The 55,360-nt window shown below is 72.7% G+C and carries 52 protein-coding genes and 1 riboswitch; of the genes, 20 read left to right on the top strand and 32 right to left on the bottom strand.

What is annotated here, in order from left to right; all coding sequences use genetic code 11:
• Nucleotides 1-423: 423 nt before the first annotated feature.
• Nucleotides 424-1,806, bottom strand: a complete 1,383-nt coding sequence (gene dnaB, locus ABIB53_RS11420) for a replicative DNA helicase (protein ID WP_068272272.1) — start codon at nt 1,804-1,806, stop codon at nt 424-426.
• A gap of 315 nt (nt 1,807-2,121) precedes the next feature.
• Nucleotides 2,122-2,397 carry a DUF2277 domain-containing protein gene (locus tag ABIB53_RS11415; RefSeq protein WP_068270677.1) on the bottom strand — a complete coding sequence of 92 codons (276 nt, stop codon included), beginning with the start codon at nt 2,395-2,397 and terminating at the stop codon, nt 2,122-2,124.
• 108 nt (nt 2,398-2,505) lie between these two features.
• On the opposite strand from ABIB53_RS11415, the gene ABIB53_RS11410 reads away from it, so the two are divergent.
• The gene (locus ABIB53_RS11410) at nt 2,506-4,257 is read left to right on the top strand and encodes an alkaline phosphatase D family protein (protein WP_354588234.1); all 1,752 of its coding nucleotides are present in this window, start codon (nt 2,506-2,508) and stop codon (nt 4,255-4,257) included.
• Nucleotides 4,258-4,305: 48 nt separating this feature from the next.
• Here ABIB53_RS11410 and ABIB53_RS11405 read toward each other — a convergent pair whose 3' ends face one another.
• Nucleotides 4,306-4,539, bottom strand: coding sequence for a hypothetical protein (locus ABIB53_RS11405; RefSeq protein ID WP_123093464.1), 234 nt, complete (start codon nt 4,537-4,539; stop codon nt 4,306-4,308).
• A 224-nt stretch (nt 4,540-4,763) separates the two neighbouring features.
• A complete protein-coding gene (locus tag ABIB53_RS11400) occupies nt 4,764-5,801 on the bottom strand; it encodes a LacI family DNA-binding transcriptional regulator (RefSeq protein ID WP_354588233.1) in 1,038 nt (345 codons plus the stop codon).
• An 83-nt stretch (nt 5,802-5,884) separates the two neighbouring features.
• Here ABIB53_RS11400 and ABIB53_RS11395 point away from each other — a divergent pair, with 83 nt between their 5' ends.
• The 4 genes from ABIB53_RS11395 (at nt 5,885) to ABIB53_RS11380 (ending at nt 10,277) form a co-directional block, all read left to right on the top strand.
• A complete protein-coding gene (locus tag ABIB53_RS11395) occupies nt 5,885-7,075 on the top strand; it encodes a phytanoyl-CoA dioxygenase family protein (RefSeq protein ID WP_354588232.1) in 1,191 nt (396 codons plus the stop codon).
• 129 nt (nt 7,076-7,204) lie between these two features.
• Nucleotides 7,205-7,981 carry an SDR family oxidoreductase gene (locus ABIB53_RS11390; protein WP_354588231.1) on the top strand — a complete coding sequence of 259 codons (777 nt, stop codon included), beginning with the start codon at nt 7,205-7,207 and terminating at the stop codon, nt 7,979-7,981.
• On the top strand, nt 7,981-9,006 hold the full coding sequence (locus ABIB53_RS11385) for a Gfo/Idh/MocA family protein (RefSeq protein ID WP_354588230.1): 1,026 nt from the start codon (nt 7,981-7,983) through the stop codon (nt 9,004-9,006). The genes ABIB53_RS11390 and ABIB53_RS11385 overlap by 1 nt, the downstream gene beginning before the upstream one ends.
• 50 nt (nt 9,007-9,056) lie before the next feature.
• Entirely contained in the window at nt 9,057-10,277 is a 1,221-nt protein-coding gene (locus ABIB53_RS11380; protein WP_354588229.1) for an NAD(P)/FAD-dependent oxidoreductase, read from the top strand.
• A gap of 4 nt (nt 10,278-10,281) precedes the next feature.
• Here the strand turns inward: ABIB53_RS11380 and ABIB53_RS11375 are convergent, their stop codons facing one another.
• From ABIB53_RS11375 to ABIB53_RS11320, 12 genes are all read right to left on the bottom strand, one after another.
• Nucleotides 10,282-11,100 (bottom strand): TIM barrel protein, encoded by an 819-nt coding sequence (locus tag ABIB53_RS11375; RefSeq protein WP_354588467.1) that lies wholly within the window; start codon nt 11,098-11,100, stop codon nt 10,282-10,284.
• 57 nt (nt 11,101-11,157) lie between these two features.
• Nucleotides 11,158-12,657, bottom strand: coding sequence for a CoA-acylating methylmalonate-semialdehyde dehydrogenase (locus tag ABIB53_RS11370; RefSeq protein WP_201468067.1), 1,500 nt, complete (start codon nt 12,655-12,657; stop codon nt 11,158-11,160).
• A 73-nt stretch (nt 12,658-12,730) separates the two neighbouring features.
• Nucleotides 12,731-13,777, bottom strand: coding sequence for a Gfo/Idh/MocA family protein (locus ABIB53_RS11365; RefSeq protein ID WP_354588228.1), 1,047 nt, complete (start codon nt 13,775-13,777; stop codon nt 12,731-12,733).
• A complete protein-coding gene (locus ABIB53_RS11360) occupies nt 13,774-14,682 on the bottom strand; it encodes an ATP-binding cassette domain-containing protein (RefSeq protein ID WP_201468072.1) in 909 nt (302 codons plus the stop codon). The genes ABIB53_RS11365 and ABIB53_RS11360 overlap by 4 nt, the downstream gene beginning before the upstream one ends.
• Nucleotides 14,679-15,728: an ABC transporter permease gene (locus tag ABIB53_RS11355; protein ID WP_354588227.1), complete on the bottom strand. Its 1,050-nt coding sequence runs from the start codon at nt 15,726-15,728 to the stop codon at nt 14,679-14,681. The genes ABIB53_RS11360 and ABIB53_RS11355 overlap by 4 nt, the downstream gene beginning before the upstream one ends.
• A gap of 7 nt (nt 15,729-15,735) precedes the next feature.
• A complete protein-coding gene (locus ABIB53_RS11350) occupies nt 15,736-16,704 on the bottom strand; it encodes a sugar ABC transporter substrate-binding protein (protein ID WP_205473714.1) in 969 nt (322 codons plus the stop codon).
• Between the two features lie 34 nt (nt 16,705-16,738).
• Entirely contained in the window at nt 16,739-18,679 is a 1,941-nt protein-coding gene (iolD, locus tag ABIB53_RS11345; RefSeq protein WP_354588226.1) for a 3D-(3,5/4)-trihydroxycyclohexane-1,2-dione acylhydrolase (decyclizing), read from the bottom strand.
• Nucleotides 18,676-19,635, bottom strand: coding sequence for a 5-deoxy-glucuronate isomerase (iolB, locus tag ABIB53_RS11340; RefSeq protein WP_354588225.1), 960 nt, complete (start codon nt 19,633-19,635; stop codon nt 18,676-18,678). Before iolB ends, iolD begins: the two co-directional genes overlap by 4 nt.
• The gene (locus ABIB53_RS11335; protein ID WP_354588224.1) at nt 19,632-20,534 is read right to left on the bottom strand and encodes a class I fructose-bisphosphate aldolase; all 903 of its coding nucleotides are present in this window, start codon (nt 20,532-20,534) and stop codon (nt 19,632-19,634) included. The genes iolB and ABIB53_RS11335 overlap by 4 nt, the downstream gene beginning before the upstream one ends.
• Nucleotides 20,531-21,496 carry a 5-dehydro-2-deoxygluconokinase gene (iolC, locus tag ABIB53_RS11330; protein WP_354588223.1) on the bottom strand — a complete coding sequence of 322 codons (966 nt, stop codon included), beginning with the start codon at nt 21,494-21,496 and terminating at the stop codon, nt 20,531-20,533. The genes ABIB53_RS11335 and iolC overlap by 4 nt, the downstream gene beginning before the upstream one ends.
• Nucleotides 21,497-21,503: 7 nt before the next feature.
• Nucleotides 21,504-22,400 carry a TIM barrel protein gene (locus ABIB53_RS11325; protein WP_201468082.1) on the bottom strand — a complete coding sequence of 299 codons (897 nt, stop codon included), beginning with the start codon at nt 22,398-22,400 and terminating at the stop codon, nt 21,504-21,506.
• A gap of 8 nt (nt 22,401-22,408) precedes the next feature.
• Nucleotides 22,409-23,443, bottom strand: a complete 1,035-nt coding sequence (locus ABIB53_RS11320; RefSeq protein ID WP_354588222.1) for a Gfo/Idh/MocA family protein — start codon at nt 23,441-23,443, stop codon at nt 22,409-22,411.
• 142 nt (nt 23,444-23,585) lie between these two features.
• Here ABIB53_RS11320 and ABIB53_RS11315 point away from each other — a divergent pair, with 142 nt between their 5' ends.
• From ABIB53_RS11315 to efeB, 4 genes are all read left to right on the top strand, one after another.
• Complete coding sequence (locus ABIB53_RS11315) at nt 23,586-24,326, top strand: GntR family transcriptional regulator (protein ID WP_354588221.1); 741 nt, start codon at nt 23,586-23,588, stop codon at nt 24,324-24,326.
• A gap of 216 nt (nt 24,327-24,542) precedes the next feature.
• Nucleotides 24,543-25,388, top strand: a complete 846-nt coding sequence (gene efeU, locus ABIB53_RS11310; RefSeq protein WP_354588220.1) for an iron uptake transporter permease EfeU — start codon at nt 24,543-24,545, stop codon at nt 25,386-25,388.
• Nucleotides 25,389-25,446: 58 nt separating this feature from the next.
• Entirely contained in the window at nt 25,447-26,583 is a 1,137-nt protein-coding gene (gene efeO, locus ABIB53_RS11305) for an iron uptake system protein EfeO (protein WP_354588219.1), read from the top strand.
• 14 nt (nt 26,584-26,597) lie between these two features.
• Nucleotides 26,598-27,869: an iron uptake transporter deferrochelatase/peroxidase subunit gene (gene efeB, locus ABIB53_RS11300; protein WP_123093508.1), complete on the top strand. Its 1,272-nt coding sequence runs from the start codon at nt 26,598-26,600 to the stop codon at nt 27,867-27,869.
• Nucleotides 27,870-27,887: 18 nt separating this feature from the next.
• Here the strand turns inward: efeB and ABIB53_RS11295 are convergent, their stop codons facing one another.
• From ABIB53_RS11295 to ABIB53_RS11270, 6 genes are read right to left on the bottom strand one after another with little or no spacing between them, the layout of a single operon-like run.
• Nucleotides 27,888-28,625: a hypothetical protein gene (locus tag ABIB53_RS11295; protein WP_354588218.1), complete on the bottom strand. Its 738-nt coding sequence runs from the start codon at nt 28,623-28,625 to the stop codon at nt 27,888-27,890.
• Complete coding sequence (locus tag ABIB53_RS11290; RefSeq protein ID WP_354588217.1) at nt 28,622-29,617, bottom strand: VWA domain-containing protein; 996 nt, start codon at nt 29,615-29,617, stop codon at nt 28,622-28,624. The genes ABIB53_RS11295 and ABIB53_RS11290 overlap by 4 nt, the downstream gene beginning before the upstream one ends.
• On the bottom strand, nt 29,614-30,594 hold the full coding sequence (locus ABIB53_RS11285; RefSeq protein ID WP_354588216.1) for a vWA domain-containing protein: 981 nt from the start codon (nt 30,592-30,594) through the stop codon (nt 29,614-29,616). The genes ABIB53_RS11290 and ABIB53_RS11285 overlap by 4 nt, the downstream gene beginning before the upstream one ends.
• Nucleotides 30,585-31,055 (bottom strand): hypothetical protein, encoded by a 471-nt coding sequence (locus tag ABIB53_RS11280; protein ID WP_191682087.1) that lies wholly within the window; start codon nt 31,053-31,055, stop codon nt 30,585-30,587. The genes ABIB53_RS11285 and ABIB53_RS11280 overlap by 10 nt, the downstream gene beginning before the upstream one ends.
• On the bottom strand, nt 31,045-31,926 hold the full coding sequence (locus tag ABIB53_RS11275; protein ID WP_354588215.1) for a DUF58 domain-containing protein: 882 nt from the start codon (nt 31,924-31,926) through the stop codon (nt 31,045-31,047). Before ABIB53_RS11275 ends, ABIB53_RS11280 begins: the two co-directional genes overlap by 11 nt.
• Nucleotides 31,927-31,943: 17 nt before the next feature.
• Nucleotides 31,944-32,936 (bottom strand): AAA family ATPase, encoded by a 993-nt coding sequence (locus tag ABIB53_RS11270; RefSeq protein WP_123093486.1) that lies wholly within the window; start codon nt 32,934-32,936, stop codon nt 31,944-31,946.
• 315 nt (nt 32,937-33,251) lie between these two features.
• Between ABIB53_RS11270 and ABIB53_RS11265 the strand changes: the two genes are divergently transcribed.
• The 9 genes from ABIB53_RS11265 to ABIB53_RS11225 all read left to right on the top strand — a co-directional run bounded on the left by ABIB53_RS11265 (nt 33,252) and on the right by ABIB53_RS11225 (nt 42,549).
• Nucleotides 33,252-34,577, top strand: coding sequence for an MATE family efflux transporter (locus ABIB53_RS11265; RefSeq protein WP_354588214.1), 1,326 nt, complete (start codon nt 33,252-33,254; stop codon nt 34,575-34,577).
• Nucleotides 34,578-34,681: 104 nt separating this feature from the next.
• Nucleotides 34,682-36,367 (top strand): alanine/glycine:cation symporter family protein, encoded by a 1,686-nt coding sequence (locus ABIB53_RS11260; protein WP_229299724.1) that lies wholly within the window; start codon nt 34,682-34,684, stop codon nt 36,365-36,367.
• A gap of 140 nt (nt 36,368-36,507) precedes the next feature.
• Nucleotides 36,508-36,623: riboswitch (SAM riboswitch) on the top strand.
• A 31-nt stretch (nt 36,624-36,654) separates the two neighbouring features.
• Complete coding sequence (locus ABIB53_RS11255; protein WP_354588213.1) at nt 36,655-36,759, top strand: putative leader peptide; 105 nt, start codon at nt 36,655-36,657, stop codon at nt 36,757-36,759.
• A gap of 170 nt (nt 36,760-36,929) precedes the next feature.
• Nucleotides 36,930-37,511 carry an NADPH-dependent FMN reductase gene (gene ssuE, locus ABIB53_RS11250; protein ID WP_354588212.1) on the top strand — a complete coding sequence of 194 codons (582 nt, stop codon included), beginning with the start codon at nt 36,930-36,932 and terminating at the stop codon, nt 37,509-37,511.
• The gene (locus tag ABIB53_RS11245; RefSeq protein ID WP_502914640.1) at nt 37,511-38,551 is read left to right on the top strand and encodes an ABC transporter substrate-binding protein; all 1,041 of its coding nucleotides are present in this window, start codon (nt 37,511-37,513) and stop codon (nt 38,549-38,551) included. The genes ssuE and ABIB53_RS11245 overlap by 1 nt, the downstream gene beginning before the upstream one ends.
• On the top strand, nt 38,548-39,393 hold the full coding sequence (locus ABIB53_RS11240) for an ABC transporter ATP-binding protein (protein ID WP_354588211.1): 846 nt from the start codon (nt 38,548-38,550) through the stop codon (nt 39,391-39,393). The genes ABIB53_RS11245 and ABIB53_RS11240 overlap by 4 nt, the downstream gene beginning before the upstream one ends.
• Nucleotides 39,393-40,262, top strand: a complete 870-nt coding sequence (locus ABIB53_RS11235) for an ABC transporter permease (RefSeq protein WP_354588210.1) — start codon at nt 39,393-39,395, stop codon at nt 40,260-40,262. Before ABIB53_RS11240 ends, ABIB53_RS11235 begins: the two co-directional genes overlap by 1 nt.
• Nucleotides 40,263-40,291: 29 nt before the next feature.
• A complete protein-coding gene (locus ABIB53_RS11230) occupies nt 40,292-41,650 on the top strand; it encodes an LLM class flavin-dependent oxidoreductase (protein ID WP_354588209.1) in 1,359 nt (452 codons plus the stop codon).
• Nucleotides 41,647-42,549: a TauD/TfdA dioxygenase family protein gene (locus ABIB53_RS11225; protein WP_354588208.1), complete on the top strand. Its 903-nt coding sequence runs from the start codon at nt 41,647-41,649 to the stop codon at nt 42,547-42,549. Before ABIB53_RS11230 ends, ABIB53_RS11225 begins: the two co-directional genes overlap by 4 nt.
• 76 nt (nt 42,550-42,625) lie before the next feature.
• Here ABIB53_RS11225 and ABIB53_RS11220 read toward each other — a convergent pair whose 3' ends face one another.
• The 10 genes from ABIB53_RS11220 to ABIB53_RS11175 form a co-directional block, all read right to left on the bottom strand.
• On the bottom strand, nt 42,626-44,158 hold the full coding sequence (locus ABIB53_RS11220) for a gamma-glutamyltransferase (RefSeq protein ID WP_354588207.1): 1,533 nt from the start codon (nt 44,156-44,158) through the stop codon (nt 42,626-42,628).
• Between the two features lie 74 nt (nt 44,159-44,232).
• Nucleotides 44,233-45,849 carry a hypothetical protein gene (locus ABIB53_RS11215; RefSeq protein WP_354588206.1) on the bottom strand — a complete coding sequence of 539 codons (1,617 nt, stop codon included), beginning with the start codon at nt 45,847-45,849 and terminating at the stop codon, nt 44,233-44,235.
• Nucleotides 45,850-45,991: 142 nt separating this feature from the next.
• Nucleotides 45,992-46,438 carry a 50S ribosomal protein L9 gene (gene rplI / locus ABIB53_RS11210; protein WP_123093497.1) on the bottom strand — a complete coding sequence of 149 codons (447 nt, stop codon included), beginning with the start codon at nt 46,436-46,438 and terminating at the stop codon, nt 45,992-45,994.
• 33 nt (nt 46,439-46,471) lie between these two features.
• Complete coding sequence (gene rpsR, locus ABIB53_RS11205; RefSeq protein WP_068270764.1) at nt 46,472-46,708, bottom strand: 30S ribosomal protein S18; 237 nt, start codon at nt 46,706-46,708, stop codon at nt 46,472-46,474.
• Between the two features lie 81 nt (nt 46,709-46,789).
• Nucleotides 46,790-47,416, bottom strand: coding sequence for a single-stranded DNA-binding protein (locus ABIB53_RS11200; protein ID WP_123093498.1), 627 nt, complete (start codon nt 47,414-47,416; stop codon nt 46,790-46,792).
• 79 nt (nt 47,417-47,495) lie between these two features.
• Nucleotides 47,496-47,783 carry a 30S ribosomal protein S6 gene (gene rpsF / locus ABIB53_RS11195; protein ID WP_068270775.1) on the bottom strand — a complete coding sequence of 96 codons (288 nt, stop codon included), beginning with the start codon at nt 47,781-47,783 and terminating at the stop codon, nt 47,496-47,498.
• 145 nt (nt 47,784-47,928) lie between these two features.
• Complete coding sequence (locus ABIB53_RS11190) at nt 47,929-49,248, bottom strand: glycosyltransferase family protein (protein ID WP_354588205.1); 1,320 nt, start codon at nt 49,246-49,248, stop codon at nt 47,929-47,931.
• Nucleotide 49,249: 1 nt separating this feature from the next.
• Entirely contained in the window at nt 49,250-51,616 is a 2,367-nt protein-coding gene (locus ABIB53_RS11185) for a transglycosylase domain-containing protein (RefSeq protein ID WP_354588204.1), read from the bottom strand.
• A gap of 117 nt (nt 51,617-51,733) precedes the next feature.
• Nucleotides 51,734-52,684 carry a hypothetical protein gene (locus ABIB53_RS11180; protein WP_354588203.1) on the bottom strand — a complete coding sequence of 317 codons (951 nt, stop codon included), beginning with the start codon at nt 52,682-52,684 and terminating at the stop codon, nt 51,734-51,736.
• A complete protein-coding gene (locus ABIB53_RS11175; RefSeq protein WP_201468111.1) occupies nt 52,681-53,262 on the bottom strand; it encodes a SigE family RNA polymerase sigma factor in 582 nt (193 codons plus the stop codon). The genes ABIB53_RS11180 and ABIB53_RS11175 overlap by 4 nt, the downstream gene beginning before the upstream one ends.
• A 214-nt stretch (nt 53,263-53,476) precedes the next feature.
• Here ABIB53_RS11175 and ABIB53_RS11170 point away from each other — a divergent pair, with 214 nt between their 5' ends.
• Nucleotides 53,477-54,022: a PadR family transcriptional regulator gene (locus tag ABIB53_RS11170; protein WP_201468421.1), complete on the top strand. Its 546-nt coding sequence runs from the start codon at nt 53,477-53,479 to the stop codon at nt 54,020-54,022.
• A gap of 46 nt (nt 54,023-54,068) precedes the next feature.
• Nucleotides 54,069-55,160: an inositol-3-phosphate synthase gene (locus tag ABIB53_RS11165; protein ID WP_201468112.1), complete on the top strand. Its 1,092-nt coding sequence runs from the start codon at nt 54,069-54,071 to the stop codon at nt 55,158-55,160.
• Nucleotides 55,161-55,360: the final 200 nt, after the last annotated feature.

Here is a 55,360-nt window from a genome sequence, read left to right as displayed (position 1 = left end):
AGGTCTTTCGGATGGATGGCGTAGGAACCTCCATCGTCGGGAGATCTCGACGTCTATCTGCGGACCGACGCGCCCGGCCGACCTACACCCTCATCTGGGAAGAGCCCCGAAACCCCAGTTGAACGCCATTTCGATGAGGGTCGGCCGAGCGACGAATCTCAAGCCGTGAACGCGACAGACCGCCAAGTCGACGACGACCCAGCCTCACCCAGCGGTGACTAACAGCCGCCCAACTACGGCCAGCCAAGCGCTCCCCCCACTCGAGCTTCAGTACCGCAAGCAGACCGAGGGAGACGCGATCGGCAGTAGCCCCTGCCCGCGCGGCGTCCGAGCACCAGAAGTCTGGCGTCCTAGTGCCCTCGGATCCTCGTATCTTAGATAGAAGTCGACTTGCTCTAATTTAGGGCGCTTCTCGACACCGGGCTAGAAGCCCGAGTCCTTCTCGAGGTTGGAGAAGCGGGCGTAGTGGCCCTGGAAGCCCAGGACGATGTCGGCGGTGGGGCCGTTGCGGTGCTTGGCGACGATGACGTCGGCCTCGCCCTCGCGCTCGGAGCTGGGGTCGCGGTCGCGGTGCAGGAGGATGACGAGGTCGGCGTCCTGCTCGATCGAGCCGGACTCACGCAGGTCGCTCATCGCGGGACGCTTGTCGGTGCGCTGCTCCGGACCACGGTTGAGCTGGCTGATCGCGATGACCGGGACCTCGAGCTCCTTGGCGAGCAGCTTGAGCGCTCGGGAGAACTCCGAGACCTCCTGCTGGCGCGACTCGACCTTCTTGCCGCTCGTCATCAGCTGGAGGTAGTCGATGACGATGAGCCGCAGGTTGTGCTGCTGCTTCATCCGGCGCGCCTTGGCCCGGATCTCCATGAGCGCGAGGTTGGGGCTGTCGTCGATGTAGAGCGGGCTGTCGCTGATCTTGCCCATGACGCGGCTGAGCTTGGCCCACTCCTCGTCGCGCAGCCGACCACGGCGCAGCGACTGCAGCTGGATCGCCGCCTCGGCCGAGAGGATGCGCATGGTGATCTCGGTGCGGCTCATCTCGAGCGAGAAGACGGCGGTGGCCATCTTGTGATGGATCGCGGCGGCCCGGGCGATGTCCATGCCCATCGTCGACTTGCCGACGGCCGGTCGGGCGGCGAGGACGATCATCTGGCCGGGGTGGAGGCCGTGGGTGAGCTCGTCGAGCTCGGTGAAGCCGGTCGGCACGCCGATGAGCTCGTCGGTGCGACCGGCCGCGACCTCGATCTCGGCCATCGTCTCGTTGAGCGTGTTCCACAGCGGCACGTAGTCCTCGCCACCGCGCTTCTCCGCGACGCCGTACACCTCGGCCTGAGCGGCGTTGACGATCTCCTCGACGTCGCCGCCGCCCTGGGCGTAGCCCATCTGCGCGATGCGGGTGCCCGCGTCGACGAGACGGCGCAGCACAGCCCGCTCGGCGACGATCTGGGCGTAGAAGCCGGCGTTCGCCGCCGTCGGCACCGACTGGATGAGGTCGTGGATGTAGGCCTGGCCGCCGACGCGCTGGAGGTCGCCGCGCTTGCTCAGCTCGTCGGCGACGGTGATCGCGTCGGCCGGCTCGCCGCGGCTGTAGAGGTCGATGATCGCGTCGTAGATCGACTCGTGCGCCGGCTTGTAGAAGTCGGGGCTGCGCACCGTCTCGATGACGTCGGCGATGGCGTCCTTGCTGAGCAGCATGCCGCCGATGACGGACTGCTCGGCGACGAGGTCCTGCGGCGGGGTGCGGTCGAGGAACCCAGCAGCGCGCTGGCCCCCGCCGGGCGCCCCGGAGGACAGCTCGGCGTCGGGCATCGAGGCGAACATCGACTCCAGGTCACTGCTCAACTGCGTCCTCCATCCATGATCTGCCCACTGTCGCACCGGCCGGGGACAACCCCCTAATGCGCCTGTGGACCGACCTGGGGACGGGCTGTGGAGGACACGCCACGACGTTGTGCACAGGCGGTGGACAACGCTGTGGAGGACGAGATCCGTCGACCCTCGACAAAGCCTGACATCCCCCGCAGGAGCGGGCCGCGCGTCACCCACACCATGTGCACAGCACAAAGTCAGGTGTCCGCGGCGACCATCCACACCCGCCGTGGACCGCACCGCCCGTCGAGGGGCTCAGCCGGTGGTCGCGTACCGCGTGCGAGCCCGCTCCCGGGCCTTGGCCGCCTCGACCTCGCGGTCCTTCGGGGCCGCGCTCGTCGTGAGGTGGTCGAGCAGGTGCTGGGTGGCGACGGCCACCTCCTGCACGGCCTGGGCGAAGGCCTCCTCGTTGGCCCGCGACGGCTTGGTCGCGCCGCTGATCTTGCGCACGTACTGCAGCGCCGCGGCCCGCACCTCCTCGGACGTGGCCGGGGGCTCGAAGTTGTGCAGCTGTCGGATGTTTCGGCACATGCCCCCATCGTCCTCCGGGCGGCGGCACGCGGCCACCCCTTCGCCGTCACCCTCGACAGGTCGGACGCGGGGGCGAAGGGGGACTCCCCGCCGTGCCAGAGTGAGGCCATGCCTGAACTCGTGCTCGGCCCGCTCGTCCGCTGCGCCGAGGCGACCTCCGTCGCGGTCTGGGTCGAGACCGACGTGCACGCCCGCGTCACCGTCCGGGCCGGCGACGTCGAGGCGAGCGCCCCCACCTTCGCCGTCCACGGCCACCACTACGCCCTCGTCGTCGTCGACGGGCTGCCGGTCGGCGAGCCGACGCCCTACGAGCTCAGCCTCGACGACACCGTCGTGTGGCCGCTGGCCGACTCGCCCTACCCCGCCCCCGTCCTGCCGACGATCGACCCCGAGACGCCGCTGCGCATGGCCTTCGGCTCGTGCCGCACGAGCGTGCCGCACGACGAGGAGGGCAACTCCACCCACGGCATCGACGCGCTGCGCGCCTACGGGCTGCGGATGGCGGGGGTCGCCCGCTCCACCGACGACCCCGAGGAGGGCGAGATCCGCTGGCCGGACCTCGTGCTCTTCCTCGGCGACCAGGTCTACGCCGACGAGACCTCGCCGCAGATGCGCGAGTTCATCGCCTCCCGCCGCTCGCTCGAGGAGCCGCCGGGCACCGAGCTCAAGGACTACGAGGAGTACGCCCACCTCTACCGGCTCGCGTGGAGCGACCCGGCGACGCGGTGGCTGCTGTCGACCCTGCCGAGCGCGATGATCTTCGACGACCACGACGTGCGCGACGACTGGAACACCTCGTTGTCGTGGCTGCGCGACATGCAGGCGACGTCGTGGTGGCACGAGCGGATCGTCTCCGGGCTCACCTCGTACTGGGTCTACCAGCACCTCGGCAACCTCGGTCGCGAGGAGCGTGACGACGACCCGGTGTGGCAGCACGTCGTGCGGCACGACGGACCCGACGAGCTCGACCTCACGGCCGTCCTCGACGCCCTCTCCGAGCGCGTCCAGGGCGACCCGACGGCCTACCGCTACAGCTACTCGCGCACCTTCGGCACGCAGGCCCGCCTCGTCGTCGTCGACTCGCGCGCGGCGCGCGTCCTGCAGCCCGAGCGGCGCTCGATCGTCGACGACGGCGAGCTGGCCTGGCTCGACGAGCGGCTGCGGGGCGATGTCGACCACCTGCTCATCGGCACCTCGCTGCCCTTCTTCCTCGCCTCCGGGCTGCACCACCTCGAGGCCTTCAACGAGGCCCTGGCCTCGGGCCGGTGGGGCCGGCGGGCCGGCCGGGTCGGCGAGCGGCTGCGCCGGGCCGTCGACATGGAGCACTGGGCGGCCTTCCAGGAGGGCTTCCGCCGGGTGTCCGACATGGTCATCGAGGTCGCCGCGGGTCAGCGCGGCGAGGCGCCGGGCACGGTGACCTTCCTGTCCGGCGACGTCCACCACAGCTACGTCGCCGAGGCCTTCTCGACCCGTGCCCGGGAGCGCGAGGGTGCCCCCGCCCTGCGCAGCCGCCTCCTGCAGGCCGTCTGCTCGCCGATCCGCAACCCCCTCCCGCGCGGCGTCCGGGTCGGCACCGCCTTCCTCTCCCGACGGGTGGCCGCACCCATCGGCCGGGCCGCGTCGCTGGCGATCGGGGTGCCTCCGGCACCACTGCGCTGGGGCTACGTCGAGGGTCCGTGGTTCGACAACAACCTCGCCACGCTCGAGGTGGAGGGACGCGGGCTGCGCATGTGGTGGGCCCGAGGCGAGGTCGTCGACGGCCACCACGACCTGCCCTCGCTCGTCGAGGTCGCCGACATCACCGTGGACCCGCCCGCGACCGCACCCTCTCAGCCTCTCCCCGAGGTGGCCGCGACCTGATCCGGCGGCGGGCTCGCCGCCGACCGGTCGGACCGGCTTCGGGTCAGGTCAGCGCTGCCGGACGTAGGAGAGCAGCTGGTACATCGCGAGGAGCAGCACGGCGCTGATCGCGACGGCACCGGCCCCGGCCGCCATCCCCGTGGCCATGGCGTCGACCATCGTCTCGCCGCGCCCGACGAGGGTGACGATCGAGACGACGAGCGCCACCGCCCCGGCGAGGACGCTGCTGATGATGACCTGGCTGTACGGCGTCTCGTGCGTCGCCGCCCGTGACCTGCCCATCTCGACCGCTCCCTCGCGTCTGCGCCCGGCCCGTCCGGACCGGTCTCGAGCGACGCTACCGGCGCCCGCCTCCTCCCGCCTGCTGGGAGAGGGGGTCGCTCGACCGCGTCGTGCCGCGACCCTAGGACCGCCCGGCCGGGTCCACCATGGGGAGCGCTCCCCGGGCGTGCGACGCGGGTGGTGGCGAAGGGGGAGCCGTCGGCCCGGCCCTTCGCGAGCGGGGGTCAGCGCGGTCCGAGCCGCCCGGGCACGTTGTGCCGGGTGACGACCTGGACCCCGGCGGGCACGGAGGTCGGCGCGCCGGGCTCGAGGCCGTGGTGGCGCAGCAGCTGGCGCAGCGCCGCGCGGGCGTCGGCCCGCAGGTCGTGGTGGAGCACGAGGTCGATCGCGCCGGTGCGCAGCAGCTCGAGGTTGTCCTCGTCGAGGTCGTGCGCGACGAAGGTGGCCGGACGCTCCCCGGCTGCGGCGAGGGCAGCCAGGATCGCCCGGTTCCCGCCACCGGCGGAGTACACCGCGCGGACCGGGGCCTGCAGACCGCGCAGCGCCGTCGTCACGGCCTCACGTGTCGGGCGGTCGAGCCCGTCGGCCTCGGCCGGGGTGACGACCTCGAGACCGGGCGCGTCCTCGCGCAGGCCTGCGACGAAGGCCCGCAGCCGCTCGCCCTCGCCGGTGAAGGCCGAGCGGCTCACCGAGGCGAGGACGACCCCCGTCGTCGGTCTCGTCCCGAGGGCGACGAGGTGGGCGGCCGTGCGGCCTGCCGCCCGGTTGTCGAGCCCGACGTAGGCGACCCGGGACGACTCCACGTCCGTGACGAGGGTGACGGTCGGGATGCCCCGCGCGGCGAGGTCGTCGACGGCCCGGCCGACCGCCGGGTCCGACGGCGCCTTGAGGACGACGCCGTCGCTGGTACGCCCGCGCCGGCCGACCCGGTCGAGGGCCGCGAGGAGGTCGACGACGTCGCCGCTCTCGCGCAGGTCGAAGCGGGCCCGGACCGCGGTGGGCCCGACGGCCCCCAGCTGGCTCTCCACGGCCGTCCGCACGGCGTCGCTGAAGCGCGCGGGCGCCTGCATGACGACGTCGACAACGAGCGAGCGCGCCCCGAGGCGCACGGAGCGCGCCTGCCGGTCGAGCTCGGCGACCGCCTGCTCGACGGCGCGCACCGCCCGCGGGCTGGCTCCGGGGCGGCCGTGCAGGACACGGTCGACCGTCGCCGAGGACAGCCCGCTCTGCTCGGCGATGTCGCTCACCCGGTGCGCACGCACATGCCCACCGTAGGCGGGCCTGAGGTCTTTCTGAGGTGATGAGGGCCTGGTGACGTCCTGCCGGTCGCGGCAGCGTGGGAGCCATGACCACCACGACGACCACCGGGTCCGCCACCCCCCACCTGCGCACCGAGGACTGCCGCGTGGCCGACCTCGTCGGGCTGCTCGAGCGCGAGCGCACCGACGTCGGCGCGTACCCGCACGCCGAGCGCGTCGAGCAGGGGGTCCTCGTCTACGCGGCGAGCACCGTCCTCGACGCCGACGCGGGCCGCCGCGAAGAGCGTCTGGCGCTCGAGGCCGAGCTCGCGCACGCCTGGCTGCACGGGCCGGGCATCGTCGTCGTCGAGGGCGCTCTCGACGCCGAGGTCGTCGACCGGGTCACCGTGCGCTTCGAGGAGCTCATCACCCAGCAGCGCGCCGAGGGACGGACGGCCGGTGACCACTTCGCCGCGCCGGGGGCCAACGACCGGGTGTGGGGGGCACTGGAGAAGCTCGCCGTCGCGGACCCGCACGCCTTCGTCGACTACTACTCCTCGCCCGTGATCGCCCTCGCCGCCCGGGCCTGGCTCGGCCCGGGCTACCAGGTGACGAGCCAGGTCAACGTCGTCGGTCCGGGCGGGGCGGGCCAGACCGTGCACCGCGACTACCACCTCGGCTTCACCTCGCCGGAGGTCTCGGCCGCCTACCCGGCGCACGTGCACGCGCTCTCGCCACAGCTCACCCTCCAGGGCGCGGTCGCCCACGGCGACATGCCCGTCGAGTCCGGCCCGACGCTCTACCTGCCGCACTCGCAGAAGTACCCGCACGGCTTCCTCGCCTACTGGCTGCCCGACTTCCAGGAGCACTTCGCCGCGCACCACGTGCAGCTGCCCCTTCGCCTGGGCGACGCCGTCTTCTTCAACCCCGCCCTCTTCCACGCCGCGGGGAGCAACAGCACCCGGAGCACCCGGCGGATGGCGAACCTGCTGCAGATCTCGTCGGCCTTCGGCCGGGCGATGGAGTCCACCGACCGCCGACGGGTCGTCGAGGCGGTCTACCCGGCCCTCCTCGAGGCGGGCGCGGGTGGTCACGACGAGCGGCTGCTCCACCACGCGGTCGCGGCGAGCGCCGAGGGCTACGCCTTCCCGACCAACCTCGACCGCGACCCGCCCGTCGACGGCATGTCACCGGCCACCCAGGCTGAGGTCGTGCGTGCCGCTCTCGCCGAGCGCGCCGCACCGGCCGTGCTCGGCCGTCGCCTGGCCGAGCACGAGGAGCGCCGCCGCACGTCGTGAGGCGCGGCTCCCCCTTCGTCGCGGATGGGCGAAGGGGGACCGAGATCCCCTTCCGTCGTCCGCCGCCCTCGGCTACAGTCCCCTTTGTCCTGACATACGGACATCCTCGACGACGAGAGGTCACCACGCATGGAGGCGTTGCTCACCGACCGGGTCGTCCTCGTCGTCGGCGGCACCGCCGGTCTCGGCGCGGGCATCGCCCGAGCCGCTCTGCGCGAGGGCGCCAGCGTCGTGGTCACCGGGCGGCACGCCCACCGGGCCGAGGCCCTCGTCGCAGAGCTCTCGGGCCTCGGGCCCGTCTCCTTCGTCGTGGCCGACCAGGCCGACGTCGCCCAGGCCCAGGACGCCGTGGCCCAGACCGTCGCCCGTCACGGACGGGTCGACTGCCTCGTCAACGCCGCCGGCCTGACCACGCGGGGCACCCTGCTCGACACGACGCCCGAGCTCTTCGACGACCACGTCGCCGTCAACCTGCGCGGGCCCTTCTTCACGATGCAGGCAGCCGTCGCCGACATGGTCGGTCGCGGGGCCCCCGGCAGCGTCGTCAACATCATCACCATGTCCTCCCACGGGGGGCAGCCCCACCTCGCCGCGTACAGCGCCACGAAGGCCGGTCTCGCCGGCCTGACGAAGAACGTCGCGCACGCCCACCGCTTCGACCGCGTCCGGGTCAACGGGCTCAACATCGGCTGGACCGAGACCGAGGGCGAGGACGCGACCCAGCGCCGCTTCCACGGTGCCGGCGACGACTGGGTCGCGCGGGCTGCCGCCTCCTCGCCCATGGGTCGCCTCGGCCAGGTCGACGAGATCGCCGACGCCGTCGTCTTCCTCCTGTCCGACCGGTCAGGAGTTGTCACGGGTTCCGTCATCGACTGGGACCAGACCGTCCTAGGAGCACACGACTGATGCGTATCGGACTCATCGGCCTCGGCCGGATCGGCGCCTTCCATGCCGACACCCTCGCCGCCCTCGACGGCGTCGACGAGCTCGTCGTCACCGACCCGGTGGGCGCCGCCGTCGACGCCGTCACCGGCCGGATCCCGAAGGCTCGCGCCGTCGACTCGCCCCAGGCCCTGCTCGACGCAGGTGTCGACGGCGTCGTCGTCGCCGCCGCGACGAACGTCCACGCCGAGCTGCTCGAGGCGGCGCTGGCACGCGGGGTCGCGACCTTCTGCGAGAAGCCGGTCGCCGGCACGATCGGCGAGGCCGTGCGCATGCAGGAGCTCGCCGCCCAGGCCGGCGCACCGGTGCAGATCGGCTACCCCCGCCGCTTCGACCCCGCCTTCGTCGCCGCCCGGGACGCCGTGCGGGACGGCTCGCTGGGCCGGGTGCACACAGTGCGCTCGACGACGCTCGACCCGGCGCCGCCCCCCGCTGCGTACCTCGCCGTCTCCGGCGGCATCTTCCGCGACTGCTCCGTCCACGACTTCGACGCTGTGCGCTGGGTGACCGGCCAGGAGGTCGTCTCCGTCTACGCGGTCGGGGTCACCGACCCCGACGCGCCCGCGGAGATGTACCGCGACCACGGCGACCACACGAGCGTCTCGACGCTGCTCACGATGAGCGACGGGGCGATCGGCGTCGTGTCGAACACCCGGACCAACGCCCGCGGCTATGACGTGCGTCTCGAGGTGCACGGCGTCTCCGACGCGGTCGCCGCCGGGCTCGACGACGGCCTTCCCCTTCGTCCGACGCAGCCGGGCGTCGCCTGGCCGGCCGGCCCCCCGCACACCTTCTTCATGGACCGTCTCGCCGAGGCCTTCCGCGTCGAGCTCGCGACCTTCTGCCGGGTGGCAGCGGGCGAGATCCCCTCGCCGTGCACCGTCGACGACGCGATGGGCACCGCCTGGGCCGCCGAGGCCGCGACGCTCTCCGCGATCGAGGGTCGTCCGGTCACCATCGCCGAGGTGCAGGACCGGGCGCTCGTCTGAGCCGTGATGCGAGGTTTGCCTCCGACCGGCGCGAGGCGTTGGATCGAGGCATGACCTCTCAGCTCCGCGTCGTCGTCGTCGGCGCCGGCGAGTGCGGTGCCCGCGTCGCCCACGACCTCGCGACGAGCGGCCTCGACGCCCGGGTGGTCCTCGTCGGACGCGAGGCGCGCCCGCCCTACGAGCGACCCCCGCTGTCGAAGTCCGTCCTCGTCGACGACGACCCACGACCGGTCGAGCCGTACCGCGACGGGCGGCTCGACGTCGAGGGGCTCGAGGTCGTCGCCGGACGCGCGGCGACCTCGCTCGACCTCGAAGGACGCACGGTCGAGCTCGACGACGGCACGCGCCTGGGCTTCGACCGGCTCGTGCTCGCGACGGGGTCGCAGCCGCGCCGCCTGCCCGGGCTGCCGACTGCCGCGCTTACGCTGCGGACCTTCGATGACGCGCTCGTGCTGCGCGACGCCCTACGGCCGGGGACCCACCTGCTCGTCGTCGGCGCGGGGCTCGTCGGGCTGGAGGTGGCCGCGAGCGCTCGCACGCGCGGCGCCCAGGTCACGGTCGTCGAGGCTGCAGCGCGTGCCCTCGGGCGCGCGGTCCCCGAGCCCGTCGCCCGGGTCCTCGTCGAGCGTCACCAGGCCGAAGGAGTGGACCTGCACCTCGGCACGACCGTCGCGTCCGCGACCGCCGGGGACGGCGGGTGGCACGTCGAGCTCTCCGACGGCAGCGTCGTCACCCCGGACGTCGTGCTCCAGGCCGTGGGCTCCGTGCCGGAGACCGGGCTCGCCCGAGCAGCCGGCCTCGAGGTCGACGACGGCGTCGTCGTCGACGCGAGGATGCGCACGAGCGCGCCGGACGTCTGGGCAGCGGGTGACTGCTGCGCCGGACCGGTCGCGGCGCTCGGGCGGCGGCAGCGGCTCGAGTCCTGGCGGATGGCGCACGACCAGGCCGCCGTCGTGGCGGCGTCGGTGCGCGGCGAGGACGCCTCGATCACGGCCGTCCCGTGGTTCTGGTCGGACCAGTACGACCTCAGCCTGCAGGTCTCGGGCATGGCGGCGGCGGCCACGCGGTGGGTCGAGCGCCCTCGGCCCGACGGCACCGTCGTGCACCTCGGGCTCGACGACGACGGAGCGCTCGTGTGCGCTGCCGGTGCCGGGCGGGCCGCCGTCGCCAAGGACGTGCGGATGGCCGAGCGGCTCGTCGCCGCGGGCGCCCGCCCCGACCCCGACCAGCTCGTCGACCCCGCCGTGCCGCTCCGGAGCCTGATCGGCTGAGGACCTACGGGTGGTCTCGAGGCTCCGTCGTCGCACCTCGACCATCGGGACCGCTGAAGGCGCCGACGAAGGCCTCGAGCGCCGCGTCGCCGGCGGCCACCGAGTCGCCACCGGAGGCGAAGGCCTCCAGCCCGACGACCCCGCGGTACCCCATGTCCTCCAACGCGGCGGCCACCCCTTCGTAGCGGATCTCGCCGGTGCCGGGCTCGCACCGACCGGGGACGTCGGCGACCTGGACCTCGCCGATCCAGGGCAGCGCCCGCCGGCACAGCCCGATGAGGTCGCCCTCGCCGATCTGCGCGTGGTAGAGGTCGAGGTTGAGCCGCAGGTGCGGGCTGTCGACCCCGCTCACGAGGTCGAGGGTGTCCGCGGCCCGGGCGAAGGGGGTCCCCGGGTGGTCGACGGAGAGGTTGAGGTTCTCCAGCACGAAGGTCACCCCTTCGCGCTCGCCGAGATCGGCCACGCGCCGGAGGGTGTCGCGAGCGGTCCTCCACATCTGCTCGTCGGCGCCGTCCGGACCGACCGGGGTGACCGGCAGGCCGGTCGGACCGAGACCGGTGCCGTGGAGGTTGAGCGCTCGGGCCCCGATGCGTCGGCCGACCTCGATCGACGCGGCCGCCGTGGCGAGCAGCTCGTCCGCCCCCTCGGGGTCCCCGAGCCGGCCGGTCGTGTACCCGGTCATCGACGTGAAGACGACGCCCTCGCCCGCGAGGGTCGCGAGGGCGTCGACGTCGTGACCGCGCCAGTCCCAGATCTCGACGGCGAGGCCGCGCTCGTGGATGCGCCGCACCCGCTCGAGCATCGGCAGGTCCCCGTAGATCATCTGCGCCGAGGCAGCCAGCACGAAGGGGGATCCCACCCCCGCGGTCGCCGTCACCCCTCAGTCCGTCTGCGGGAAGCCGAGGTTGATGCCGCCGTGGCTCGGGTCGAGCCAGCGCTGCGTGACGACCTTGCCGCGGGTGAAGAAGTGCACGCCCTCCATGCCGTGGGCGTGGGTGTCGCCGAAGAGGCTGTTCTTCCACCCGCCGAAGGAGTAGTACGACACCGGGACCGGGATCGGCACGTTGATGCCGACCATGCCGACCTCGACCTCGTGCTGGAAGCGCCGGGCGGCGCCGCCGTCGTTGGTGAAGATCGCCGTCCCGTTGCCGTAGGGGTTGGCGTTGATGAGCTCGAGGCCCTCGTCGTAGCTGGCGACGCGGACGACCGAGAGCACCGGGCCGAAGATCTCGTCGTCGTAGACGCTCATCCCGGGGCGCACCTCGTCGATGAGGGTCGGGGCGACGAAGAAGCCCTCTCCGTCGGCGTCGAAGTCCCCGTCGCGCCCGTCGACGACGACCTTCGCGCCGGCCTGGGCGCCGGCGTCGACGTACGACGCGACCTTGTCGCGGTGGGCGGCGGTGACGAGCGGCCCCATGTCGCAGCCGCGGCGCCCGTCACCGGTGCGCAGCTTGCCCATGCGGTCGACGATCTTGCTCACGAGCTCGTCGGCGACCGGCTCGACGACGACGAGCGCGGAGATCGCCATGCAGCGCTCGCCCGCGGAGCCGAAGCCCGCGTTGATTGCGGCGTCGGCGGCGAGGTCGAGGTCGGCGTCGGGCAGGACGAGCATGTGGTTCTTCGCACCGCCGAGCGCCTGGACGCGCTTGCCGGCGGCGGTCCCCGTCTCGTAGACGTACCTCGCGATCGGGGTCGAGCCGACGAAGGAGACGGAGCGCACCTTGTCGTGGGTGAGCAGCGCGTCGACGGCCTCCTTGTCACCGTGGACGACGTTCATCACCCCGTCGGGCAGGCCGGCGCGCTGCCACAGCTCGGCGACGGCGTTGGCCGCCGACGGGTCCTTCTCGCTCGGCTTGAGCACCACGGCGTTGCCGCACGCGATGGCGATGGGGACGAACCACAGCGGCACCATCGCGGGGAAGTTGAAGGGCGAGATGATCGCCGCGACGCCGAGCGGCTGACGCATCGAGTACACGTCGACCGCGGTCGAGGCGTTCTCGGAGAAGCCCCCGCGCAGCAGGTTGGGGATGCCGCACGCGTACTCGGCGACCTCGAGACCGCGCACGACCTCGCCGAGGGCGTCGGAGAGCACCTTGCCGTGCTCGGCGGTGATGAGCGCGGCGATGCGCTCCTTGTCCTCGTTGAGCAGCTCGCGGAAGCGGAAGAGGACCTGCGCGCGCCGGGTCAGCGAGGTGTCGCGCCACTCCAGCCACGCGGCGTGCGCGCCCTCGACGACCTCGCCGACGAGATCGGCGGAGGCGAGGTCGAGGGCGCCGGTGACCTCACCGGTCGCGGGGTCGTAGACCTCGCTCGTGCGCTCGGCCGTCCCCTCCCACGGGGATCCGGCGACGAGGTGGGTGATGCGGGTGGGGGTGCTCATGGACGCCTCTCTCGGGTCTAAATGTCCTGACATCATTACCTGTGACGGCTGGCGGGCGCCAGACCGTCCATGCTCAGAGCTCGGGGTCGAGCTCGACGACCACCGGGCGGCCGGAGGCCAGGGAGGCCACCCCGGCCGTGGCGACGACGGTCGCCGCGTACCCGTCCCTGCTGCGGGCGCCGACGACCTCGCCCCGACGGGACGCGTCGACCCACGCCTGCAGCTCGAGGGCGTAGGCCCGCGCGAAGCGCTCCCGGTAGTCCACCGGCAGGGCACCGCCCCACGACCCCGCACCGCCGTGCGGACCGGCCGCCGTCGAGCAGATGCCGCCCGAGGGGCGGCCGACGACCGCGCTGCCTCGCTCGGCGACGACCTCGCACCGCACCTCGTAGCCCGTCGTGCTGCCGACGAAGACCTCGTTGGTCACGATCGCCCCTCCGGCCATCCTCAGGACCACGACCTGCGGGTCCGCCACCCCGTCCGGGACGAGCGACGAGGGCGACGGGGTGATCACCTGGATCTCGACCACCTCCTCGCCGAAGAGGTACCTGGCCGTGTCGATCTCGTGCACGAGGCTGTCGCGCACGATCATCTCGCTGCGGAAGTCCGCTCGCGGCGCGGCGAGGTTGCGGTGCACCTGGTGGGCGAGCAGAGGCCGACCGACCCGTCCGCTCGTCAGGAGGTCGCGCAGCTGCACGTACTCCGGGTCGAAGCGACGCATGAAGCCCACCTGGACCAGCGGACGACCACCGTCGCGCTCGGCGCGCACGAGACGGGCCGACGACGCGTCGTCCGTCGTCAGGGGCTTCTCGCACAGCACGGGCGTGCCGGTCTCGATGCACTCCCGCACCTGCTCCTCGTGCGCATGGCCGGGCGAGGCGAGGACGACGGCGTCGACCGCGTCTGACCGGATGAGCTCGAGCGGGTCCGGGACGACGGCCACGCTCCCCGACCCGACGTCGTCCGCACCCAGGCGTGCGGCCAGCTCCTGGGCACGCTCGACGTCCGGGTCGCTCACCGCCACGAGCGTGGCGCCGGCCACCCCGCGCGCGAGCCGGCGGGCGTGGTCGGCGCCCATGACGCCGACCCCGACCACGCCGACCCGCAGCGGTGCGCTCATCCGGTGCGGTCCCCTGCCGTCCCGTCGTGGACGACGGTCGGCTTGCCGGGGCCGGCGAGCTCGATCTCGGGGTTGCCGGGGTCGACGACCTTGCCAGGGTCGACGCCGCGCAGCTCGTGCTGCAGCTCGGCGAGCTCCTGACCGCCGGCCATCTCCGCCGTCAGCTCGTCGAGGGTGATCTCGTCGCGGTGCGCGTCGAGGACGACCCGGCCGAGCTTGAGGATGACGAAGTGGTTGCCCACGAGGTAGGCGTGGTGCGGGTTGTGGGTGATGAAGACGACGCCGAGGCCGGCGTCGCGCGCCTTGGCGATGTACTTGAGCACGACACCGGACTGGCGCACCCCGAGGGCTGCGGTGGGCTCGTCGAGGATGATGACCTTCGCCCCGAAGTAGATGGCGCGAGCGATGGCGATGCACTGCTTCTGACCACCCGACAGACCTCCGACCGGCCGGTCGAGGTCGCCGATGTGGATCCCCATCTTCTGCAGCTCCACGTCGGCGACACGGCGCATCGTCGCCCCGTCGAGGAAGGGACCGCGGCGGACCTCGTTGCCCATGAAGAAGTTGCGCCAGACCGACATGAGCGGGGCCAGCGCGAGGTCCTGGTAGACCGTCGCGATGCCGAGCTGCTGGGCGGCTCGGGGCGAGGCGAGGTTGCGGGAGATCCCGTTGACCGTGAAGGTCCCCTCGGTGTGCTCGTGCAGGCCCGCCATGATCTTGATGAGCGTGGACTTGCCGGCTCCGTTGTCGCCGAGGACGCACGTCACCTCGCCCGGGTAGACCTCGAGCGAGACCCCGCGCAGCGCGTGGACGTTGCCGTAGGACTTGCCGACGTCGTCCATCACCACGAGGGGCTGCACGCCCTCGGCCCGCTCACGGGTGGTCGGCTCGGTCGTCGTGCTCATCGGGCCTCCCCCTTCTTCTTGACGTAGAGGTTGACGAGGGTGGCGAGCAGGAGCATGACCCCGAGGAAGGTGTAGAACCAGTCGGGGTTCCATCCTGCGTAGTTGATGCCCAGGCGGGTCATGCCGAAGACGAGGGCGCCGAGCGAGGCGCCGACGATCGAGCCGTACCCGCCGGTGAGCAGGCAGCCCCCGACCACCGCGGCGATGATGAAGATGAACTCCTTGCCCACGCCCTCGCCGGACTGCATGACCTGGTACTCGAAGAGCAGGTGCATGCCGAGGACCCAGGCGCAGAAGCCGACGAACATGAAGAGGCCGATCTTGACCCGCTTCACCGGCACGCCCACCGCGCGGGCGGCATCGGCGTCGCCACCGACGGCGAAGACCCAGTTGCCGATCCGCGTCCTCATGAGGACCACCGACCCGACGGCCGTGAGGATCAGCCAGTAGACGACGAGCGCCTTGAGGGTGATCGGTCCGATCGTCGTCTGCCAGGCGAAGACCGCGGCGGCCGAGTCGAAGCCGGCGATGTCGGAGATCTGGGGCGTCGAGACGGTCCCGCCGACGAGACGGGTGACGGCGAGGTTGCCACCCTGGAGGACGAAGAAGGTGCCGAGGGTGACGAGGAAGCTCGGCAGCCCGGTCCTCATGAGGAACCACCCGTTGAAGGCCCCCACGGCGAGCGAGAAGACGAGCGCGACGACCACCCCCACCCAGACGTTGAGCCCGAAGTTCCAGGCCGTGAGGGCGGCCGCGATGCCGGACGAGGTGGCCGCGACACCGGTGGAGAGGTCGAACTCCCCGCCGATCATGAGCATGGCGACGGGGACCGCCATGACCCCGATCGAGGCCACCTCGTACAGGATCGTCCCGGCGTTGTCGACGGAGCGGAAGCTCGGGGCGACCGACGCGAAGAGGATCGCCACGACGACCGCCCCGATGAGTGCTCCGACCTCGGGGCGGCTGAAGAGCAGGCCGGCCCGACCCTTCGCCGCGACGCGGTCGTCAGCCGGCTGCGATGTCGGCGTCGTGGTGGTGGTGGTCATCGCCGGCTCACTTCAGGAGCAGGTCGACGTTGGACTCGTCGACGAAGGCAGGTCCGGAGAAGACCGGCTGCTGACCGCCGACGGAGGCGCCCTTCTGCGCGCGCAGCCACAGCGCGTCGACGGCCATGTAGCCCTGGACGTACGGCTGCTGGTCGACGGCCCAGAGGATCTTCTTGTCCTTGATCGCCGTCAGCGCGTCGTCGTTGAGGTCGAAGGTCGCGAGCTTGGCCGAGCTGCCCGACTCCTCGATCGACTTCAGGGCCACCATGGCGAAGGGGGCGCCGAGCGTGACGACGTGGGTGATGTCCTTGTCGTCCTGGAGCTTGGCGGTCATCGTCGACTGGACGTTGGCCGTGTCGGTGCCCTTGACGTAGATCTTCTCCGAGTTGGCGAACTTCTTCTTCAGGCCGTCGCAGCGCGCCTCGAGACCGACGTGGCCCTGCTCCTGGATGACGCACAGGACCTTGCCGGCCTTCTCCTCGGTGAGGCGCTCGCCGGCGGCCTCCCCGGCCAGGCCGTCGTCCTGGCCGAAGAAGGACAGCACCCCCATGTCCTTCCAGTCGCCCATGCCCGCGTTGAGGGCGACGGTCGGGATGCCGGCGTTGACCGCACCCTCGACGTTGCTCTTCATCGCCTCGGGCTTGGAGAGGGTGACGGCGATCCCGTCGACCTTCTTGTCCACGGCCTGCTGCACGAGCTGGGCCTGCTTGGCGCCGTCGGGGTCGGCGGTGTACTCGAGCTTGACGTTGTCCTTCTTGGCGGCGTCCTCGGCGCCGGCCCGGACCTGGTCCCAGAAGGTGTCGCCCGGGGCGGCGTGGGTGATGAGAGCGACGGTCATCTCCGGGGTGTCGGCAGCAGCACCGCCGCCACCGTCTGCGCTCGTCTCCTGCTTGCCACCGGTGGAGGAGCAGGCGGTGAGGGCGACGGCCAGCGCAGCCGCGCCGGCGAGGAAGGGGTATCGGGTCGGTCGGGACATCGTTGTCTCTCTTTCCATCACGGTGAGGGTGGTGCTACTGCGGGTCGCCGGGTCGAAGGTAGGCCCGTTGGCCGGTCTTGCGCTCGCAATATGCGTCGAACGCCTCGCGGGTCGAGGTGAGCTCGGAGATCTCGCTCACCGGCACGTCCCACCACGACGCGGAGTCGGGGCCGTGGACGAGCGGGTCGGTCTGGACGTGGATGACGAAGGGACCGCCGTCGGCGGGCCACCCCTTCGCCTCGTGGATCGCGGCGACGAGGCCGTCACGGTCCTCCACCTCGACGACGTGGGCGCCGAGGGAGCGGGCGTTGGCGGCGAGGTCGACGGGCAGGGTCTGCCCGTCGAGACGCCCGTCCGCCCCCCGGGCGCGGTAGGAGGTGCCGAAGCGCTGGCTGCCGAGCGACTGCGAGAGCGAGCCGATGGAGTGGAAGCCGTGGTTCTGCACGAGGACGACGACGACCTTGACCCGCTCCTGCACGGCGGTGACGAGCTCGGTCGGCATCATGAGGTAGCCGCCGTCGCCGACCATCGCGAAGACGTCGCGGGTCTCGTCGGCCAGGCGCACGCCGATGGCGGCGGGCACCTCGTAGCCCATGCAGGAGTAGCCGTACTCGACGTGGTACCCGCGTCGGTCGCGCACGCGCCACGACTTGTGGAGGTCACCGGGCATCGAGCCGGCGGCGCACAGGACGACGTCGCGCGGGTCGCTCAGCTCGTTGACGAGCCCGAGGACCTCGCCCTGGGTGAGCAGACCGGGCGCGAGCGCGGCGGTGACCTCGGCGGACGGGTGGTGGGCGGCCTCGACCTCGGCGTCCCAGCTCGACCAGAGCCGCTCCTGCTCCTCGCGGTAGCCATCCTCGACCGACCAGCCCTCGAGGGCCTGCGCGAGCGCGAGGAGGGACTCGCGGGCGTCCCCGACGACCATGACGCCGGAGTGCTTCACCGCGTCGACCGGGGCGACGTTGAGGTTGACGAAGCGCACCCCCTCGGCGGCGAAGGCGGTCCGCGAGGCCGTCGTGAAGTCCTGCCACCGGGTGCCGACGCCGATGACGACGTCGGCCTGCGCGGCGACCGCGTTGGCCGCGGTCGTGCCCGTCGACCCGACGGCGCCGAGCAGCCGGGGGTCGCCGTGCAGCAGCGAGCCCTTGCCCGCCTGGGTCTCGCCGACGGGCATCCCCGTGGCGGAGCACAGCGCGGCGAGGGCCTCCTCGGCGCGGGAGTAGTGCACGCCGCCGCCGGCGACGACCATGGGCCGCCGCGCGGAGCGGATGACCTGCACGGCGCGGGCGATCGCCGCGGGCTCGGCCGGGGGCCGGCGCACGTACCACACCCGCTCGTCGAAGAGCTCGACCGGCCAGTCGTGGGCCTGCGCCTGCACGTCCTGGGGCAGCGAGATCGTCACGGCGCCGGTGTCGGCGGGGTCGGTGAGCACGCGCATCGCCTGGAGCAGGATCGCGGGCAGCTGCTCGGGGCGGCGCACCTCGTCGTAGAAGCGCGAGAGCGGTCGGAAGGCGTCGTTGACGGTGACGTCGGCGCTCACCGGGTGCTCGAGCTCTTGCAGGAGCGGTCCGGCCGAGCGGGTGGCGAAGGTCGAGGACGGCAGGAGCAGCACGGGCAGCCGGTTGATCGTCGCGAGCGCGGCGCCGGTGAGCATGTTCGTGCTGCCGGGGCCGACGGAGGCGGTGCACGCCCAGGTCTGCAGCCGGTCACGCTGCTTGGCGAAGGCGACGGCGGTGTGCACCATCGCCTGCTCGTTGCGGGCCAGGACGTAGGGCAGACCGGGCCGCTCCCCCGCCTGCGTCGCGGCGAGCTCGTCCTGGAGCAGGGCCTGGCCCAGACCCGCGACGTTGCCGTGCCCGAAGATGCCCAGGCAGCCCTCGAGGAGGCGCTGCTGCTCGCCGTCGCGCTCGCTGCGCTGGGCGGCGAGGAAGCGCACGACCGCCTGGGCGACGGTGAGACGGACGGTCTGGCTCATCGGGTGGCTCCCATCGGCAGGCGGGGGTCGACGCGCTGACCGGTCCAGCTCTCGCGGACCTGGCCGTGCGCGGGGTCGTCGCAGATGAGCCAGGCCCGCTCGGCGCCGGGACCGGCCATGACGTTGAGGTAGTACAGATCGGCGTCGGGCGCGGCCATCGCCGGGCCGTGCCAGCCGTGCGGCACGAGGACGACGTCACCGGTGCTCACCTCGACGAGCACGTCGATCGCGCGCTCGTCGGTGCCGTAGACCTGCTGGTAGCCGACGGGGTCGAGGCCGTCGCCGCGCTCGGTGCCCCGGGTGACGGGCGCTCGCCCGGCGTCGGCGTCGCCGACGACCTGGGTCTCGAAGTAGTAGATCTCCTCGAGCACGCTCTCCTCGCCGGGGCGGTCGCTGTCGTGCTTGTGCGGCGGGTAGGACGACCAGCCCGCGGCCGGCGTGACGACCTCGCAGACGAGGATCTGCTCGGCCTCGGGCAGGGTGTCGGGCATGCCGTGACCGCGCACCTCGCGGCTGCAGCTGCCGGCGCCGCGCAGCTCGACGGGCGTCTCGTCGGCGGTGACGACCCGAGGGGTCCGTCCGCCGCCGGTGGGGTCGGCGACCTGGGCGCCGCACACGGCGACACGGGCGCCCTCGGCACCGGCACGAAGGAGCAGGGAGCGCCCGGCGGGCACGTAGGCGACGTCGCTCGGACCGGCGAAGACGCTCGTCCGACCGCGCAGGCCGAGGGTCTGGCCGTCGACGACGACGTCGACCGCTCCGACGAGCGGCACGACGACGACCTCCTCGCCACCGAGGTCGTGGTGCACCTCGCCGCCCGCGGCCAGCGCGGTCACGCGCAGCGACGTGTGCTGCCAGCCGTCGACGGCGTCGGTGATCTCGACCGCCCAGGGCTCACCGGCGGCGAAGGGGTGGAACCACCGGTCGTTGTCGGCGCCGGTGCGCGGGGCGCTCACCGCGCGCCCCCGTGCACGAGACCGGCCGCGATGTCGACGGCTGCGCCGACGTCGCCGTCCGGCGGGTAGAGCAGGGCGCGCCCGACGACGAGACCGCGCACCGAGGGCAGCCCGAGCGAGCGGCCCCACGCGTCGTAGCTGTCCTGGGGGTCCCCCTTCGGGTCCCCGCCGAGCAGGAGGGTCGGCATCGTCGTCGCGTCCATGACCCGCTCGAGGTCATCGACGACCGGGAGCTTGAGCCAGGTGTACGCGCTGCTCGCGCCGAGGCCGGAGGCGACGTGGATCGAGCGGATCGTGCTGTCGGGGTCGAGGAGGTTCTCGACCTTGCCGTCACGGCGCCGGGAGAGGAAGGGCTCGACCATGGCCATGACCTCGTGCCGGGCGAGCTCGGTGACGGCCTGCGCGCTCGCCTCGAGGGTGGCGACCGTGCCGGGGTCGTCGAGGGCGATCCGCGTGAGCATCTTGCCGCCGTCGAGGCCGCGCGCGGCGATCTCGTCGGCGGTGTAGCCGGTGAAGCGGTCGTCCAGCTCGAAGACCGAGCCCTGCAGACCGCCGCGGTTCATCGAGCCGATGACGACCTTGTCGTCGAGCGCGCCCATGAGGAGCAGGTCGTCGAGGACGTCCGGGGTGCCGAGGACGCCGTCGACGCCGGGGCGCGAGAGGGCGGTCGCGAGGCGCTCGAGCAGGTCGCTGCGGCTGCCCATGGCCATCGCGTCACCGCGCACGCCGAGGGCGCCGCGGGCGGGGTGGTCGGCCGCGACGACGAGCATCCGCCCGTCCTCGCCGACGAGCGAGCGGCGTCGGCGCCCGGCCCACATCCGCGCGACGAGGCCGGGGTCGGTGACCCGCAGGTCGGTGATCTGGGCGGGGCCGAGCCCGACGCGCTCGCTCGTCGTCATCGGGCCACCTCCTGGGTCTGCAGCGCGGCGAGGACCTCGTCCTCGGTGGGCATGGCGGTCGAGCACTCGAGCCGTGAGGCGACGATCGCACCGGCGACGTTGGCGAAGCGCAGGACGCGCTCGAGCTCCCAGCCGAGGAGCAGCCCGTGGCACAGCGCACCGCCGAAGGCGTCACCTGCCCCGAGGCCGTTGACGACGTCGACGGGGTGGGTGGGCACCTCGACGCGCTCGTCACGGGTGGCCGCGAGGACCCCCTTCGGGCCCTGCTTGACGACGGCGAGCTCGAGACCGCGGTCGAGGAGCGCGTCGGCCGCGCGGTGCGGGTCGCTCTCTCCGACCGCCACCTCGCACTCCTCGCGGTTGCCGACGGCCACGCTCACGTGCTCGAGCGCACGGGCGATCTCGGCGCTCGCGTCCCGCGGGTCCTCCCAGAACATCGGGCGGTAGTCGAGGTCGAGCACGCTCGGGTGGCGGCCGTCGCGGGCCGCGAGCGCCGCGTGGTGCGCGGCGCGCGAGGGCTCCTGCGACAGCCCGGTGACGGTGGCCCAGAAGATCTTCGCCTCGCGGATCGCCTCGAGCGGCAGCTCGTCGGGCTCGATCATGAGGTCGGGGGCGGTCGGGTAGCGGTAGAAGGAGAGCGGGAAGTCGTCCGGCGGGTGCACCTCGCAGAAGGTCACCGGCGTCGGCGGCACCCGGCCGGGCTCCCCGTCGAGGGTGCTGACGTAGCGGGCGTCGACGCCGAGCCGGGCTGCCTCGGCGCGCACGAAGCGGCCGAAGGCGTCCGGGCCGACCTTGCTGACGAGGGCGACGTCGTGGCCGTGGCGGGCCGCGGCGACGGCGACGTTCGTCGCGCTGCCGCCGAGGAACTTCTCGAAGGTGCGCACCTCCTCCAGCCCGACCCCGTGGTCGAGGGGGTAGATGTCGACCCCGGTGCGGCCGATGGCGACGACGTCGAAGACCACGGTGCGCTCACGCCCCCTTCGCGACGGAGAGCAGGTGCGCGACCGAGGTGCGCACGTCGGCGACCGGGTCGGGACCCTCGCCGCCGTCGGCAGGGTCCCCGGTGAGGATCGTGTCCTGCTCGAGGACGTACCAGCCCTGGTAGCCGTCGGCCTCGAGCGCGGTGACGATCGCGGCGATGTCGACGTCGCCGGCGCCGAGCGGCACGTACATCCCGGCGGCGACCGCCTCGGTGTACGTCGCGTCGCCGGCCTGGACCTTGCGGGCCCAGGCGAGGTCGACGTCCTTGAGGTGCATGTGGGCGATCCTGCCGGGGTGCTCGGTGGCGACCGCGACCGGGTCACCGCCGCCGATGAGGAGGTGGCCGGTGTCGAGGCACAGCCCGATCCGCGAGCCGTCGAGGACCCGCTGGGTCTCCTCGCCGGACTCGACCATCGTGCCGACGTGCGGGTGGATCGTCGCGACGAGGCCGTGCGCGCGGGCGGCGTCGTCGATCCGGTCGAGGTTGGCGAGCAGGGTGCTCCAGCCGAGCTCGTCGAGCGCCGGGCGGTCGTCGTAGCCGTCGACCCCGGTCGCCGCGGCGATGACGACGGTGCTCGCGGACGCCGCGACGAGGCCCTCCATCGCGCTCTCGACGACCGGCAGCGGGTCGTGGGCCGGGTCGTGCAGGACGACGGGGACGAACTGCCCGACCGCGGCCAGGCCGTAGCCCGCGAGGGTGTCGGCCTTGGCCTGCGGGGCGTCGGGGAGGAAGCCGTCGGGGCCGAACTCGGTGGCGCTGATGCCCAGCTCGCGCATCTGCGCCAGGACGGTCGGCGGCTGGTGCTGCCAGCCCCATCCGGGGACCTCGCACACCCCCCACGAGATGGGGGCGGCGGCGATGCGGTCGGGCACGGGGGTGGTCATGGACGTCCTCACGAGGTGGCGGGGGCGGGCAGGGCGGAGGGGATCTCGGTCATGAGGACGGGGCGGCCCTCACGGCGGGAGAGGTCGCAGGCCTCGACGACGCGCGAGGCCTCGAGGGCGTCGTCGACGGTGCAGGGCGAGGGGGACCCGCCCACCATCGCGACGAAACCGGCGAGCTCGTCGGCGAAGGCGGGGCGGAAGCGGGAGTAGAAGTCGGTGTGGACCGGGCCGGCCGGCTGGCTCGCGCCCGGCTCGACGCTGCGCAGGGCGAGGGAGTCGTCGAGACCGACGGCGACGGTGCCGTGCTCGCCGTGGACCTCGAGGCGCACGTCCTGGCCCTGGCCGTTGTAGCGGCTCGTCGAGAGCATCGCGATGGTGCCGTCGTCGAGGGTGAGCAGGGCGGCCCCGGTGTCGACGTCGCCCGCGGCGGGGAAGAAGTCCGCCCCCTTCGTGCCCCCGACCGCGTAGACGCTCACGACCTCGCGGCCGGTGACGAAGCGGATGACGTCGGCGTCGTGCACGAGGCAGTCCCGGAAGATGCCGCCGCTGCCGGGGATGAACTCCGCCGACGGGGGGTGCATGTCGCTGGCGACGCCGCGCAGGGTGTGGACGAAGCCGAGCTCGCCGGAGCGCACGGCCTCGGCCGCCGCGCGGTAGCCGGCGTCGAAGCGGCGCTGGAAGCCGACGTGGACGGGGACGCCGCTGCGGCGGACGTGCTCGGCGACCTCGAGGATCTCGGTGAGGCTCGCCGCGAGCGGCTTCTCGCAGAAGGTCGGCAGCCCGGCGTCGACGGCCGCGCGCACCCACGTGCCGTGGGCGGCCGAGCCGGTGGTGACGACGAGACCGTCGAGGTCGGCGGTGAGGAGCGCCTCGACGGGCACGGCGCTCACCGCGGCGAGCCCCTCGGCAGCCGGGGAGGTCAGCCCCTCGGCTCGGGCGCCGTCGACGTCGGCGACGACCACCTCGCTCACCCCGGGCACCGCGCGCAGCGTCTGCACGTGGGAGGTCCCGATCCGTCCGAGCCCGACACAGCCGATCCGCACCCTGGCCACTCCTTCGTGACGTCCTTCGGGCCCCGTCGGCCCTCGCGGGGTCAACTCTGGCCGGACGCCGTCGGACCTGTCAAGCATTTGTCAGGACATTCTGACGTCGGGATGTCCTTGACGGGTCGCTATCATCCGTCTCATGGCCGCCACCGAGCTCGACGTCGTCCTCGACCGGGACTCACCGGTGCCGCTCTACCACCAGATCGCCGAGCAGCTGAGCGCGGCGATCCACGACGGGCGGCTCGAGTCGGGCGACGCCTTCGAGAACGAGATCGCCCTGGCCACGCGGCTCTCCGTGTCTCGCCCGACGATCCGGCGTGCGATCCAGGAGATGGTCGACCGCGGTCTGCTCGTGCGTCGGCGCGGGCTCGGCACGCACGTCGCCAACCGCAAGGTGCACCGCGAGGCCGTCCTGTCCTCGCTGTGGGACGACCTCGACGCAGCCGGCCGCTCACCGCGCACGGAGGTGCTCGACCTCGAGCGCGCCGTCGACCCCCGCGCGGCCTCGATGCTCGACCTGCCGCCCGAGACCGAGCTGCTCTCGCTCACCCGCGTGCGCTACGCCGGCGACGACCCGCTCGCGCTCCTGCACAACTGGCTGCCGCCGAGCTCGGGCGAGATCGGCCGTGACGAGCTCGAGCACGCGGGGCTGTACGCGGCGCTGCGCGGCCGGGGCGTGCGCCCGAGCGTCGCCCGCCAGTCCATCGGCGCCCGGATGCCCACCGCCGCCGAGCGCAAGGCGCTCCACATGCGCGCCGGCCAGCCCGTCCTCACGATGACCCGCGTCGCCTTCGACGCCGGCGGCACCGCCATCGAGCTCGGCGAGCACGCCTACCGCGCCGAGGACTACACGATCGACCTCATGGTCGACGAGCGCTGACCCCTTCGCTGGTCGAGGTGCGAAGGGGACTCCTTTCGCTGGTCCAGGTGCGACGGGCGCTCAGCGCCCGAGCCTCGAGACCACCCGACTGTGCCCTCCCCGCGGTCAACGCGCGTCCCGCGGTGGGGGACTCACTTGACGGACGAGCCCCCCTGGGTGCTTACTAAGGACGACCTAAGTTAGTAGGTCGTCCTGAGTACGTCGAGAGAGACCACCATGCTCGTCAGCAACGCCCTCATCGGCCTGCGCGAAGGCCTCGAGGCCGCGCTCGTCGTCGTCATCCTCGTCGCCTTCCTCGCCAAGACCGGCCGGACCTGGGCGACGAAGTGGGTCTGGGCCGGCGTCGCGACCGCGGTCGTGCTGTCCGTCGTCCTCGGCGCGGTCCTCACCTTCGGCACCCGCCAGCTGAGCTTCGAGACCCAGGAGCTCATCGGTGGCAGCGCCTCGATCCTCGCGGTCGGCTTCGTCACCGTCATGGTCTTCTGGATGCGCACGGCCGCCCGGACGATCTCCGGCGAGCTCAAGGGCCGTCTCGACCGCGCCCTCGACCTCGGCCCGCTCGCGATCGCGCTCGTCGGCTTCCTCGGCGTCGGCCGTGAGGGCCTGGAAACCGCGATCTTCTTCTACGCGACGACCGAGGCCGCCGGCGCGGGCACCTACCAGCCTCTCGTCGGATGGGCGATCGGCCTGCTCTCCGCCGTCGCGCTCGGCGTGCTCATCTACCGCGGCGCGATCCGGATCAACCTCTCCGTCTTCTTCCGCTGGACCGGCGTCTTCCTCGTCGTCGTCGCCGCCGGGATCCTCGCCTACGGCATCCACGACCTGCAGGAGGCCGGCTTCCTGCCCGGCCTCAACGCCCTCGCCTTCGACGTCTCGCACGTCATCGCCCCCGACGGCTGGCTCGGCACCCTGCTCAAGGGCTTCTTCAACTTCACCCCCGCGACGACCTGGCTGCAGGCCATCGCCTGGACCGCGTACATCGCGATCGTCCTGCCCCTCTTCCTGCGGCCCACCAGCGGCGTGACGAGCGCCCCGCGCCCCGCCGCCGCGCAGTCCGCCTGACCGACCCGCACGACCACCGCCCCACTCGACCCGCACCGTCATGACCCGAAGGACCCCGATGCGCCGCACCGTCACCACCACCGCCCTCGGCCTGTCCGCGGCCCTCGCCCTCGCCGCCTGCGGCGGGGACGCGAAGGACGCGAGCGCGGGCGGCGGCCCGATCGCCGTCACCGCCAGCGACACCGAGTGCTCGCTCGCCCGGGCCGAGGCGCCGGCCGGCACCGTCGAGTTCGAGGTGAAGAACACCGGCTCGAAGGTCAACGAGTTCTACGTCTACGCCGAGGGCGACCGCATCGTCGGCGAGGTCGAGAACATCGCCCCCGGCCTGAGCCGCACCTTCCACGTCACCGTCTCCGAGCCGGGCACCTACGTCACCGCGTGCAAGCCGGGCATGGTCGGGGCCGGCATCCGCTCGGACTTCACGATCACCGGCGCCTCCGCCGCCCCGAAGTCGCAGGACGAGCAGCTCGTCGCCGCCACCGACGGCTACGAGCGCTACGTCGCGAGCCAGGCCGACGCCTTCGAGACCGAGACCGGCAAGTTCGTCGCCGCCGTGAAGAAGGGCGACGTCGCCCAGGCCAAGCGCCTCTACCCGACCGCCCGCTCGTACTGGGAGCGCATCGAGCCCGTCGCCGAGTCCTTCGGCGACCTCGACCCGAAGATCGACGGGCGCGCCGACGTCCTCGACGAGGGCATGAAGTTCACCGGCTACCACCGCCTCGAGCGCGACCTGTGGAAGACCGGCCTCCAGGACGACTCCGACGCGATCGCCGACCAGCTGAAGAGCGATGTCGCCGAGCTCGTGACGAAGGCCAAGGCCGTCGAGCTCGACCCGCTCCAGCTCGCCAACGGCTCCAAGGCCCTCCTCGACGAGATGGCCACCGGCAAGATCACCGGCGAGGAGGAGCGGTACAGCCACACCGACCTCTACGACTTCGCCGCGAACTTCGAGGGCAGCAAGTCGGCGATCAGCAGCCTGCGCCCGTACCTCAAGAAGGCCGACGCCGACCTCGTCACCTCCATCGACAAGAAGACCAAGGCCCTCGACACCGTCCTGCAGCAGCACGCGACCGCCGACGGCTGGGCCCTCTACACCGACCTGTCCGACGCCGAGGTCAAGGAGCTCTCCGACGCCCTCGACGCGCTGAGCGAGGACGTCGCGAAGGTCGCCGGCGTCGTCGCCGACGGGCAGTGAGCAGGGAGCACGAGATGAGCAGCACGGGCGAAGGGGTGGGCCGTCGCGCCCTCGTCGGGTCGGCCGCGGGCGCGGTCCTCGCGACCGGTCTCGCGGTCGGCACCTCCCGGGCGGCGCACGCGAGCGCTCCCCCGGCCGCTCCCGCGGCCGACCCGGAGGAGGGCGTCGTCCCATTCCGCGGCGAGCACCAGGCCGGCATCACCACCGCCGCCCAGGACCGCATGCACTTCGTCGCGCTCGACGTGACGACCGACGACGTCGACGAGCTGCGCGAGATGCTCACCGCGTGGACCCGCGCCGCCGAGCGGATGACGGTCGGCGCAGAGGCCGCCCCCGGCGGCGTGGTCGGCGGCGGGCCGTGGAAGGTCCCCGAGGACACCGGCGAGGCGATGGACCTGCCGCCGTCGAGCCTGACGATCACCATCGGCTACGGCCCGAGCCTCTTCGAGCGGCTCGGCATCGAGGACCGCCGCCCGGAGGCGCTGCGCGAGCTGCCCCCCTTCGCCGGCGACGACCTCGACGAGGCGCGCTCGGGCGGCGACATCTGCATCCAGGCGTGCGCAGACGACCCGCAGGTCGCCGTGCACGCCGTGCGCAACCTCGTGCGCCTCGGCTTCGGCACCGTCTCGGTGCGCTGGAGCCAGCTCGGCTTCGGGCGTACCTCGTCGACGTCGACGAGCCAGGCCACCCCGCGCAACCTCTTCGGCTTCAAGGACGGCACGGCCAACATCAAGGCCGAGGACCCGCAGGCCCTCGCCGAGCACGTGTGGATCGACCCGCAGGACGTGCCGGGCGAGGCCGCGTGGCTGGCGGGCGGCTCCTACCTCGTCGCCCGACGGATCCGGATGCACGTCGAGGTGTGGGACCGCACCCACCTGCAGGAGCAGCAGACCGTCATCGGCCGGGACAAGGGGGTCGGCGCGCCCCTCGGCCGCTCGGCCGAGATGGACGAGCCGGACTTCGCGGCGAAGGGGGCGGACGGCGCCCCGGCGATCGACGTCGCCGCCCACGTGCGGCTGGCGCACGCCGACAACCTCGACGGGGTGCGCATCCTGCGCCGCGGCTACAACTTCACCGACGGCACCGACGGGCTGGGCCACCTCGACGCGGGCCTCTTCTTCGTCGCCTTCTGCCGCGACGCGCACCGGCAGTTCGTGCCGATGCAGCGGGCGCTGGCGCGCGCGGACCTCCTCAACGAGTACATCGAGCACACGGGCAGCGCGCTCTTCGTCGTCCCGCCCGGGCTGGCGCCGGAGGAGGACTGGGGCACGCAGCTGCTCGGCTGAGCCCCGCCGCGCCATGGGTCACCAGGGCTTCTCGGCGTAGTCCCCGCCGTTGCTCTCCTCGGCCTCGTCGATCTTCTTCTTCGTCTCGGCGTCGCCCTGCCCGGCCTTGTTCTTCTCCTCGAGCTGCTTCTTCTTCTCGTCCTTCTGGGGGTCCTCGCCCTCGCCCTCGGAGTCGTCCTTCGAGGGGTCCTGCTCGTCGTCATCGCCGTCGCCCTCCTCGGGCTGGGTCTTCTCCTCGAGGCGCTGCTTGGACTCCTGCTGCTTCTGCCCGGCCTCGCCGCCGTTGCCGTCGGCGGACCCGTCGAGACAGCCCTCCGGGCCGCCCTCGATGAGGGCGAGGGCCTCCTCGGCGATCTTCTTCTCGCCCTCGGTGTCGCCGGCCTCGCCCGCGGCGTCGGACTGGCGCTCGATCGTCAGCACGAGGTTGGTGCGCACGGTGCAGTCGTCCTGCGGGGTGCCGGTGCGCCCGAGCGCGAGCTCGAGGTCACGCCGCCCGCCCTCGAGGTCGCCCTCCATCGACCGCCCGGTGCCCTCGACGTACGGCGCGCGCCAGCGCTGCACGATGTTGACGACGCCGAGACGCTCGCCCGCGGTACGCACGCCGGCGCCGGCGCCGCTCTCGTGCGCCCCTCCGGCGCTGCTCGTGAGCACCGGCAGGCTGAGCAGCTTGAGCGCGAGGAGCAGCACGAGCAGGACGGGCAGCGCGGAGGCGAGCAGCAGCCGGCGACGACGACGCACCCACGGTGCCGTGCTCATGACGCCTCCATCTCACGGGCCGCCCGGGTGATGCGCGAGACGTCGCGCGACACGAGCCACAGGTCGACGAGGAGCAGCGCGGCGGCGAGGGTGGCGAGCACCCACACGAGCGAGACGTGGGTCGGGGTCGACGCGGACGCGTCCTCGACGAGCTCGCCCGGCTCGGCCTGGGCGAGCGCCGGCGCGATGTCGCCGCCCTCGCGGTGCACGTAGGGCACCCCGAGCTGCTCGGCGAGCTTCCTGAGGTCGTCCTCGCTGGCCTTCGAGATCGCGGTCTGGCCGTCGGTCGTCGTGATGTCGCCGTCGCTCTCGCCGATCGAGGTGAGGTTGGCCATCGGGGCCCCCTTCGCCGTGCCGTAGCCGAGGACCGCGCCGCCGTCGACGAGATCACCGAGGTCGAAGGGGGTCGGGGCCTGGCCGTTGGTCTGCTCCCCGTCGCCGAGGTAGAAGACGACGCGGGCCCGCTCGGGGTAGCGCTCCTTGCTCTTCGTCAGCGCGCCGCGCAGGTACTCGTCCGCGACGGTGATCGAGGAGCCCGCCGAGTACAGCGTGATCTCCTGCGACATCGTGTCGACCGCCGTCTGCAGGGCGTTCGTGTCGGTCGTCAGCGGCATCGTCGCCCGAGCCGAGGAGTCGAAGGTGACGAGCGAGAAGCGCGCGCCGGGCAGCGCCTCGGCGATCTTCGGGATGTCCTCGCGGTAGCCGTCGAGACGCGGCTTGCCGCCCGGGTAGTCGCGCGCCATCGCCGAGCTCGTCGTGTCGGCGACGAACCACACGTTGATCGCCCGGCTCGCCTGGGGGGCCTGGGCCCCGGCGACGCCGGGACCGAGCAGGGCGAGCGCCACGGCGGCGGCGGCCCCGGTGCGCAGCGCCCAGCGTCGGTGCTGGGCGGGCCGGGTGAGCAGGGCGGCGACGCACAGGCCGACGAGGACGAGCCCGAGCAGGACCGCGATCGGCCAGGGCAGGACGGGGTGCAGACCGAGACCGTTCATCGACGCCACCTCCAGGCCAGGGGCAGGTACGCGAAGAGACCGAGCACGAGGAGGAGCACCGGCCAGCGGGGCTTGTCCGTGCGCAGGAACTGCGGCTTGGTGTCGGGCAGACGGGCCGCCTCGAGCCGCTCGATCTCGTCGGTGATGCCCGTGACGGCCTCCTCGTCGGTGAGCGGGTAGGTCTTGCCGCCGGTGCCCTCGGTGGCGTCGACGAGCTCCTCGTGGGCGCGCCCGCTGTCGTTGGGGTCGATGGCGTAGACCCGCGCGCCGAGGTCCTCCACCGCGCGGAAGGCCTCCTCCTGCGTGTACACGCCCCGCCCGGCGACCATGTTGTCCGTGCCGAGGATGATCGCCCGGGGGCGGTCCTCCTCGCGCCGGTCGAAGCCGTAGGTGCAGCTCGCGAGCCCGTCGGGGATGAGCGAGGTGCCCGAGCTGTTGGGGTTCCACGTGCCGGCCTGCGGGTCGAGCCCATCGCCGCCGATCGAGGAGAAGCCGTTGGCGTACTCCTCGAGCTGGGTGGTCACGAGGTCGTAGTCGTCGGTCAGCGGGAAGGCGGTGACGGCCTGGCTGTCGAAGAGGACGAGACCGATCCGCTCGCCCTCGAAGCCCTTCACGACGTCGGCGAAGGAGCGCAGGATCGCCTGGTCGGTGACGAACATCGAGCCCGAGACGTCGAGGCAGAGCATGATGTCGCGGTTGCGCTTCTCCGGCTCGACGAGGTAGCCGTCGGCCGGGCGCGAGGCGGCCCAGGCCGCCGGCACGAAGACGAGGGCCAGCACCGCGGTGAGCACGAGCAGCTGACCGCGCAGCCGGGTCAGGGCCCGCCGGTAGACGGGCAGGTCGGTCATCCGTCGCGTGTGCGCCGCGAGGACGACCTCGCCGACGCGCTCCTGGCGGGCGCGCCACCACGAGGTCGCGGCGACGAGCACCGCGGCGAGGAGCACGAGCACCCCGAGCCACCACCAGGTCAGCTCCATCCGCCGACCACCTCCCGGGCCGCGCTCGCGGCCTTGCCGATGCTCGGCGGGGCGCTCTCGGCGGCACCGAACTGGCTCGGGTAATACGCGGCGATGAGCCGGGCGAGGTGCTCGGGCCCCCGCTTGCGCAGGTCACGGGCGGTCATCTTCTCGGCGTCCAGACCGCTCACCTCGGCGACGAAGCGCCGCACGACCTTCGACAGCTCGTGATGACCGGCGCGCGCGGTGCGCTCGCCCTCGCGCACGGAGCGCTCGACCTCGTCGATCTGCGCGAGCGTCTCGCCGCGCAGCTTCACGAGCGCGCTCGGCGGGAGCGGGGCGTGGCTCTCGTCCTGCGGGGGTCGCGTCATGAGCCACACGACCCCGGCCCACACGAGCAGGAGCAGCAGGAGCAGACCGCCGAGGAGCGGCCACACGATGCCGTAGCTGCCCGGGGGCAGGAAGCTCGGGTCAGCGTCCACGACGCCTCCGCTCGAGCAGGCCGATGACGGCGGGGACGACCTCGTCGCGCGAGCCGACCCGGACCTCGCCGACGTCGACCCGCCGGAAGGTCGTCTCGAGCTCGGCGCGGCGCACCCGCTCCTGCTCGGCGTAGACCGCCCCGATCTCCGGCGCGAGCTCGAGCAGCGCGGGCAGGGTCCGTCCGCTGCTCACGTCGCGCACCCGGGTCGAGGCGGGGACCCCGACGACGTCGAGGTCGGCGACGGTGACCCAGAGGATCTCGTGGCGCAGCCGCAGCGTGCGCAGCACCGCCTCGACCTCGGCGGCGTGCACGCCGTCGTCGGCGACGACGAGGACGATCTTGCGGCCCGTGACGTGGCGGGCGACGTGGTGGAGCAGGCCCGGGAGGTCGCCGGAGGGCGACGTCTCGCCGCTGCGGGCGAGCATCTCCTGGAGCAGGCGCTCGAGATGGCCCTCACTGGCCCGGGCGCGGGTGGGGTGGATCGCCCCCGGCCGCCCGCTCACCATCGCCACCTCGTCGCCGTGACGGACCGCGAGCCAGCCGATGACGCCGGCGGCGAGCACCGCGACGTCGCGCTTGCTCTCCCCCGAGGTCGTCGCGGCGGCCATCTCACGCCCGCCGGGCACGACGAGGACGAGCCCGAAGTGCCGCTCGGCGACGTAGCGCTTGATGAGCATCGAGCCATGCCGGGCCGAGGCCCGCCAGTCGATGTCGCGGACGTCGTCGCCGGCGGTGTACTCGCGCAGGTCGTCGAAGTCCATCGAGCGACCCTTGTGGATCGAGGCGTACCCGCCCTCGAGGAGTGCGAGCGAGCGACGGCGCACGTGGATCGAGAGCCGTCCCTTGACCTGCTGGACGAGTGAGGACATGTCGGTGCCGAGGCGCCCTACGGGGTGCGCACGGAGCGCACGACGGCGTCGATGATCGTCTCGACCCGCACGTCGTCGGCCGTGGCCTCGTAGGTGAGGAGCACGCGGTGGCGCAGCACGCGGTGGGCGAGGTGGCGCACGTCCTCGGGGATGACGTGGTCCCGGCCCTGGAGCAGGGCGCTCGCCCGAGCGGCCTTGGCGAAGGCGATGGACGCGCGCGGCGAGGCGCCGATCTCGACGTAGCGGGCGAGCTCGGGGGGCAGCACGTCGCGCGCCCGCCGCGTCGCCGCGACGATGAAGGTGATGTAGTCGAGGACGGCCTTGTCGAGGTAGACCGAGCCGGCGATGCGCTGCAGCTCGCGGGCGTCGGCGATGTCGATCATCGCCTGGTTGGGCCGCTCGAAGATGCCCGAGTCGATGCGGCGCACGACCTCGGCCTCCTCGCCGGGCGAGGGGTAGTCGAGCAGGTCCTTGAGCATGAAGCGGTCGAGCTGGGCCTCGGGCAGCTGGTAGGTGCCCTCCTGCTCGATGGGGTTCTGCGTCGCCAGGACGAGGAAGGGCTCGGGGACCTTGTAGACCTTGCCGCCGATGGAGGTCTGGCGCTCCTGCATCGCCTCGAGCATCGCCGACTGGGTCTTGGCCGAGGACCGGTTGATCTCGTCGAGCAGGACGAAGTTCGCGTGCACCGGTCCGAGCTGGGTGACGAAGGCGCCCTGGCTCGCGTCGTAGATCTGCGTGCCGACGATGTCGCTCGGCAGGAGGTCGGGGGTGCACTGGATGCGCTTGAAGGACCCGCCGATCGCCGTCGCGAGCGCGTGCGCCGCGGTCGTCTTGGCCAGACCGGGCACGGACTCGAGCAGGACGTGACCGCCGGTGAGCAGACCGATGAGGAGGCTCTCGCGCAGCCGGCGCTGGCCGACGACCTTGGACTCGAAGCCGCGGTCCACCGCCTTGACCAGGTCCCGGGCCCGGCTGACCTGGTCCGTGGTGATCCTCGCGGCAGCCGTCATGGCGCCCCCTTCGTGGCTCGGCTCCGGGACCCGTGCCCCGGCTCGACGCGGCCATCGTATGGCCCAGCACCCGTGTCCCCCATGGGGAGCGGTACCCCGCGCGCCGGGGACGAGACAGCGCCGGGACCACGGGTGGTCCCGGCGCGCCTCCCCCTTCTTCAGGGGCGAAGAGGGTCCCGTGCGGCACCGCCGATCTCCCCCCGGCGAGTGCTGCGTCTGCAGAGTACGCCGGGGTAACTTCGGCGGGCGCCGGTTTGCGCATTTCCGCGAGACCACGCGCTGGGCGACCGGGGCGGAGGGGGAGACTGCCCCCCGATGAGCACCGTCGGAGCCCGCCAGATCCTCTCCCTGGCCGTGCCAGCATTCCTCGCCCTCGTCGCCGAGCCGCTCTTCCTGCTCGTCGACTCCGCCGTCGTCGGCCGGCTCGGCGTCGTGCCGCTCGCCGGTCTCGGGGCGGCGAGCGCCGTGCTGCTGACGATGGCCGGCGTCTTCGTCTTCCTCGCCTACGGCACGACCGCGGCGGTCTCGCGCCAGGTCGGCGCCGGGCTGCACCGCGACGCCATCGAGAGCGGCTGGTCCGGGGTGTGGCTCGCCGTCGTCATCGGCGCGCTCGCCGCGGTCGTCACCGCGGTCTTCGCCCACCCGCTCGTCGCCGCTGTCGGGGGCTCGCCAGAGGTGCTCCTCCAGGGCGAGACCTACCTGCGGGTGAGCGCGCTCGGCCTGCCGGCGATGCTCGTCGTCCTCGCGGCGACCGGCATCCTGCGCGGTCTGCTCGACACGCGCACACCGCTCGTCGTCGCCGGGGTGGGCTTCACCGTCAACGCCGTGCTCAACGTCGTGCTCGTCCACGGGCTGGGCATGGGCATCGCGGGGTCCGCCTGGGGCACGGTCGTCGCCCAGGCGGGCATGGCTCTGGCGCTCGTCACCGTCGTCGCCCGCCACGGACGAGCGCACGACGCGTCCCCCCGGCCGCACGTCGCCCGGGTGCTCCGGTCGGCTGTCGAGGGGGTGCCGCTGCTCGTGCGCACGCTCGCGCTGCGCGCCATCCTCCTGCTCACCGTGTGGACCGCCGCGAGCTTTGGCGACGTGCCCCTCGCGGCGCACCAGGTGACGATGACGATCTGGTCGGCCCTCGCCTTCGCCCTCGACGCGATCGCCATCGCCGCCCAGGCCCTCACCGGTCAGGCCCTCGGGGCCGGCGACCGCCGGGCGGTCCGCGACGCGAGCGCGATCATGATGCGGTGGGGCTGGTGGACCGGCGTCGTCCTCGGGCTGCTCGTCCTCGCCGGGCACCAGGTGCTCCCCGCCCTCTTCACGACAGACGCCGGGGTGCGCGCCTCCATCGCCTCGGGCCTGCTCGTCGTCGCGATCGGCCAGCCGCTCGCCGGCCTCGTCTTCACCGCCGACGGCATCCTCATCGGGGCCGGCGACGGGCGCTGGCTCGCCGGGGCCTCGACGGTCGTCCTGCTCGCCTACGTCCCGCTCGTCCTGCTCGCCCGCCACCTGGGCCAGGGGCACACGGCGACCTCGGCGATGGTCGTCCTCTGGGTCGCCTTCAGCGGCTTCATGCTCGTGCGCTGGGCGACGCTGTGGTGGCGCCTGCGCAGCGACGCCTGGCTCGTCACCGGCGCCCACCGCTGACCCGGCCGCGCGGTCGCCCGCGACCCGGAACCCGGGTCACAGCCGGGCAACGTCTCGGTCTCACCCGTTGATCTGCGCCCACGACTAAGGTTGCGTGGATCGGCATGACCCCGCCACAAGCGTCGTCCGTCCTGCCCGTCCCTGCCGCTGACAGCGGTGGCCTGCGAGGATTCGAGGAGGCGGTCAACGACGTCGTCGGCCCCTTCGCCGACTGGCTGTCCTCCGTCGTCTTCTACGCCGTCCCGCTCCCCGGGGGCTCCGAGCTGCCCCTCGTCGTCCTCTGGCTCGTCGCCGCGGGCGTCATCATCACGGCCTACCTCGGCGTCGTGCAGGTGCGCGGCGCGCGGCTGTCCCTCGAGGTGGTCCGCGGCAAGTTCTCGCGCCCGGACGACCCCGGTGAGATCACGCACTTCCAGGCTCTCTCGTCGGCGTTGTCCGGCACCGTCGGCCTCGGCAACATCGCCGGCGTCGGCGCGGCTCTCGCCCTCGGTGGGGCGGGTGCGACCTTCTGGATGGTCGTCTGCGGTCTGCTCGGCATGGCGACGAAGTTCGCGGAGTGCACGCTTGGCGTGAAGTACCGCACCGTCAACCCCGACGGCTCGATCTCCGGCGGCCCCTTCAAGTACCTGCCGGTCGCGTACGGCCGGTTCGGCCGGGTCCCCGCCGCGATCATGACCGGCGCCTTCGCCATCGCGATCTTCTTCTTCGGGGTCGGCGGCGGCAACATGTTCCAGGCCAACCAGACCTTCGCCCAGGCTCGCGAGGTGACCGGTGGCGCCGACGGCTTCCTCGGCTCCGACGGGTCCGCGCTCGTCTTCGGCCTGGCCCTGGCCGCGCTCATCGGCGCGGTGATCCTCGGCGGCATCACCTCGATCGCCGCGGTGACCTCGAAGCTCGTCCCGGTCATGGGCATCGGCTACGTCGCGGCGTGCCTGCTCGTCATCGGCTCGAACATCAGCCAGGTCCCCGGCGCCCTCGGCGACATCGTCAGCGGCGCCTTCACCCCGGAGGCCGGGCTCGGCGGCCTCGTCGGCGTCCTCATCGTCGGCTTCCAGCGCGCGGCCTTCTCCAACGAGGCCGGTCTGGGATCGGCCCCGATCGCGCACTCGGCCGTGAAGACCACCCGCCCCGTCTCCGAGGGCTTCGTCGCCCTCCTCGAGCCCTTCATCGACACGGTCATCGTGTGCACGATGACCGCCCTGACCATCGTCATCGCGAACCCGCCGTCGTGGCGCGAGGGCATCGACCAGGTCAAGGCGGGTGGCGGCGCGCCCGACGGCGTGCTCCTCACCAGCGACGCCTTCGCCACCTTCCTGCCGCAGTTCCCGGTGATCCTCGCCGTCATGGTGGCGCTCTTCGCCTTCTCCACGCTCATCACGTGGAGCTACTACGGCGAGAAGGCCTGGGAGTACTTCTTCGGCCCGTCGCGGCCGAGCCTGCTCACCTACAAGCTGATCTTCGTCTCCTTCACGGTCATCGGCACGGTGCTCACCTTCGGCTCGGTGCTCACCCTCACCGACGCCTTCCTCTTCATGTGCGGCTTCATCAACCTCCTCGGGCTGTACTTCCTCCTGCCCGAGCTCAAGAGCGAGATGCGCGACTACCTGGCCGACTGGCGCAGCGGACGTCTCTACGAGCTCGGCGCCGCCGACGAGGCCGAGCTGAGCGCCATCCGCGAGGAGCAGGGCAACACCGGCGACCTGCCCCAGATGCGCACCGACTCGGCTCACGACAGCGGGCTGAGCATGGAGGAGCGCGCCCGCGGCGGGGCCCGGGCCGACGAAGACTGACACGCCCGACCCACGTCATGACGAGGACGACCCGCCGGCACACCGCCGGCGGGTCGTCCTGCGTCCGTAGGCGGTCCGAGATGCGAGACACCAATCCCTACTGTTGCGATAGGACTTGATCGCGCGCTAGGTTCCTCGCAGGTCATGAGCTCCAGCGCCAAGCCCCGGCTCGCTGGACAGCAACCCTCCATCTCGCGGTGGGGTGCTCCGGGTGAGGACCTGGCCCCTGCCGACGTGGCAGGGGCAAGCGCGAGGCCCCACGGCCTCGAGACGAGGACGGGCACCACATGAGCACCGACACGACCCGCACCACGGGCCGGCGCAGCTGCCGGCACGTCGAGCGACGGCACGTCGACCTGCTCCGCGTCAGCAGCGCGCTCTGTCGCCGCTGACGCAGCAGACGTAGCACCCCACCATCGACCGGTCGCCCCGCGGCCCGGTCAGCGTGGCGTGCCCGTCACCCCTGACCCAGCGCCCCTGGGTCGCCCGCACCCTCACCGCACCACGGCCGTCCGGTACCCGCCGACGTCCGACGACCCCCCATGCCCAGGAAGGCATCCCCATGGCTCTCGTCGCCACCATCTCGAGCAGTCCGTCGACGACATCGCGCACCGACGGCGTGCTCACCCACCTCTCGCGCTGGGTCCAGCGCGCCGGGCATCTCACCCTGCCCGTCGTCCTGCGCGACCTGCCCGCCGAGCCGCTCCTGCGAGCCGACACCACCCACCCCGACGTCGCCGCCGCGGTCGCGACGATCGCGAGCGCCGACGCCGTCGTCGTGAGCACCCCGGTCTACAAGGCGGCCTACAGCGGTCTGCTCAAGACCTTCCTCGACCTGCTGCCCCAGGACGCGCTGCGCGGCAAGGTCGTCCTGCCCGTGGCCACCGGAGGCAGCCCCGCGCACGTCCTGTCCGTCGACTACGCGCTGCGGCCGGTGCTGGCCAGCCTGGCGCCGAGCGCGATCACCCCCGGATGGTTCGTGCGGGCCGACGAGGTGCACCTGCTCGACGGCGGTGAGATCCTCCTCGACGAGTCCGCCGCCGCCCCCCTTCGCGAGGTCACCCGGGTCTTCCTCGACGGCGTCGCCGGGCGATCGCTCGTCGCGGCCGCCGACCGCGCGCACGGCGTGGAGCGGGCGGCCTGATGCGCACCACGACCCGCCGCTCCGTCCTGTCCGCCGGCGCGCTCCTCGCCCTGACGACGAGCCTGGCCGCCGGGTGCGCCCTGCCCACGAGCGACGCGCAGTCGCAGGAGGAGGGAGCGCACACGACCGTGCGCTACCAGGGCAGTGCCAACGCCGTCACCTGGCCCGAGCTCGCCGACGACCTCGGCTACCTCGATCGCGTCCAGCTCAAGTACGTCGGCGCGACGACCAGCGGCCCGCAGGACATCCAGTCCGTCGCGACCGGTCAGACCGACATCGGCGGCGCCTTCTCGGGCGCCATCGTCAAGCTCGTCGAGGCGGGCTCCCCGATCACCGCCGTCGTCAACTACTACGGCTCGGACGCGAGGTCCTACCAGGGGGTCTACGTCCGCAAGGACAGCGCCATCCGCCGGCCCCGCGACCTCGTCGGCAAGAAGATCGCGGTCAACACGCTGGGCGCCCAAACCGAGGCGGCGATCGACACGTGGCTGACGACGTCCGGGCTGTCGCAGAGCGAGATCGACCAGGTCCAGCTCGTCGTCCTGCCGCCCAACGACACCGAGGAGGCCGTCCGACGCGGGCAGGTCGACGCCGGCGCGCTCGGCGGGATCCTCCAGGACCACGCGAAGGCCCAGGGCGACATCCGTGAGCTCTTCCGCGACACCGAGGTCGTCGGACCGATCAACGGCGGGCAGTACGTGCTGCGCGACGACTTCATCGCGCAGCACCCCCAGGCCACCCGAGAGCTGACGACCGGGGTCGCGAAGGCCATCGAGTGGGCCCGCACGACGCCCCGCGCCGACGTCATCGCCCGCTTCACCCAGATCGTCGAGGCGCGCGACCGCAACGAGACGACCGCCAACCTGCGGTACTGGAAGAGCACGGGCATCCCCGCCCGCGGCGGGGTCATCAGCGACACCGACTTCACCCAGTGGTCGGACTGGCTGGAGAGCAGCGGCATCGTCGCGGCGGGCGAGCTCGACCCCTCGCAGATCTACACCAACGAGTACAACGACCTCGCGAAGGAGGGGTCGTCGTGACCTCGAGCATCGAGCTGCGCCACGTGACGAAGGAGTTCGTCGTGCGGCCCACGAAGGAGCAGCCCCGCGCGAGCGTCCTGCGGGCGCTCGACGACATCAGCCTCACCGTGCCCGCCGGCGAGTTCCTCACCCTCGTCGGCCCGAGCGGGTCGGGCAAGACGACCCTGCTCGACCTGCTCGGCGGTCTGAGCACGCCGACGAGCGGCAGCGTCCTCGTCGACGGCGAGGAGGTCACCGGTCCGGGCCTGGACCGAGGCATCGTCTTCCAGCAGTACGCCCTCTTCCCGTGGCGCACCGCGCTGGCCAACGTCACCTTCGGGCTCGAGCAGCTGCCGATCAGCCGCGCCGAGCGCACCGAGCGGGCTCGTCACCACCTCGACCTCGTCGGGCTCTCCGGCTTCGAGGACCGGCTCCCGCACGAGCTGTCCGGAGGGATGAAGCAGCGGGTGGCCATCGCCCGGAGCCTGGCCTACGAGCCCGGGATCCTCCTCATGGACGAGCCCTTCGCCGCCCTGGACGCGCAGACCCGCGAGCAGCTGCAGGACGAGCTGCTGCGGATCTGGCGCACCACCGGCACGACCGCGGTCTTCATCACCCACGGCATCGAGGAGGCGGTCTACCTCGGCCAGCGGGTCGCCGTCCTCTCCTCACGTCCCGGGCGTCTCACCGAGGTCGTCGACGTCGACCTCGGCGGCCGGGCCGGCGCCGTCGACCTGCGCTCCGACCCCGCCTTCGTCGCCTACCGGCACGAGATCTGGGGCCTGCTCCACGACGAGGTCGAGCGCGCCCAGCGCGCCGGCCACCGCAAGATCCAGCCCGACGGCACCGAGAGGGCGGCCTGATGAGCACCGCGACCCTGAGCACCCCCACGACGACGACGGACGACGCCCCCGCGGTCGCCCCGGCGCCCCGGGCGCCGTCAGCGGCACGACGGGCCGCCGGCATCGGCCGCACGGGCGTCCGACGCTCTGCCGCCGTCGTGGCCTTCCTCCTGCTGTGGGAGCTCGGTCCCCAGTACCTCCTCGAGTCGAGCCGGGCGGTCTTCCTCCCGCCGCTGCACGTCGTGCTCGAGGCGCTGTGGGACCTCGTACGGACCGGCCAGCTCCAGGAGCACCTCACGGCGAGCCTGACCCGCTCGGCGATCGGCTTCGGGCTCGCGGTGGTCGTCGGCGTCACCGTCGGCATCGCGGTCGCCTGGTACGAGGGCCTGCGCGAGCTGCTCACCCCCCTGCTCGAGCTCTTCCGCAACACCGCCGCGCTCGCGCTGCTGCCGGTCTTCACCCTGCTCCTCGGCATCGGCGAGCTGAGCAAGGTCTCGATCGTCGCCTACGCGGCCTTCTTCCCCGTGCTGCTCAACACGGTGGCGGGCGTGCGGACCGTCGACCCGCTCCTCGTGCGGGCCGCGCGCACCCTCGGCCTGTCCAACCTCCAGCTCTTCGCGAAGGTCGTCCTGCCCTCGGCCGTGCCGACGATCTTCACCGGCGTCCGCATGGCCGGCACCGCCTCGATCCTCGTGCTCATCGCCGCCGAGATGGTCGGGGCGAAGGCGGGGCTGGGCTACCTCATCGTCAACGCGCAGAGCAGCTTCCAGATCCCGCAGATGTACGCCGGCATCCTCACCGTCTCCGTCTTCGGGCTCGTCGTCAACACCGCGCTGGTGCGCCTCGAGCGCCGCTTCTCGCGGTGGCGCGTCACCCCCCAGGGCAGCTGACCTCCCCCTTCGACCGACAGGACCCACCCATGACCTCACGACAGCTCCACCTCAACGCCTTCCTCATGCCCAACGGGCACCACGAGGCCGCATGGCGCCACCCCTCCACCCGGCCCGAGCAGGCGCTCACCCTGCAGCACTACGTCGACATCGCCCGCACCGCTGAGCGGGGTCTGCTCGACTCGGTCTTCCTCGCCGACAACGTCGCGCTCTCCGGTGCCGTGCGGCACAGCTCGCACAACACCTTCGAGCCGCTGACTCTGCTCTCCGCGTTCGCGGCGTCGACCGAGCACGTCGGGCTCATCGCGACGGCCTCGACGACGTACAACCACCCGTACAGCCTGGCCCGCGCCTTCGCCTCGCTCGACCACCTCAGCGGTGGGCGGGCCGGGTGGAACATCGTCACCTCGGCGGGGCGCGACGAGGCCCGCAACTTCGGCCTGGCCGACCGCCCGGACCACGCACGTCGCTACGAGCGGGCCACCGAGTTCGTCGAGCTGGCGACGGCCCTGTGGGACAGCGTCGACGACGGCGCGATCGTCACCGACCGGTCCGCCGGCATATACGCGGACACCGACCGGATCGCGCCGGTCGAGCACGAGGGCGAGTTCTACAGCGTCCAGGGCCCGCTCAACGTGCCCCGACCGGTGCAGGGCTACCCGCTGCTCGTCCAGGCGGGGTCCTCCGAGGACGGCAAGGAGTACGCCGCACGCTTCGCCGAGGCGGTCTTCACCGCGCAGCAGACCCTCGCCGACGGGCGGGCCTTCTACGCCGACCTCAAGGCGCGGCTCGCCCGGTACGGCCGTGGACCCGACGAGCTGCTCGTGCTGCCAGGCATCAGCCCGGTCATCGGCTCGACCCGGGCCGAGGCCCGTGCCCTCGAGGCCGAGCTCGCCGAGCTCGTCGTCCCGGCATACGGGCTGGCCCAGCTGAGCGCGATGCTCGACGTCGAGCTCACCGATGCCGACCTGGACCACCGGCTGCCCGACGTCGACCACGTCACCGAGGGCAACCGCAGCCGCTTCGAGCTCGTCACCCAGCTCGCCCGCCGCGAGGACCTCACCGTGCGCGAGCTCATCACCCGCCTCGCCGGCGGCCGCGGGCACCGTGTCCTCGCGGGCACGCCCGACGAGATCGCCGACGACCTCGAGCGGTGGTTCACCCAGGGCGCGGCGGACGGCTTCAACGTCATGCCGGCGACCCTGCCCGGCGGGCTCGAGGTCTTCGTCGACACCGTCGTCCCCGAGCTGCAGCGCCGGGGCCTCTTCCGCACCGAGTACACCGGCGCCACCCTGCGCGAGCACTACGGCCTGGCCCGTCCCGCGGGCCGCGCCGCCCGGACCGCACCCCGCACGACCACCCTCACCGAGAAGGAGCACGCAGCATGAGCACCATCGCGACCGACCGAGACGTCCGCAAGATCACCGGCCGCATCGGCGCCGAGATCACCGGCGTCGACATCACCGGACCCCTCGACGAGGAGACCGTCGGCTTCCTGCGCGCCGCGCTCGCCGAGCACAAGGCGCTCGTCTTCCGCGGGGCGCCGCTCGACGACGAGGGCCAGGAGCGCTTCGCGGCGCACTTCGGCGAGCTGACGACGGCCCACCCGACGGTGCGCTCCGTCGAGGGCGCGCCACGGGTGCTGCCCGTCGACGTCGACGGCGGTGTCGCCAACCACTGGCACACCGACGTCACCTTCGTGCTCACCCCGCCCAGGGCGACGACTCTCGCGAGCAAGGTCGTCCCCCCGCACGGCGGTGAGACCCTCATCGCGAACACCGGGGCGGCCTACCGCGACCTGCCCGAGCCCCTTCGCCGGCTCGCCGACGGGCTGCGCGCGGTGCACACGAACGCCTACGACTACGCGACCCCTCCGGAGCAGCAGGACGACAAGGACGCCGAGCGACGCGCGCAGTTCGAGTCGATCTCCTTCGAGACCGAGCACCCCGTCGTGCGCGTCCACCCCGACACGGGCGAGCGCGGGCTCTACCTCGGCGGCTTCGTCCGGCGCTTCGTCGGTCTGACGACCACGGAGAGCCGTGACGTCCTGCGCCTGCTCCAGGCCTACGTCACCCGCCCGGAGAACGTCGTGCGCGTCGCGTGGGAGCCCGACCAGGTCGTCGTCTTCGACAACCGGATCACCCAGCACTACGCACCCGACAACTTCGACGGTCTGCCCCGTCGACTCCACCGGGTCACGGTCGCCGGCGACGTGCCGGTCGGCGTCGACGGCTCGACCAGCCGGGCACTGGTCGGCGACGCGTCGCACTACGTGCCGCAGCACTGAGGGCACGCCGCCGAGAGGGCGGGCGAGGAGCCGGGGCCGACCAGGGACCCGGCTCCTCGTGCGCGGCGAAGGGGGGTCAGCCGGTGACGAGCGCGGCGCCGGCGCGCCGGGGGTCCCCGGCGGCCTCGAGCGCGCCGTCCTCGCGGCGGTAGGCGGCGCCCACCCCGCCGAAGTACATCGAGCGCGGGCCGTGGTCGTGACCGGGCAGACCGCTCGCGGCGATCGCGGCCTCGATGCCCGGGTCGCTCTCGTGGTCGACGACGACCGTGCCGCCGAGCGCCCCGCCGACCTGCACGTGCACGCGGGGGGCGTCGACGGCCTGCTGCAGCGGCGCCTCGTGCAGGCAGCCCTGGCCGAGCACCTGCATGAGCGCGGTCGTGATCCGGTCGGCGCCGGGCGACCCGATGGCGAGCACCCGGCCGTCGGGGGTCCGGCCGACCGTCGGCGCCATGTTCGAGGCGAGCGGGGCGCCCGGGGGCAGGGCGTGCACCCCGAGGCGGTTGAGCTCGAGCTCGCCCAGCGAGTTGTTGAGCTGCAGGCCGGTGCCGGGCACGACCGCCCCCGAGCCGTAGCCCGACGAGGCGGTGAAGGCGCAGGCGTTGCCCTCCGCGTCGACGACCGAGACGTGCGCGGTGCTCGGCGAGGTCGGCAGCCCGGCCAGGCCGTACCGCTGGGCGGCCTCGAGGGCCCGCCACCCCGCCTCCTCGAGGTCGGGGCTCACGTCGTGATGCCCGACGCGGTAGCCGAGGACCCGGCGCTGGATGTCGATGATGTCCGACCAGTCCGCCCGCGCGCGCCGCGTGAGCGCGCCGAGCATGAGCGCCAGCATCGGCCCGCCGACCGAGGGCGGCGGGTTCGTCGCGAGGTCCCACGCGCCGACGTCGAGGCGAAGGGGGTCGCGCACATGGGCCGCGAAGCGCTCGAGGTCCTGCGTCGAGACGAGACCACCATGGGCGTCCATGTCGGCGACCATCCGCCGGCCGATCTCCCCGGTGTAGACGTCCCGCCAGCCGACCCGTGCGATGTGCTCGTAGGTCTGCGCGAGCGGCTCGTCGCGGATGAGCTCGCCCGCCTCGACGACCCGGCCCCCGGGCACGAGCAGGGCGGCGCTGTCCTCACACCACCCGTAGATGTCGTGCCCGACGAGCGCGAGGTAGGTCGCGGCGGCCGGACCGAGCCGGTAGCCCTCGCGCGCCTGCGCGATCGCGGGGGCCAGCACCTCGGACCAGTCGACGCGCCCGTGCCGCTCGTGAGCGGTGCCCATGCCCGACCACGCCCCGGGCACGGCGACCGAGCCGTGGCCGGCCATGAGCGTCACGCCCCCGCCGTACGTCGAGGTCACCTCGTGCAGGCCTCCGCCGAAGGCGGACCGCGGCCGGCCCCTGCCCGCCATGACGACGTTGCCGTCGATGACCTCCGGCTCCTGGCCGGCCGTCCACACGGTGATGAAGGCACTGCCCATCGAGCTGACGAGGCCCGGCTCGTTCGTCATCGCCGTGAGCATCGCGGCGAGCGCGATGTCGACGGCGTTCCCCCCGGCGTGCGCGACCGCTCGTCCGGCGTGCGCCGCGGCCAGGTTGGGGGCCGCGATGGCGGCGGGGACGGTCATGACGCTCATCGTAGGAGGACGCGCGAAGGGGGAGACCCACGGCGAGCCGTGGTCTCCCCCGTCGCGGCCGCGGGTCAGCGGGTCGTCAGGCGCACCCGGAAGTCGGAGCGGTCCCCGTCGCTGCTGGCGCTCATGCCGAAGGCCTTGAGGCCGCCGAGGTTGCGCTTGGACTCGTCGTCCATGTCCTGGCCGTACTGGGCGACGACCTGCTCGATGTCGACGTAGGCGACGGCGTTGGCGCCGTCGGCGTCGGGCACCGCGTCCTTGAAGGCGTCGGAGTCCCCGAGGCCGGAGCCGGTAGCCACGTGCGTGGCGTACCCGCCCTCGGTCGCCAGGACGTACGTGCCGTCGCTGCCGTCCTTGGTGACGAGCGGCAGCGGAGAGCCGGTCTGGCCGCTGAGCGTCGAGACGAGCGTGTCCGCCTTCGCCTTCTCGCCGTTGCTGCGCAGCGCGATCTTCGGCACGCCGTCCGCGGCCGGTCCACCCATGACGACCGAGGTGTCGTCACCGAGGAGCGCGGCGAGGTCGTCCGGCAGGGACAGCCCGGTGGCGGTGCGGGCCTCGTCCAGCCCCGACTGCCACTGGTCGTCGCCGACGACCCCCTTCGCCTGCTTCTCGAGGTCGCCCCACATCGTCTTCACGGCCGGGCCCAGACCGCGCACGCTCAGCACACCGGTCGCGTCCGAGGGCAGCGAGTCGACGGAGACGTCGTCGTCGGAGAGCATCCCGGCCTGCTGGCCCGAGGCCGTGCCGGCGAGCTCGAGGGTGGGCCCGTCGAAGCGCAGCGCCATGGCGACGCGGCCCGAGGACTGGCCGGTCGAGCCGCCGCCCATCATCGCCGCGCCGGCGATCTTCGAGGCGGCGTCGCCGTCGACCCAGGCGGTCATCAGACCGTCCTCGCCGAGGGCCTTCATGTCGTCGGAGAAGTTCGCGGAGTCGGCCAGGCTGCCCGAGGCGGCGTCGTTCACGGCCTTGTCGACGACGGCCTGGTCCTGGCCGCAGATGGCGAAGGCGTCGCCGACGCTGCAGTACCCGCCCTCGGCGCCGGTGGCCTTGGCCAGACCCGCCTTGGCCTTGTCGGTGTCGGTGACCGCGAGGGCGACGACCCCCGTGGGCTCCTCGCCCTCGCCACCGGCGAGCATCGCCACGCCGAAGCGGTCGCCGAGCCAGGGCTCGACGTCGGAGTCGTAGCTCAGGCCCTCGAGGCCGCCCTCCTTCTGGATGCCCTCGAAGATCACCTTGCGCAGGTCGGCGTCATCGGCCGGGTCGCCCACGGCGTCCTTGGCGTCGGGGAACTTGCGCAGGAAGCGGTAGGCGTCGATCTTCTGGTCCGCGCTGGGGTCGAGGTCGACCTTGGCGAAGGCGACGGCGTCGCCGGGCAGCGCCTCCTCGGGCTGGGGGCCCGAGCCGTTGACCTTCGAGTACGCGAAGACCGCTCCCCCACCGAGCAGGCCGAGCCCGAGCACGCCGGCCGCGCCGAAGGCGGCGATCTTCGCGCCGCGCCCAGTGCGGCGCGGGGGCACCGGCGGCTGGCCGTAACCGGGGCTGTACGCCGGGCCGGCGGGGTGGCCCTGGTAGCCCTGCGGGGCGGGCGGGCCGTAGCCCTGGGGCGGGGGCGGGCCGAAGCCGCCACCGGCGGGCCCCCCGTGACCGGGGGGCGGGGCGGGCTGACCGTTGGGCGGGTACGACATCGGGAGACCCCCTGCTAGACGAGTGCGTTGCCGCCCAGGGTAGGTCGCGACGCGACCGCGCCGGTATGGGGAGGAGTACCCAGACGACGAAGGGCCGACCACCGTGGTGGTCGGCCCTTCGAGGGGTGCTGCTGGGTCGTGCTCAGCCGGCGACGACGTCGAGCGTGACGGTCGCCTGGACCTCCGGGTGCAGACGCACGAGCGCCTGCGCCGGACCGACGGCCTTGATCGGCGTCGGGATCTCGATCGTGCGACGGTCGATGGACGGGCCACCGCCGTCGGCGACGGCCTGCGCGACCTCGGTGCTCGTGATGGCGCCGAAGAGGCGGCCACCGGTACCGGCGTGCGCGGTGACGGTCACCGGGTTGGCCTCGAGGTTGCCCTTGATCGACTGGGCCTCCTCGAGCGACTTCACGGCGCGGGCGGCGCGACCGGCCGCGATCGCGTCGACCTGCTTCTGCGCGCCCTTGGTCCACTGGGTGGCCAGACCGCGACGGAAGAGGAAGTTGCGGGCGTAGCCCGGCTTGACGTCGACGACGTCACCAGCGGTACCGAGGTTGCTGACCTCGTGGGTGAGGATCACCTTCATGTCGTTCTCCTTCGAAGTTCTCGTGCAGCCGGCTCAGCGCGAGCTGGACGAGTAGGGCAGCAGAGCCATCTCGCGGGCGTTCTTGACCGCCTTGGCGATGAGGCGCTGCTCCTGGACGGAGACGCCGGTGACCCGACGCGCACGGATCTTGCCGCGGTCGGAGATGAACTTGCGCAGCAGCGCAGCGTCCTTGTAGTCGATGTTCTCGACCTTCGCCGCCTTCAGCGGGTTGGCCTTCTTCTTGGGCTTGCGCACAACGGGCTTGGCCATCGTGGTGCTCTCCTTCTAGCTGAGGTGAGCCCGAGGGTGATCCTCGGGATGGGGTGTTTCAGTGGGTGTGGACGCGACCGGTCAGAAGGGGGGCTCGTCGTAGCTGGGGGCGTTGCCCCAGCCACCGCCGCCGCCCTGGCCGCCGCTCGGGGCAGCGCCCTGGGAGCCGCCCTGGCCGCCGAAGCCGCCCTGGTTGCCCCCCTGACCGCCCTGACCGGACTGCTGGCCGCCGGTGGCCCAGGGGTCCTCGGACTGGCCGCCGAAGCCGCCGCCCTGGCCACCCTGAGCGCCGCCGCCCTGCTGGCCGCCGCCCCAGGAGCCGCCGCCACCGCCGCCGCCGCGCTGGGTCTTGGTGACCTTGGCGGTGGCGTAGCGCAGCGAGGGGCCGACCTCGTCGACCTGCATCTCCATGACGGAGCGCTTCTGGCCGCTCTCCTTGTCCTCCCACGAGCGGGAGACCAGGCGGCCCTGGACGACGACGCGGGACCCGCGGGTCAGCGACTCCGCGACGTTCTCGGCGGCCTCACGCCACACCGAGCACCGCATGAAGAGGGTCTCCCCGTCCTTCCACTCGTTGCTCTGGCGGTCGAACTGCCGCGGCGTGCTCGCCACGGTGAAGTTCGCGACGGCCGCACCGCTGGGCGTGAAGCGCAGCTCGGGGTCGCCGGTGAGGTTGCCGATGATCGTGATGACGGTGTCGCCTGCCATGCCTGTCCCTTGTCCCTGGTGGTGATCGTGTCCGATGAGCGTGCCGGTTCGCACCGACAGCGCTGGTGAGAGTCGGGGCTCAGGCCTCGACGCGCATGAGCTTGGTCCGCAGGACCTGCTCGTTCAGACCGAGCTGGCGGTCGAGCTCCTTGCTCGTGGCCGGCTCGCAGGTGAAGGTCGCGACGGCGTAGAGGCCCTCGGACTTCTTCTCGATCTCGTACGCCAGGCGGCGACGGCCCCAGGCGTCGACGTTGTCGACGGTGCCGCCGTCCTTGGTGACGACGGTGAGGAACTTCTCGAGCGTGGGCGTGACGGCCCGCTCGTCGAGCTCCGGGTCGAGGATGATCATGAGTTCGTACTGACGCATGCTGATAACCCGCCTCCTTCGGTCTTGACGGTCACGGTCTCTCCGTGACAGGAGGGTTGCTGCGTACCCGCGTGCGGGCGCGACGAGACGTCGAGATCGCACGAGGGACACCCCAGGGTAGCCCGAAGGGGGATCCGCCCCGAAATCATCGGGCCGGGTGCGGCTCCGGCACGGCGCGGGGCGGGGCCGGCTGACCCGGGGGCGGCCCGTGCCGCTCGCCGCGGGTGTCGTTCGGGGTGTACCAGACCGACCACATGAGGAAGCCCCAGGTGAGGGCTCGACCGAGGGTGATGACGACGTACCAGGCGGCGGGCAACCCCTTCGCCGCGTCGGACAGCCCGCCGATGTAGAGCCACAGCGCGCTCGCGTGGACCACCTCGACGGCGACGAGCCCGAGGTGCGTGCGCCACGAGACGCCCGCGAGGATCGCCAGCGGCACGACCCACAGGGCCGCCTGGACAGGCGTCGCGCGGGAGGTGATGGCGACGACCGGCACGACGAAGGCGCTCAGCTGGGCCCATGTCGGGGTGCGCCAGGCCGCGCTGAGGAACCACAGGCCGAGCGCGAGGGCCGCGAGCCAGCCGAGGGCCACGAGCGCGAGGACGGACCACACGGGCAGCGGGTGCCCGAGCAGAGCCGGCACGTGCCACGGCGACCCGTAGCCGGACCCGTTGCCGGTGAGCACCTCGAGCGGGCGACGCCACACGCCCGGCGCGAGCAGCGCGCTGGCGAGCCCGAGGACGAGCACGACCACCGCGGCCGGGACGAGCGCGCGACGCAGCTCGGCGCGTCGCTGCTGGGCGAGCGCCGTGCCCACGAGCGCGAGCAGCACCGCGAGGACGTAGCCGTGCGCGAGGAGCGCGACGCCGAGGAGGACCCCGGTGGCACGCTGTCGGTCGTGCTCCCAGGCCCACATCGCCCACAGGACGAGGGCGACGGCGAGCAGGTCGGGGCTGAGGAAGGCGGCGACGACGTAGACCGGGCTGAGGGCGAGCTGGGTCGCGAGGTCGAGGCGGTGCGGGCGGGTCAGCCCCACCGCGACGACGCACGACATCGCGAGGACGGCGACGAGCACCGCCCACAGCGCGAAGTACCACCGGGTCTGCGCGAGCCACGAGCCGTCGGGCACGAGGGTCGCGACCGCCGACATGGCGCCGGAGAGCACCGGGAGCGGCTCGAGCGGCACGTCACCGCGCACCCACGCGCCGACGCCGCGGTCGAGGCCCGCGATCTGGTACTGCGCGGGCAGGTCGGAGAAGCATCCGCGCCAGAACTGCTCGTCACCGGACCACCCCTTCGCCACGCAGTGCCCCTGCCGGGCCACGCCGAGGACGAGCGGGATCGCCGTCATCGCCGTGACGAGCGAGAGCAGCTGGGCCAGCGACGAGGCGCGCTCGCTCGCACGCCGCCCGAGGGGCCCACCGATGATCGCGCTCACCGGGGCGGGCAGGAGGTCCTGCCGCACGTCAGTCCTGGGTGCCGCTCGTCGTGGACGCCCCGGCGGTCGGCGGGGTCACCGGCAGCGAGGGCGGCGACGGGGGTGGCGTCGTCGACGGCGGCGGGGTCGAGGTCGGCGGCGGCGTCGAGGTCGGCGGCGGCGTCGAGGTGGACGGCGGCGACGTCGTCGACGTCGAGGAGGTGCTGCTCGACGTGCTCGACGTGGTGCTGCTCGAGGTCGAGCTCGACGTGCTGCTCTCCGTCGTCGTGCTCGACGAGGTGGTCGTGCTCGGCGGCTGGGTCGTCGTCGGCGCCGGCGGCTGGGTCGTCGTCGGGGCCGGCGGCTGGGTCGAGGTCGTCACGCCCGGCTGGGGCCGGTACTGGACGTTGCCCGCCGGGGGCAGCTGCTTGACCGGCTCGCCCTTGAGCGCGCCGATCATGAAGTCGGTCCAGATGGTCGCAGGCAGGGTGCCGCCGGTGACCTCGGAGTACTGGCCGATGTTCACGAGCTGGTTCTTCTCGACGAGGCTGCCGTCACCCTTGTAGATGCCGACGGCGGTCGCGAGCTGACCGGGGGTGAAGCCGTTGAACCACGCCGCGTAGTTGTTCGACGTCGTGCCCGTCTTGCCGGCGACCGGACGACCGAGGTTGGCCACCGTCGGGTACCCGGTGCCGCCGGGGGCGCCGACCTGGCTCATCGCCTGGATCGCGTCCCGGCTGACGTCCTGGGGGAAGGCCTTGCGGACGTCCTTCTTGACCTCGTAGTCGATCTCGTAGGCGCCGTTGCCCTTGACGGAGGCGATGAAGTACGGGCGAGCACGGTTGCCCTGCGCCGCGATCGTCGCGTACGCGTTCGCCATGTCGAAGACGCGGACCGAGTCGGTGCCGAAGACGTTCGACGGCGAGGTCGACAGCGGGATCTTCTTGCCCCCGTCGTACCCCTGCACACCGGCCGCCTTGGCCGCGGCGGCGCTGCTCTTCGGCGTCGCCGCGAGGTTGAGCTGCGCGTAGTAGGTGTTGATCGACTTCTGCGTCGCGGTGCGCATGTCGACCGGGCCGTAGCTCGCGTTGCCGTAGTTGACGACGCCGCCCGCGCGCTGGATGTCCGTCGCGTCCGGCCCGTCGTAGGCGAAGTCCTCGCTGTAGAAGGGGCTCGAGCCCGAGTAGACGGTCGACAGCGGGATGCCCTTGTCGAGCGCGGCGAGCATCGTGAAGGGCTTCATCGTCGAGCCGGCCTGCATCTTGCCGTCGAGCGCGTCGTTGAAGTAGCTGCCCTTGCCGAAGCGCTCGCCGCCGTACATCGCGCGCACGGCGCCGTCGCCGGGGGCGATGGAGACCAGGCCGATGTGGAGGTTCTTCGCGCGGTCGCCCTCGGGGTAGTTCTCCTCGACCGCCCGTCGCGCCGAGTCCTGCGCGCGCTTGTCGATCGTCGTGACGATCTTGAAGCCGCCCTGGGAGATCTGCGCGTCGGTGAGCTTGAGGCGGGTGCGCAGCTCGTCGCGCACCTCCTCCGTGACGAAGCCGAGGTCGTCGCTGGCACCCTGCTCGGTCGCGATGGGCCGGGTCCAGGGGAAGGTCGCGTCGTCGCGCTCCTCCTGGGTGATCCAGCCCTCGTCGAGCATCCCGTCGAGCACGTAGGCCCAGCGGTCCTTGGCCACCTCGCGCTGCTCGGCGCCCAGGCGCGGGTCGTAGAGGGAGGGACCGCGGATGACGGTCGCGAGGAGCGCGCCCTGGGAGACGTCGAGCGTGCTGATGTCCTTGCCGAAGTAGGCCCGGGCGGCGGTCTGGATGCCGTCGGCGTTGCGGCCGAAGTAGATGGTGTTGAGGTAGTCCTGGAGGATCTGGTCCTTGCTCAGCTCGTTGTCGATCTTGACGGAGATGAGCAGCTCCTTGGCCTTGCGGCTGAGCGTGCGGTCCTGCGTGAGGTAGTAGTTCTTCACGTACTGCTGGGTGATCGTCGACCCACCCTGCTGCTCGCCGCCGCGCAGGGTGACCCACACGGCGCGGCCGATGCCCTTGGGCGAGATGCCGTCGTTCTCGTAGAAGGAGCGGTCCTCCGCCGCGAGGAAGGCCTCCTGGACGTCGCGGGGCACCTTCGAGATGTCCACCGACTCGCGGTTGACCTGCGCGACGCGGTCGAGCACGGTCTTGCCGTCCGAGTAGTACAGGACCGAGGCCTGCTGGGTCGCGCGCTCGTTGGGCTTGGGCACGTCGGTCATCGCGTAGGCGATGCCGATGCCGACGACCCCGAGCAGGGCGAGGGCGAGGACCCCGAGGCCGATCTTGCGCAGCCAGCCCCCACGGCGACGACGGCGGCCGTCGGGGCGACGGCGGGACCGTCCGGAGCGCGAGCGGGTGGCCTGGGCCTCGGCTCGGGAGCGGGGGGTCTGCGGCATCTGGTCTTCCTGGGTGGTGAGGGTGTTCGGGCGCACGTCAGCGGCACGCCGGGCATCGCAAGTATGACGGCTGACCCTGGGACCGGGCTCAGCAAGAGCCCGCTGCCGGGCTGGGCGCTACCAGTCGACCCGACCGGTCGTGGCGACGAGGACGCCCTCGTCGTCGAGCACGGCGACCTCGACCTGGGGTATCGCGGTGCTCGCGTAGCACCCGGTCGCCGTCGTCGTCGGCTCCGGGCCGAGGGTGGTCGTCAGCTCGCCGAGCGGTGTCCCCGCCGGCGTGCTCCACCCCGTGCAGCGCAACGTGTAGACCCCGGTCGGTAGGTCCTGGGTCGTCGCGAGGAGCTCGGGGCAGGTGTGCACGGGGCCGCACAGCACGGGCGACCCGCCCGTGCTCGCGACGACGGTGACGACCGGGGTCACCGGGTCCTCGACGGTCGTGGAGGTCGGCGAAGGGGACGGCGGAGGGTCGGAGGTGGGCGGTGGCGGCTCCCACGTCGTCGGCGGGGTGTCGACGGGCGGCGAGGTGCGGAAGACCGGCGGGTCGTCGGGGGTACGGGGGTGGGCGACGACCGGCGGGCGGGTCGAGCTCGGCCCGCTCCCGCCCAAGCTCGTCGAGGACGAGGTGGGCGGGGTCGCCGTCAGGTCCTGCGGGCTGCTGCTCGGCGCGGGGACGGCGGGCGCCGGGCGAGGCTGCGGCGCACCGGTACCGGTGGGCGTGCCCGGGTCCAGGGTGAGCGAGGCGGAGGGCACCCGCGCCGTCGTCGGCGACGAGGTGATCGAGGTGTCACGCGTCGAGGTCGGGGCGGGGATCGCCTGGGTCGGGGGACCGGGGGCGGGCGAGGTGCCCGCGGCGTCGAGGGCCCCGATGACGATGACGGCGGCGGCGGCCGCCCCGGCGAGGCCGGCCCCGGCGAGCAGGGCCCGGGAGCGCCAGACCTCGGCCCGCGTCGGCCGGGCCGCCGGCAGGCCCTCGACCCACCGCCCCGGCTCGAAGTCGACCTCCTCGGCCCGCCGGGCGAGGGTCGAGCGCAGCAGGGCGTCGAGCTCGTCGTCCGACCAGGTCATCGCGACACCCCCTTCGTGCGCAGGACGGCGAGCGCGCGGCTCGCGCTCGCACGCACGCTCGAGACGGCGATGCCGAGCGTCCGGGCGATCTCGTCGTCGGCGAGGTCCTCGAAGTAGCGCAGCACGAGGACCGTGCGCATGCGCGGGGGCAGGGTGGCCAGGAGGTGCCACAGCTCGTCGTGCTCGTCGACGGCGCTCGTCGGGTCGCTCGCCCGCCGGTCCAACGCCACGACGTCGGCCGGGTCGGTCGGGTGCTCGCCGTGCCACTTGCGGCGACGCCCGGAGATGTGGCGGTGGTTGAGCATCGTGCGGACGTAGGCGTAGGGGTGGTCGCTGGCCCGCACACGGTCCCACTTGCGGTGGACGTCGGAGAGGGTGTCCTGGAGGAGGTCCTCTGCGTCGGCGTGGCTGCCGGTGACGAGGTAGGCCAGGCGCAGGAGCTGCTCGCCCCGGGCGGCGACGAAGGCCTCGACGCTCGCGGTCTCGGCCCGCTCCTGGGGCACCACGCGATCGGTCGTCGCCGGCCGCAGGGGCACGACGGCGGCACGGGGGGTCGAGATCCCCGCCCTGCGTCGCACCGCCACTGCTGTCACATCCCTCTAGACGCCGACCGGGTCCTCTCCCGCTGCGTCGTTCACCCTGCTGCTCCTCCATCCTCCCCCGCCAGCCTCCTCCGCCCCGGGGACGAGGCCCCCGCCGCCGTGTCGCGACACCCCGGTCGCGCGTCGCCGACCTATCGAAGCGATATATCTGGGTTACAGTCCACGGGTGCCAGAGGCGAAGGGGGGACGGATGCGACGTCGAGCGCTGCTCGACTTCGCCGTCCTCGGGCTGCTCCACGAGTCCCCGATGCACGGCTACGAGCTGCGTCGTCGGCTCAACGCCGCGCTCGGGGCCTTCCGAGCGCTCTCCTTCGGCACGCTCTACCCCTGCCTCAAGGCCCTGCTGCAGGCCGGGCTCATCGTCGAGGATGCGCAGGTGGCACCGACGGGCAAGCGCCCCCGGATCACCTACGCCCTCACCGAGGCCGGCCGCGAGGAGTTCGCCCGGCAGGCGGCCCGGATCGACCCGGCCGCCTGGGAGGACGACGGCTTCGAGCTGCGCGTCGCCTTCTTCTCGCGCACGGACCGCGACACCCGGCTGCGCATCCTCGAGGGCCGGCGCAGCCGGCTCGAGGAGCGCCTCGACACGATGCGCTCGAGCGCCCAGCGCTCCCGCGACCGCATGGACTCGTGGACCGCGGCCCTGCAGCGTCACGCCGAGGACTCCACCGAGCGCGAGGTGCGATGGCTCACCGAGCTCATCGACGCCGAGCACCGTCCGGGCCCACCGGCCTGACCCTCGTCCCCCTTCGACCACCATCACCACAACCGAGGAGCACCACATGAGTTCCATCCGCGTCGCGATCGTCGGCGTCGGCAACTGCGCCAGCTCGCTGGTCCAGGGTGTCGAGTACTACAAGGACGCGCCCGCGGACGGTCACGTCCCCGGCCTCATGCACGTCCAGTTCGGCGAGTACCACGTGAGCGACGTCGAGTTCGTCGCTGCCTTCGACGTCGACGACAAGAAGGTCGGCAAGGACCTCGCCGAGGCGATCGGCGCCAGCGAGAACAACACCATCAAGATCGCCGACGTCCCCACGAGCGGTGTCGAGGTCCAGCGCGGCCACACCCTCGACGGCATCGGCAAGTACTACGCGATGACGATCGACGAGTCGCCGGCCGAGCCCGTCGACGTCGTCCAGGTCCTCAAGGACCGCGAGGTCGACGTGCTCGTCTCCTACCTGCCGGTGGGCTCGGAGCAGGCCGACAAGTTCTACGCGCAGTGCGCCATCGACGCGGGCGTCGCCTTCGTCAACGCCCTGCCGGTCTTCATCGCCTCCGACCCGGAGTGGTCGGCGAAGTTCGAGGCCGCGGGCGTGCCGGTCATCGGCGACGACATCAAGAGCCAGGTCGGCGCGACGATCACGCACCGCGTCATGGCCAAGCTCTTCGAGCAGCGCGGTGTCGTCCTCGACCGCACCTACCAGCTCAACGTCGGCGGCAACATGGACTTCAAGAACATGCTCGAGCGCGAGCGCCTGGAGTCCAAGAAGGTCTCCAAGACCCAGGCCGTGACGAGCAACCTCGAGGGCCCGCTCGCCGGCAAGATCGACGACAAGAACGTCCACATCGGCCCGTCGGACTACGTCGCGTGGCTCGACGACCGCAAGTGGGCCTACGTGCGCCTCGAGGGTCGCGCCTTCGGCGACGTCCCGCTCAACCTGGAGTACAAGCTCGAGGTGTGGGACTCCCCCAACAGCGCCGGCATCATCATCGACGCGATCCGCGCGGCGAAGATCGCCAAGGACCGCGGCATCGGCGGTGCCCTGCTCTCCGCGAGCTCCTACCTCATGAAGTCCCCGCCCGAGCAGCGCGAGGACACCGAGGGCCGCGTGAAGCTCGAGGCCTTCATCGCGGGCACCGAGGAGCGCTGAGAGACGAGCGGTGGAGGGTGGTCGGCGACGAAGGAGCCGCCCGCCCGGAGGAGCGAGGACTCAGCGCTCCTCAGATGGCAGGAGCGCTGAGAGAGGACTCCGCGCATGACGAAGGGGTGGTGGCCACTGGCCACCACCCCTTCGCGCCGTCCCGAACCAGGGAGCTCAGCGACCCTTGGACGCCTCGTCCTGCTGCGTGG

This window comes from Janibacter sp. UYMM211, assembly GCF_040547045.1.
In the GTDB taxonomy this organism is placed as follows: Bacteria; Actinomycetota; Actinomycetes; order Actinomycetales; family Dermatophilaceae; genus Marihabitans; species Marihabitans melonis.
This window is presented reverse-complemented; position numbering and strand designations above follow the sequence as displayed.

What these genes read in the sequence shown, in the direction of transcription:
- dnaB (WP_068272272.1), bottom strand. Translation starts at nt 1,806, where the DNA reads ATGCCCGACGCCGAGCTGTCCTCCGGGGCGCCCGGCGGGGGCCAGCGC.
- ABIB53_RS11415 (WP_068270677.1), bottom strand. Translation starts at nt 2,397, where the DNA reads ATGTGCCGAAACATCCGACAGCTGCACAACTTCGAGCCCCCGGCCACG.
- ABIB53_RS11410 (WP_354588234.1), top strand. Translation starts at nt 2,506, where the DNA reads ATGCCTGAACTCGTGCTCGGCCCGCTCGTCCGCTGCGCCGAGGCGACC.
- ABIB53_RS11405 (WP_123093464.1), bottom strand. Translation starts at nt 4,539, where the DNA reads ATGGGCAGGTCACGGGCGGCGACGCACGAGACGCCGTACAGCCAGGTC.
- ABIB53_RS11395 (WP_354588232.1), top strand. Translation starts at nt 5,885, where the DNA reads ATGACCACCACGACGACCACCGGGTCCGCCACCCCCCACCTGCGCACC.
- ABIB53_RS11390 (WP_354588231.1), top strand. Translation starts at nt 7,205, where the DNA reads ATGGAGGCGTTGCTCACCGACCGGGTCGTCCTCGTCGTCGGCGGCACC.
- ABIB53_RS11385 (WP_354588230.1), top strand. Translation starts at nt 7,981, where the DNA reads ATGCGTATCGGACTCATCGGCCTCGGCCGGATCGGCGCCTTCCATGCC.
- ABIB53_RS11380 (WP_354588229.1), top strand. Translation starts at nt 9,057, where the DNA reads ATGACCTCTCAGCTCCGCGTCGTCGTCGTCGGCGCCGGCGAGTGCGGT.
- ABIB53_RS11375 (WP_354588467.1), bottom strand. Translation starts at nt 11,100, where the DNA reads ATGATCTACGGGGACCTGCCGATGCTCGAGCGGGTGCGGCGCATCCAC.
- ABIB53_RS11370 (WP_201468067.1), bottom strand. Translation starts at nt 12,657, where the DNA reads ATGAGCACCCCCACCCGCATCACCCACCTCGTCGCCGGATCCCCGTGG.
- ABIB53_RS11365 (WP_354588228.1), bottom strand. Translation starts at nt 13,777, where the DNA reads ATGAGCGCACCGCTGCGGGTCGGCGTGGTCGGGGTCGGCGTCATGGGC.
- ABIB53_RS11360 (WP_201468072.1), bottom strand. Translation starts at nt 14,682, where the DNA reads ATGAGCACGACGACCGAGCCGACCACCCGTGAGCGGGCCGAGGGCGTG.
- ABIB53_RS11355 (WP_354588227.1), bottom strand. Translation starts at nt 15,728, where the DNA reads ATGACCACCACCACCACGACGCCGACATCGCAGCCGGCTGACGACCGC.
- ABIB53_RS11350 (WP_205473714.1), bottom strand. Translation starts at nt 16,704, where the DNA reads ATGTCCCGACCGACCCGATACCCCTTCCTCGCCGGCGCGGCTGCGCTG.
- iolD (WP_354588226.1), bottom strand. Translation starts at nt 18,679, where the DNA reads ATGAGCCAGACCGTCCGTCTCACCGTCGCCCAGGCGGTCGTGCGCTTC.
- ABIB53_RS11335 (WP_354588224.1), bottom strand. Translation starts at nt 20,534, where the DNA reads ATGACGACGAGCGAGCGCGTCGGGCTCGGCCCCGCCCAGATCACCGAC.
- ABIB53_RS11325 (WP_201468082.1), bottom strand. Translation starts at nt 22,400, where the DNA reads ATGACCACCCCCGTGCCCGACCGCATCGCCGCCGCCCCCATCTCGTGG.
- ABIB53_RS11315 (WP_354588221.1), top strand. Translation starts at nt 23,586, where the DNA reads ATGGCCGCCACCGAGCTCGACGTCGTCCTCGACCGGGACTCACCGGTG.
- efeU (WP_354588220.1), top strand. Translation starts at nt 24,543, where the DNA reads ATGCTCGTCAGCAACGCCCTCATCGGCCTGCGCGAAGGCCTCGAGGCC.
- efeO (WP_354588219.1), top strand. Translation starts at nt 25,447, where the DNA reads ATGCGCCGCACCGTCACCACCACCGCCCTCGGCCTGTCCGCGGCCCTC.
- efeB (WP_123093508.1), top strand. Translation starts at nt 26,598, where the DNA reads ATGAGCAGCACGGGCGAAGGGGTGGGCCGTCGCGCCCTCGTCGGGTCG.
- ABIB53_RS11295 (WP_354588218.1), bottom strand. Translation starts at nt 28,625, where the DNA reads ATGAGCACGGCACCGTGGGTGCGTCGTCGTCGCCGGCTGCTGCTCGCC.
- ABIB53_RS11290 (WP_354588217.1), bottom strand. Translation starts at nt 29,617, where the DNA reads ATGAACGGTCTCGGTCTGCACCCCGTCCTGCCCTGGCCGATCGCGGTC.
- ABIB53_RS11285 (WP_354588216.1), bottom strand. Translation starts at nt 30,594, where the DNA reads ATGGAGCTGACCTGGTGGTGGCTCGGGGTGCTCGTGCTCCTCGCCGCG.
- ABIB53_RS11275 (WP_354588215.1), bottom strand. Translation starts at nt 31,926, where the DNA reads ATGTCCTCACTCGTCCAGCAGGTCAAGGGACGGCTCTCGATCCACGTG.
- ABIB53_RS11270 (WP_123093486.1), bottom strand. Translation starts at nt 32,936, where the DNA reads ATGACGGCTGCCGCGAGGATCACCACGGACCAGGTCAGCCGGGCCCGG.
- ABIB53_RS11265 (WP_354588214.1), top strand. Translation starts at nt 33,252, where the DNA reads ATGAGCACCGTCGGAGCCCGCCAGATCCTCTCCCTGGCCGTGCCAGCA.
- ABIB53_RS11260 (WP_229299724.1), top strand. Translation starts at nt 34,682, where the DNA reads ATGACCCCGCCACAAGCGTCGTCCGTCCTGCCCGTCCCTGCCGCTGAC.
- ABIB53_RS11255 (WP_354588213.1), top strand. Translation starts at nt 36,655, where the DNA reads ATGAGCACCGACACGACCCGCACCACGGGCCGGCGCAGCTGCCGGCAC.
- ssuE (WP_354588212.1), top strand. Translation starts at nt 36,930, where the DNA reads ATGGCTCTCGTCGCCACCATCTCGAGCAGTCCGTCGACGACATCGCGC.
- ABIB53_RS11245 (WP_502914640.1), top strand. Translation starts at nt 37,511, where the DNA reads ATGCGCACCACGACCCGCCGCTCCGTCCTGTCCGCCGGCGCGCTCCTC.
- ABIB53_RS11235 (WP_354588210.1), top strand. Translation starts at nt 39,393, where the DNA reads ATGAGCACCGCGACCCTGAGCACCCCCACGACGACGACGGACGACGCC.
- ABIB53_RS11230 (WP_354588209.1), top strand. Translation starts at nt 40,292, where the DNA reads ATGACCTCACGACAGCTCCACCTCAACGCCTTCCTCATGCCCAACGGG.
- ABIB53_RS11225 (WP_354588208.1), top strand. Translation starts at nt 41,647, where the DNA reads ATGAGCACCATCGCGACCGACCGAGACGTCCGCAAGATCACCGGCCGC.
- ABIB53_RS11220 (WP_354588207.1), bottom strand. Translation starts at nt 44,158, where the DNA reads ATGACCGTCCCCGCCGCCATCGCGGCCCCCAACCTGGCCGCGGCGCAC.
- ABIB53_RS11215 (WP_354588206.1), bottom strand. Translation starts at nt 45,849, where the DNA reads ATGTCGTACCCGCCCAACGGTCAGCCCGCCCCGCCCCCCGGTCACGGG.
- rplI (WP_123093497.1), bottom strand. Translation starts at nt 46,438, where the DNA reads ATGAAGGTGATCCTCACCCACGAGGTCAGCAACCTCGGTACCGCTGGT.
- rpsR (WP_068270764.1), bottom strand. Translation starts at nt 46,708, where the DNA reads ATGGCCAAGCCCGTTGTGCGCAAGCCCAAGAAGAAGGCCAACCCGCTG.
- ABIB53_RS11200 (WP_123093498.1), bottom strand. Translation starts at nt 47,416, where the DNA reads ATGGCAGGCGACACCGTCATCACGATCATCGGCAACCTCACCGGCGAC.
- rpsF (WP_068270775.1), bottom strand. Translation starts at nt 47,783, where the DNA reads ATGCGTCAGTACGAACTCATGATCATCCTCGACCCGGAGCTCGACGAG.
- ABIB53_RS11185 (WP_354588204.1), bottom strand. Translation starts at nt 51,616, where the DNA reads ATGCCGCAGACCCCCCGCTCCCGAGCCGAGGCCCAGGCCACCCGCTCG.
- ABIB53_RS11180 (WP_354588203.1), bottom strand. Translation starts at nt 52,684, where the DNA reads ATGACCTGGTCGGACGACGAGCTCGACGCCCTGCTGCGCTCGACCCTC.
- ABIB53_RS11170 (WP_201468421.1), top strand. Translation starts at nt 53,477, where the DNA reads ATGCGACGTCGAGCGCTGCTCGACTTCGCCGTCCTCGGGCTGCTCCAC.
- ABIB53_RS11165 (WP_201468112.1), top strand. Translation starts at nt 54,069, where the DNA reads ATGAGTTCCATCCGCGTCGCGATCGTCGGCGTCGGCAACTGCGCCAGC.